The sequence below is a fragment of the Candidatus Zixiibacteriota bacterium genome, from assembly GCA_029860345.1.
Lineage (GTDB): Bacteria > Zixibacteria > MSB-5A5 > GN15 > FEB-12 > JAJRTA01.
Window position 1 is genome coordinate 57,672 of the sequence record JAOUBJ010000006.1, and the last position, 57,671, is coordinate 115,342.

37 protein-coding genes and 1 tRNA gene (1 of these 38 only partly in view) are annotated in these 57,671 nt (G+C 55.5%); 11 read left to right on the forward strand and 27 right to left on the reverse strand.

The genetic code is table 11. The features are described from left to right. Nucleotides 1–268: 268 nt before the first annotated feature. From OEV49_07940 to OEV49_07975, 8 genes are all read right to left on the reverse strand, one after another. A complete protein-coding gene (locus OEV49_07940) occupies nt 269–3,568 on the reverse strand; it encodes a hypothetical protein (GenBank protein ID MDH3891003.1) in 3,300 nt (1,099 codons plus the stop codon). Nucleotides 3,569–3,789: 221 nt separating this feature from the next. After that, nucleotides 3,790–5,067, reverse strand: coding sequence for a citrate (Si)-synthase (locus OEV49_07945; GenBank protein ID MDH3891004.1), 1,278 nt, complete (start codon nt 5,065–5,067; stop codon nt 3,790–3,792). A gap of 224 nt (nt 5,068–5,291) precedes the next feature. Beyond that, entirely contained in the window at nt 5,292–6,662 is a 1,371-nt protein-coding gene (locus OEV49_07950; GenBank protein ID MDH3891005.1) for an FAD-binding protein, read from the reverse strand. Between the two features lie 414 nt (nt 6,663–7,076). Continuing rightward, nucleotides 7,077–7,406, reverse strand: coding sequence for a zinc ribbon domain-containing protein (locus tag OEV49_07955; protein MDH3891006.1), 330 nt, complete (start codon nt 7,404–7,406; stop codon nt 7,077–7,079). 58 nt (nt 7,407–7,464) lie between these two features. Beyond that, on the reverse strand, nt 7,465–8,682 hold the full coding sequence (locus tag OEV49_07960; GenBank protein MDH3891007.1) for a pyridoxal phosphate-dependent aminotransferase: 1,218 nt from the start codon (nt 8,680–8,682) through the stop codon (nt 7,465–7,467). A 4-nt stretch (nt 8,683–8,686) separates the two neighbouring features. Beyond that, nucleotides 8,687–9,679 carry a phosphate acetyltransferase gene (gene pta, locus OEV49_07965; GenBank protein MDH3891008.1) on the reverse strand — a complete coding sequence of 331 codons (993 nt, stop codon included), beginning with the start codon at nt 9,677–9,679 and terminating at the stop codon, nt 8,687–8,689. Nucleotides 9,680–9,721: 42 nt separating this feature from the next. Next, nucleotides 9,722–10,829 (reverse strand): peptide chain release factor 2 gene (gene prfB / locus OEV49_07970; GenBank protein MDH3891009.1). Its coding sequence is split into 2 segments (ribosomal slippage): nt 9,722–10,762 and nt 10,764–10,829, totalling 1,107 coding nucleotides; the frame shifts between segments, so codons are not numbered across the junction. Nucleotides 10,830–11,142: 313 nt separating this feature from the next. Then, nucleotides 11,143–11,523, reverse strand: a complete 381-nt coding sequence (locus OEV49_07975) for a YccF domain-containing protein (GenBank protein ID MDH3891010.1) — start codon at nt 11,521–11,523, stop codon at nt 11,143–11,145. Between the two features lie 220 nt (nt 11,524–11,743). On the opposite strand from OEV49_07975, the gene OEV49_07980 reads away from it, so the two are divergent. The 6 genes from OEV49_07980 to OEV49_08005 are packed head-to-tail and all read left to right on the forward strand — an operon-like array spanning nt 11,744 to nt 19,209. Next, the gene (locus tag OEV49_07980) at nt 11,744–12,385 is read left to right on the forward strand and encodes an MBL fold metallo-hydrolase (protein MDH3891011.1); all 642 of its coding nucleotides are present in this window, start codon (nt 11,744–11,746) and stop codon (nt 12,383–12,385) included. 49 nt (nt 12,386–12,434) lie between these two features. Beyond that, on the forward strand, nt 12,435–13,019 hold the full coding sequence (locus OEV49_07985; GenBank protein ID MDH3891012.1) for a DNA-3-methyladenine glycosylase: 585 nt from the start codon (nt 12,435–12,437) through the stop codon (nt 13,017–13,019). A 29-nt stretch (nt 13,020–13,048) separates the two neighbouring features. Beyond that, complete coding sequence (locus tag OEV49_07990; GenBank protein ID MDH3891013.1) at nt 13,049–14,377, forward strand: Glu/Leu/Phe/Val dehydrogenase; 1,329 nt, start codon at nt 13,049–13,051, stop codon at nt 14,375–14,377. Nucleotides 14,378–14,392: 15 nt separating this feature from the next. Beyond that, nucleotides 14,393–15,799 (forward strand): sodium:solute symporter family protein, encoded by a 1,407-nt coding sequence (locus OEV49_07995; protein MDH3891014.1) that lies wholly within the window; start codon nt 14,393–14,395, stop codon nt 15,797–15,799. 54 nt (nt 15,800–15,853) lie between these two features. Continuing rightward, the gene (locus tag OEV49_08000; GenBank protein ID MDH3891015.1) at nt 15,854–17,935 is read left to right on the forward strand and encodes a hypothetical protein; all 2,082 of its coding nucleotides are present in this window, start codon (nt 15,854–15,856) and stop codon (nt 17,933–17,935) included. Nucleotides 17,936–17,970: 35 nt separating this feature from the next. Further along, complete coding sequence (locus OEV49_08005) at nt 17,971–19,209, forward strand: winged helix DNA-binding domain-containing protein (protein MDH3891016.1); 1,239 nt, start codon at nt 17,971–17,973, stop codon at nt 19,207–19,209. A gap of 405 nt (nt 19,210–19,614) precedes the next feature. On the opposite strand, the gene pbpC is transcribed toward OEV49_08005, so the two are convergent. The 3 genes from pbpC to OEV49_08020 form a co-directional block, all read right to left on the reverse strand. Beyond that, entirely contained in the window at nt 19,615–22,077 is a 2,463-nt protein-coding gene (gene pbpC, locus OEV49_08010) for a penicillin-binding protein 1C (protein ID MDH3891017.1), read from the reverse strand. Continuing rightward, nucleotides 22,074–27,632: an MG2 domain-containing protein gene (locus OEV49_08015; protein MDH3891018.1), complete on the reverse strand. Its 5,559-nt coding sequence runs from the start codon at nt 27,630–27,632 to the stop codon at nt 22,074–22,076. The genes pbpC and OEV49_08015 overlap by 4 nt, the downstream gene beginning before the upstream one ends. Nucleotides 27,633–28,254: 622 nt before the next feature. Continuing rightward, a complete protein-coding gene (locus OEV49_08020) occupies nt 28,255–29,454 on the reverse strand; it encodes a 6-phosphofructokinase (protein MDH3891019.1) in 1,200 nt (399 codons plus the stop codon). A 186-nt stretch (nt 29,455–29,640) separates the two neighbouring features. On the opposite strand from OEV49_08020, the gene OEV49_08025 reads away from it, so the two are divergent. Beyond that, nucleotides 29,641–30,093, forward strand: coding sequence for a DoxX family protein (locus OEV49_08025; protein ID MDH3891020.1), 453 nt, complete (start codon nt 29,641–29,643; stop codon nt 30,091–30,093). A gap of 11 nt (nt 30,094–30,104) precedes the next feature. On the opposite strand, the gene OEV49_08030 is transcribed toward OEV49_08025, so the two are convergent. From OEV49_08030 to queG, 16 genes are all read right to left on the reverse strand, one after another. Further along, nucleotides 30,105–30,944, reverse strand: coding sequence for a GNAT family N-acetyltransferase (locus OEV49_08030; protein MDH3891021.1), 840 nt, complete (start codon nt 30,942–30,944; stop codon nt 30,105–30,107). Between the two features lie 242 nt (nt 30,945–31,186). Further along, on the reverse strand, nt 31,187–31,678 hold the full coding sequence (locus OEV49_08035) for a hypothetical protein (protein ID MDH3891022.1): 492 nt from the start codon (nt 31,676–31,678) through the stop codon (nt 31,187–31,189). 148 nt (nt 31,679–31,826) lie between these two features. Next, nucleotides 31,827–33,350: a carboxypeptidase M32 gene (locus OEV49_08040; GenBank protein ID MDH3891023.1), complete on the reverse strand. Its 1,524-nt coding sequence runs from the start codon at nt 33,348–33,350 to the stop codon at nt 31,827–31,829. Nucleotides 33,351–33,775: 425 nt separating this feature from the next. Then, nucleotides 33,776–35,455 (reverse strand): methyl-accepting chemotaxis protein, encoded by a 1,680-nt coding sequence (locus OEV49_08045; GenBank protein MDH3891024.1) that lies wholly within the window; start codon nt 35,453–35,455, stop codon nt 33,776–33,778. A 62-nt stretch (nt 35,456–35,517) separates the two neighbouring features. After that, on the reverse strand, nt 35,518–36,036 hold the full coding sequence (locus OEV49_08050; GenBank protein ID MDH3891025.1) for a YfiR/HmsC family protein: 519 nt from the start codon (nt 36,034–36,036) through the stop codon (nt 35,518–35,520). A gap of 117 nt (nt 36,037–36,153) precedes the next feature. Then, nucleotides 36,154–37,458: a hypothetical protein gene (locus OEV49_08055; GenBank protein ID MDH3891026.1), complete on the reverse strand. Its 1,305-nt coding sequence runs from the start codon at nt 37,456–37,458 to the stop codon at nt 36,154–36,156. A 100-nt stretch (nt 37,459–37,558) separates the two neighbouring features. Continuing rightward, nucleotides 37,559–39,979, reverse strand: coding sequence for a TonB-dependent receptor plug domain-containing protein (locus OEV49_08060; GenBank protein ID MDH3891027.1), 2,421 nt, complete (start codon nt 39,977–39,979; stop codon nt 37,559–37,561). Nucleotides 39,980–40,285: 306 nt separating this feature from the next. After that, entirely contained in the window at nt 40,286–41,254 is a 969-nt protein-coding gene (locus OEV49_08065) for a helix-turn-helix transcriptional regulator (GenBank protein ID MDH3891028.1), read from the reverse strand. A gap of 280 nt (nt 41,255–41,534) precedes the next feature. Next, a complete protein-coding gene (locus OEV49_08070; GenBank protein MDH3891029.1) occupies nt 41,535–43,817 on the reverse strand; it encodes an ATP-binding protein in 2,283 nt (760 codons plus the stop codon). Between the two features lie 511 nt (nt 43,818–44,328). Beyond that, complete coding sequence (locus tag OEV49_08075; protein MDH3891030.1) at nt 44,329–49,338, reverse strand: PAS domain S-box protein; 5,010 nt, start codon at nt 49,336–49,338, stop codon at nt 44,329–44,331. 293 nt (nt 49,339–49,631) lie between these two features. Next, nucleotides 49,632–49,702, reverse strand: a tRNA-Gln gene (locus OEV49_08080). 238 nt (nt 49,703–49,940) lie between these two features. Further along, a complete protein-coding gene (locus OEV49_08085) occupies nt 49,941–50,597 on the reverse strand; it encodes a thiamine diphosphokinase (protein MDH3891031.1) in 657 nt (218 codons plus the stop codon). Nucleotides 50,598–50,601: 4 nt separating this feature from the next. Next, entirely contained in the window at nt 50,602–51,564 is a 963-nt protein-coding gene (locus OEV49_08090; protein ID MDH3891032.1) for a glucokinase, read from the reverse strand. Nucleotides 51,565–51,666: 102 nt separating this feature from the next. Further along, complete coding sequence (gene rpe / locus OEV49_08095) at nt 51,667–52,314, reverse strand: ribulose-phosphate 3-epimerase (protein ID MDH3891033.1); 648 nt, start codon at nt 52,312–52,314, stop codon at nt 51,667–51,669. Nucleotides 52,315–52,767: 453 nt separating this feature from the next. Next, nucleotides 52,768–53,187, reverse strand: coding sequence for a hypothetical protein (locus OEV49_08100; protein ID MDH3891034.1), 420 nt, complete (start codon nt 53,185–53,187; stop codon nt 52,768–52,770). 317 nt (nt 53,188–53,504) lie between these two features. Then, nucleotides 53,505–54,485, reverse strand: coding sequence for a tRNA epoxyqueuosine(34) reductase QueG (gene queG / locus OEV49_08105; protein ID MDH3891035.1), 981 nt, complete (start codon nt 54,483–54,485; stop codon nt 53,505–53,507). 528 nt (nt 54,486–55,013) lie between these two features. On the opposite strand from queG, the gene OEV49_08110 reads away from it, so the two are divergent. The 4 genes from OEV49_08110 to OEV49_08125 form a co-directional block, all read left to right on the forward strand. Then, complete coding sequence (locus OEV49_08110) at nt 55,014–55,649, forward strand: tetratricopeptide repeat protein (protein MDH3891036.1); 636 nt, start codon at nt 55,014–55,016, stop codon at nt 55,647–55,649. A gap of 1 nt (nt 55,650) precedes the next feature. Then, entirely contained in the window at nt 55,651–56,736 is a 1,086-nt protein-coding gene (locus OEV49_08115; GenBank protein MDH3891037.1) for a Xaa-Pro peptidase family protein, read from the forward strand. A gap of 91 nt (nt 56,737–56,827) precedes the next feature. Further along, nucleotides 56,828–57,328 carry an acetyl-CoA carboxylase biotin carboxyl carrier protein gene (gene accB, locus OEV49_08120; GenBank protein MDH3891038.1) on the forward strand — a complete coding sequence of 167 codons (501 nt, stop codon included), beginning with the start codon at nt 56,828–56,830 and terminating at the stop codon, nt 57,326–57,328. A gap of 30 nt (nt 57,329–57,358) precedes the next feature. Then, nucleotides 57,359–57,671, forward strand: the 5' end (the start) of a protein-coding gene (locus tag OEV49_08125; protein MDH3891039.1) for a PilT/PilU family type 4a pilus ATPase. It continues 848 nt past the right edge of the window; 313 of the gene's 1,161 nt are visible here — the first part of the coding sequence; the start codon lies at nt 57,359–57,361; its stop codon lies beyond the right edge, outside the window.

Consider the following 57,671-nt stretch of genomic DNA (forward strand, 5'->3'; position numbering starts at 1 on the left):
TAATGGCCACTCGAATTGTAGTCGTATGGGTCAGGGCTTATATGGTTCGCTCTGAGTTCATACCGGTAAGGAACTTCCAGGCTGTCTACGCCTTCGTACTCTATCGGAGATGTATCTGCCCACATAATAGCACAAAAGCGGATTTCGTCAATAGGCAGTTACCCTTTGGACGTCACGACATACAAGTCTTCGGACCCGGTCACGAATCTAGCAGGCGATGCCGGCCCGCGCGACTCAAACGTCACGCGGGCGCGTGAACAAGTCAGGACTATGGACAAGCCGCGGGCGCCGGTCCGCCGGTGAACATGTAATCTACCAAGTACACCAGATCGACAATGTCGATATCCGTCAAGCTCTCGCTGGGAGGAGTGGCGCAGCAAGAACCGTCGACATTGGCTTCTTTCACACAGAGCGGCGGATCGCCCTCGGAGAACATGAAGTCCACCAATGTGACCAGGTCGCTGATGTCGATGTTGCCCCGAGTATCTCCGCCTGCATTTCCTCGCATGCCCTCGCAGCAGCTTCTCACCTGCCCCACGGTCAGTTCATAGATCTGGTTGTATCCTTGCGGGTAGACCGAAGTCGTGTCGGTATCCAGCATGTACTGAATTCGAACGACACCGGTGGGGTCGACGGCCAGATCGCCCGGGTAGGTGTCGATCGTGTCACTGGTAAGAGTCACTGGAGCTATCCAGCCAAGAGCCAGGTTATCGAAGTTGAGTTGGGTGAATCTGATTTCTCCATCGTACAGCACACCGTCATCGCGCTCGAAACCTACGAACGCCATCAGCACCTGGTTGCCAAGCATTGTTAACTTAGGCGTTGTTCCATACCCGGTACTATCGACTACACCAATCGTATCAACGGACCAGCCGGAGGTCGTTCCGACCGAGGCTGCGATTCGCGTGTTGTCGCCAAAGACGACCGAATCGACTATGGCGCCAACGCTGTCGTACTGGTATCCCCAGAATTCGTAAGCCACCACCACCGATTGATCGACGGGGCTTAAAGCAATACTTGGATTGAGCGGACCGCGAGCGGTGAGAAAGGCGTAGTTACTTCCCGACGGGATACCGGAGCTGCTGATGGAGGTCACCAGAAGTTCGCGAGTGCTGGGGCTGCTCACACCGTCCTGAGGTGCGGGGTCGTGCACCCAGACGATAACCGCCTCACCTGACCAGTCATAAAAATCCACCGTGGGTTGGGCATTGTAGCCGTCCTGATTGGGCAATTCCCCCATTGTCCATCCGGCGCCATTGTTGTAGGCATAGGCGATACGCTGATTGGTCGGATCGTAGGAGGTGCCTGTGTTGTAGCTCCAGACGGCGCAGAGACGGCCGTTCGAACTCGCGATGGCAGGCGCGGCGTCGGCATACCCGTCCGACGTTAGCCGCTCCGGCGGCTGCCATCCGGTGACATGGTTGTATCTGGCGGTGAATATCTCGTGTTCCCTGGCGATGTTATATAGACTGTCCAGAAGAACGCTGTCAGGTGCAATTGGATTCACGTTTTCCGCCCAGACAGCAACGAAAGAACTGTCGCCGTGGGCGGTAACGTCGGGGTGGACCTTCGGTCGGCCGGAGGATGTTAACGCCACCGGCGTGCTCCAGGACGAGCCGGGGTCAAGTTCGGAAAAGTAGATTTCCTGATCTTCGAAACCTTCTGTGCGCACGAAGACGGCCATTGTCTTCAAGGCATTCGAGGCCAGCGCCGGTGGTCCGTAATAGTTGTCGTCCTCGACGTTGGTGAGTGATAGGCCGGCAGTAGCGCCGGTGAGGAAATCATCGATGTATAGCTTCCCCCCGGGGCAACTGTCCATCAAAGTAAGATGCCCGCTGTACTTTTTGGTTTTCCAGAGAAACTTCAGGGTGGCTTTCCAATCCAGCTTGAATATTCTGCAGAGTTCAGTATTGATCTCCAGCGTGTCGGGACCGCGTGAAATACCCGTAGCAATATCATACCGGAAGTCACTCGTGATATCGACCTTTGCCGAGGCAAGCCCGGCGAGTATCTTTATCTCCCCAAACGCCTTGGCCGCAATTTCCAGTTCGGACACAAAGTCCAATCTACCCCAGAAGGGTTCGGGCGGTGCGTACAACGTACCATCCACCGTCCACGATCCATCGGTGTGCTTGATGGTGCCACCGACGGTAACACTCAAAATGTCTCCCCCAACCGTGAACTGCACCCACACACCCTCGAAAAGTTTGAGAGGGCTGGTCGTCAACCCGACCACGGGCGAGGCAAAGTTGAAAACTCGGGGATCCTCCTCCTCCCACACCGACACGCCAGCGTCTGTGGATAGTACAGAGGCGCCAAACAGGATGAAACGAATAGTATCATCCAAGGTGATGTCCTGCGAACCGTCCAAATTGAAGTCCTGATAGATGTAAACGTCGTAGGACAACCTGTTTTCCATGAGGCGCTGGAACAGCGTGAAAGTGTCTCGGTACAGGTAAGGCGCCGACCACTGCGGTACGATTGAATTGATATCGTAGAACTCACCCAGGGTGTCGAAGGATGCGTCGGAATGGGCGAACCAGGCATCGGCCAAAGGTTTGTCTTCAGTGGCGAAAAGCCTCTCGCAGGTGACTATATCACCGAGATTTGCCTGATACAAATGCTCCCCCTCGGGGAGCTTCCACATCAAAGTGTCTTCGTATGTAAGCTCGTGATTTATCAAATCTATGTCACCTACCTCGAATTGATAACCCGATTCCTCGTCATCGTACAGAATGGTGATCGGTGTCTGCGGCGGTAGCACATGCACAAACGGTTGGAACCTGACGTAGACGGAATCCGGACGCTCGATATTAGTGGCGAAGTGAACCGTGTCAGGACTATCGGCATCGTACTGGAAATAGATGGTGTCACAGAAGCTACCCCCCACTTGAAGCGCAAAACAATAGGGCCCGCCCCACTTTGGATTCGTGCTGCCCCCTCCCCCCAGATTCCAATGCCAATTACCACTCGGCGGAAACCAGCAGGAATCGATACAGTACGTGGCGCCGGTGTCGGCACAGTCCAGCTCGGTAGTGATGGTCCATAGGTAGCCCACAAAATCCGGCGGCAAACCCGGCCCCAAATCGCCGTACCCAGCCTCCAGACCGATGGTGTCTGCGCCGCTGCCGTCCAAGCTCCCCAGATAAGGAAAGACATCCGGCCCGAAGTACGTTAAAAGCAATTCCGGGTTGAGACCCAGGGTGGGAACTGCCCAGGTAGCGCCCTCCGGCGAGTAGAGTCGAAAGCCGAGGTCGAACTCCGAGATGTTTTCGTCGGTACGGTTGTACAACCAGATGGTAAAGTTGAACGGTTGACCGCACAAAATGGTGCTCCCGATGCCGGCGCCGTCTCCAGTAAGCGTGATGGTCAAATCCTTTGGAATGAGGGGGGCGATATCCGGTGTTGTGTAGACTTCTCTATTCGTGGATACGGTTTCCGGCACCCCACGGGAACTTCGATTGACGGGCGAAGGATCTCCTGAGCCACCGGGGCCAGTGAGAGCCCACGCGGTCAGCGCCAATAGACTGATAGCGAGCACCGCCGGAATTGTCTTACAGCGTTTCATCGTGCGTCTCCTTTCACGATTCGTACTTCCCGTAAACGTCGATTCAAAATGTGAGCGAAATATCACCGGAATCTATAGCAAACAAAGCCGGAGCGCAACGACCATTTTTACCGCCTTTCCTCCCTTCCAGGTTCGAGCATGGGTATATCGCCCCCCAAAAAAAGCGGCCCGCTGGATGCGAGCCGCTTGTGATGCACAACTGATTGACTGAGAGTCGGTAACTACTTCACCTGGTCAAAGAGCCACTTGGTACTGACCGACTTGGGCCGGGTGATAGCCGTACCCAAGGCGCGATTGAGAACCAACTGCGCAAGCATACCCATGCAACGCGACACACTGAACAGCACCGTGTAATACTCGAACTCTTTCAAGCCATAGTAATACAACAGCGCGCCGGAACCGGCATCGACATTCGGCCAGGGGTTGGCTGCCTTGCCGTGCTCCTTGAGGACCTCGGGTACGATCTTGAAGACGCGATCAACTGTCTGGAAAACCGGATCGTTCTTCATGTATTTTTTGCCGAAGGCGTTGAAGGCACTGAAGCGCGGATCGGTTACCCTTAGTACGGCATGTCCATAACCCGGGATCACCTTACCGCCACGCAGCGTCTCCCAGGCGTAGTCGCGGATATCTTCATCGGTCGGCGCGCCGCCGAATCTCTCCATAGTCTTTAGCACCCACCCAAGACATTCCTGGTTGGCCAATCCGTGTAAGGGGCCAGCCAGTCCATTGAGACCTGCCGAGACTGCATAGAAAGCATCAGACAAAGCCGAGCCTACGGTGTGACAGGTGTTGGCGGAAACGTTACCACCTTCATGATCACAGTGCAGGGTCAGGTACAAGCGCATCATCTTTGCCGTGTCACCCTTCTTGGGCGGCAGACCAAGCTGCCTGGCATAGTCGGCGGCCCAGTCGAGTTTTTTGGACGGCTCGATCAGGGCGCCTTTCTTGTACTTTATGCGATAGACACCGGCGGCGATGGTGTGAATCGTACCCATCAGACGCATAGCATCTTCCAGGGCCGGCTCCCAGTACTCGGTTTTGTGCATGCCGGCCGTATAGCGCGCACGAAAGGCCGATTCGTTTTCCATCGTCATGATGGCCGTGTCAAGCATAGCCATAGGATGCGACGATTTCGGCATCGCCCGAAGGACCTTCCACACGTATTCGGGTACTTTGCCGGCTGCTCTCAACTCTTTCTGGAACAGTTTAAGCTCATCCGCTTTGGGAAGCTTGCCCGTGATCAACAGCCAGAAAATCTCCTCCGGCAGTTTCTCGGTCAACTTCATGATGGGATAACCACGAATGATCAAACCTTTGTCGGGTTCCACCAACGAAGTGTCGCAAACCATTCCCTTCACTCCACGCATCCCCCCGAAAGCCTGCGCCACCGTAACTTCCGAGATCTTTTGAGTGCCGTGCTCTTTCATCAGTTTGCCGCGCTCGTCTCGCAGTTTCGGGATCAAACCGGCCAGGGTTTCTTTGAGTGTCTTGGCCATGGGAAACTCCTTTGTAACTATCTCCTACCCAATCTACATTTTCAAGGCCGAAAAGTTGCCTTTTTTACCCTCAAGTGAAAGATTTCACAATGGGGATAAATAAGGTACGGCGGATGAGATTACTTGTCAAGCTCCTCTGCAAAAAAAAGTGGACCTGTCATCGAAGATGGAGTTTTCACTCGCCTTGCCGCAACAAAGGAGCAGTAGATTATTCCTGTAAACACCTACCCACAGCGGATATCCGTGAATACCTTGCCCGGATTCATGGTATTGTCGGGATCGAAGACTTTTTTGGCTCTCTTTATGGTTGCCAGGGTCGGGGGGTCAAACTCCCAGTGCAGATAGGGCGCTTTGTGCTTGCCGATACCGTGCTCACCGGAGAGAGTGCCACCAAGCTCAAGTGTCTTGTGAAAAAGTTCCTCAACTCCCTGGTGAATCAGCTTCTTCTCGTCGGGGTCACCGGTCATCGAAAGAAAGCTGACATGCAGGTTGCCGTCCCCGGCATGACCGAAAGCATTGATGCGAAGAGGGCTGTCTTCATTCATCGCTGCAACGAACGACACCAGTGTCATAAACTCCGAGACCGGTACGGCTACATCCTCGTTGTAGCGCACCGCGGCCATCGCCTTGACTGCTTTGGAAAGATTGCGCCGCACCCGCCACAGCCGAGCGGCTGTCTCTTGATCATCGGACCAGCTCAGATATGAACAATGATTCTGCTCGCACAACTTACGTACTGCGGCTGTTTGCTGTTCGTCTCGGTCGCCTGCTGTTTCCACCAGCAGAATTGCACCGGCCTTTTCAAGCCCGTCGATCTTCTCATACTTGTTGGAACAGTCGGCAGCGTCACCATCGATATACTCCATCACGGTCGGCACGATTCCGGCGGCGATGATAGCAGCTACCGTTCGACCGGCGTCGGTAGGTTCATCAAAAGTGGCCAAGAGCGTGCTGCCCACAGTCGGCATGGGAACAAGGCGCACCGCGATCTCGGTCACAATCGCCAGCGTTCCTTCGGAGCCGATGAGCAGGTCGTGATAATTGAAACCGCGCCGAGAACCGAAACATCCCGTTTTTAGCAACGCTCCGTCAGCCGTGACGGCTTTCAAGCCGATGATATAGTCACGAGTAACACCAAACCGTTTGCACCGTAGCCCACCGGCGTTCTCGGCAACATTGCCGCCGAGTGTACACTCTTCGTAGCTGGCCGGGTCAGGCGGATAGGTCAGCCCGTGCACGGCCGCGGCATCGAGCAGTTCTTTGGTGATGACACCGGGGCCGCAATTGGCCAGGGAGTGAGCGGGGTCTATCTCCAGTTTCTTCATTCGTTCGAGGGACAGCACAATGGACTCGTTGGTCGGGACACATCCGCCGGAGAGGCCGGTGCCGGTTCCTCTGGCCACAATCGGCAACCCGAACTCACCGGCAAAATGGACGGTTGCGATAACATCCGATTCGTTCTCAGCGAACACTATAGCGGTCGGCCGAACGGACTCTTCCGTGGCGTCTTTGAAGTACTCCTCCCAACCATCAAGTTGCGTGATCAAGGAAGATGGATCGTTCAGATTCGCGGCGAGTTTGTCAAAATCGGGCATGTATGTATCCGCATAGTCGCATCATATTGTTGATGAAGAATGCATGTCTGCGGCCGAATGTCAAGGTTGCAACAAGGGAGTCGTTCACCCTTCGACTGCGCTCAGGGTGACACGGTCAAGCCGTGTTCCTTGCCCTTCGGGACAGACAGTAGGTCAGGACCCTTGTGGTCCTGACAATGGCGTCAGGTCCGTAAAGGACCTGACCTACAACGGCACTTCCGAGCGTGGCGGGTTCACGCCGCAACTCGCGGGCGATGACGGACCCGCCCTGCCATACTCCCCCGCCTGTCACCCCGGCGAAGGCCGGGGTCCGTCTTTTCTTGTTGCTTGGTCGGCAGGACAGAACCGCTACTGGCTCTTCCGTTCTTCATTGGCGGTGCCGCGGCGGGCCTTCCGCCCGACACGAGCCTGAGATCATTCAGACGATGGCTTCTTTTTATCTGACGGCTTGGTGGCTTTGGAATCGGATGTTGACGATCCGGTTGAACTCTTTGACGAATCCGACGATGACTCACTCTTTACGCCACCGCCCTTGTCAGCCGCGGCCGCCTTCTTGTATGAATCGCTACGGTAGTCGGTTTGGTAGAAGCCCGATCCTTTGAACAGAAAACCTGCACCGCCGGAGATTACACGTTGGACCTGACCCTTGCAGGTGGGACAGACTTCGAGTGGTTTCTCGGTGATCGATTGGAACTCTTCGAATTCATGTCCACAATCGTTGCATCGATAGACGTATGTCGGCATCTACCAAACTCCAAACATAACTAGTTGACGTGTAAATGTAGAACAGCAACCGGTCGCATCAACCCCAACTCCTTCTAACTGTACGGCCACCCATTTTGATTTCATCGACCGAGTCACAGCCCAGCGCCCACTTTATGCGCGCTAACGCCTCGTTAATCTCCTCCGGTTGGCCGCAGTAAGTCAGTCTAAGATGACCGGGAGCGCCGAACTCGGATCCGGGGACAGTCACGACCAGCGCTTTTTCGAGCAGGAATTCGGCAAGTTTGACATCGTCTTTCTCATAAGCGGAGAAGTCGGCCAGACAATAGAAAGTTCCATCGGGGGGCACACAACTGACACCGTCAAAACTGTCGATTAACGCCACCATGTTATCACGGTTCGCCTGAAGTTCAGCCCTCATCTTCTCGACACAACTCTGATCGCCGGTCAGCGCCGCCGCAGCTGCCTTCTGCAGCGGACCGGAAAGACAGGTTGTGTTCTGTCCGGATACCTTTGCCAGGGCACTTGACACTTGCGGGTTGGCAATCGACCAGCCGATGCGAAAGCCGGTCATACCGTATGACTTGGAGACACCGTTCACCACGATGATATATGAGTCATCGGTCATGCCATCAGTGAAATCGAAACAGGGCACCGCCTTGGCCCCGTGAAACACAAGCCGGTGGTAGATGTCGTCCATTATCAGGTAGATCTTCTTCTTCTGGCAAAGTTCCACCAGGCCGCCAATAAGGTCGGGGGGATAGATGACTCCTGAGGGATTGTTGGGACTATTGACAATGATCGCCCTGGTCGACGGGGTCACTGCGCTTTCGATGTCTTCCAGCCTGGGCGTGTGAGTGCCATCGGCAGGTTGGACCGTCACCGGCCGTGCGTGAACCAGTCGGACCATTTCAGGGTAGCTCACCCAGTAAGGTGAAATCACGATCACCTCCTCTTTGGGATTCACCAAAGATACCAGGAGGTTGTAAAGTCCATGCTTTGCACCGGCGGTGATCATGACATTGCTGGAATCGATCTGCGTGTTGTAGTATCGTCTGGTGTAGTCAACCACCGCATCTATCAGCACCGGTTCACCCCTGCACGGGCTGTAGTGTACGCGGCCGGTTGCCAGTGCCTCACTGCCGACTTTAACAGCTTCGTCGGGTGTTGTGCGAAACGGTTCACCGGCGGCCATGGAGATTACCGGTTCGGCTTTTTCGCGCAGGCGGCGCGCCTTTTCCGTCATGACCAGGGTGGCCGATTGTTTCAGTTCTTTGGCGAGTTGACTTATGCTCATTCGCTCAGCCTTTCATCAACATGGCTATGGCGGTGACATCAACGATGTCGTCCACCGAACAGCCACGGGAAAGATCGTTTGCCGGTTTGGCCAGTCCCTGGATAATCGGGCCGGTAGCAGTGGCGCCGGCCAGGCGCTGGGTTAGTTTATAGGCAATGTTGCCGGCATCAAGGTCGGGAAAAACCAGGATATTGGCATCGCCTGCGATAGCCGAGCCGGACGCTTTGCTGTCGGCGATTTCCGGGACGATTGCGGCGTCAACCTGAAGTTCGCCGTCCGCCTTGATATCGGGATAGCTCTTTTGGAACAGCTTAAAAGCTGTTACAACTTTATCGACGTCGTCATGGTGTGCGGAACCCTTTGTTGAGAACGACAAGAATGCGACGCGCGGCTCCTCACCGAGCAGGTTCTTCATCGTGTCAGCCGTGGCGGCAGCGACCGACACCAGTTGCTCCGAGGTCGGGTTGGGAAGCACGGCGCCGTCGGCGTAGAGGAACACTTTGTCGAGCTGATCGCGATACTTCGGTAAGGTCATCATAAAGCAACTGGAAACGGCGGAGATTCCTTCCTTGAGACCGAGCACCTGGATACCCGCACGGATGACGTCGCCGGTAGTGTGAATCGATCCGGCCACTGACCCGTCTGCTTTGTCATGGCGTACCAGCATGGCGCCGAAGTAGAGCGGTTTTAGCATGGTCGCTTGCGCGTGCTCCTCGGTTAGCCCACGTTCTTTGCGCAGCTCCAACAACTCGTCAACATAGCTGTTGTAGTCTGGTGAGTGAGCCGGATTGACAACTTCCACACGCGAAAGATTGACTCCATGCTCCGATGCCAACTTGGCGATCTGGTCTTGGTCCCCCAAAAGTGTCACCGCTGCGACCCCTTCCGAGAGTATCTTTTTGACCGCCTGGATTACGCGCGGCTCGGTTCCTTCGGGCAACACCACGCGCCGTTTGGCTGATCTGGCTCTTTCTTTGATTCTACTAAGCGCTTTCATGTACCATGTCCGTCGTTCTCATTTGGTTTAGCCGGTTACCGTTCAAGCATCCTGCCGAAACTGCGGGTCCGAGAGGTAGGCTTCGATAAACCGATCGATATCTCCATCCATCACCGCCTGCACGTTTCCGGTTTCGGTCGAGGTACGATGGTCCTTGACCATGTTATAGGGGTGGAAGACATACGAACGAATCTGCGAACCCCACTCGATCTTCTTCTTTGTCTCGGCAAACTTGGCCATCTTGGCCGCTTCTTCCTCTTTTTTCAACTGGTACAGCCGCGACTTGAGCACCGTGAAGGCGGCATCCTTGTTGCGATGCTGACTCCGTTCCGACTGACAGGTGACCACGATCCCGGTCGGCTCGTGGGTTAGGCGAATGGCCGACGAGGTTTTGTTGACATGCTGGCCACCGGCGCCCGAGGCGCGATAGGTATCCACCCGGACGTCTTCGTCGTTGATTTCGATTTCGATATTGTCGTCAACCACCGGATAAACATACACCGACACGAACGAAGTATGTCGTCTGGAGTTGGCATCAAACGGCGAGATACGTACCAATCGATGCACGCCGGATTCGGCCTTGAGGAAACCGTAAGCATAGTCGCCCTTGACTTCTAACGTGGCCGATTTGAGTCCGGCTTCCTCGCCCAGTTGGTAATCCATCAGGTCGGCGTTGAAACCGCGCCGCTCGACCCAGCGGTTGTACATGCGGAACAGCATGTCGGCCCAGTCCAGAGACTCGGTCCCGCCGGCTCCCGGATGGATGGTCAAAATGGCGCTTCGGAAATCGTCGGGGCCGCTCAGAAGGGCGTCGAATTCGAGTTTCTCGAATCTGATCGTCAACTCGCTCAATGCAGCATCGAGTTCTGCGACGTCATCGGTTCCGGGTTCGGCTTCGGCCAGTTGGAGAAGCTCCTCGATATCGTTCAATTCCGTCTGCACCTCGGCGTGCGACTCGACCCACCTCTTGTGTGCTGTGGTTTCTCTGAGCACAGCTTGCGCGGAACGGTTGTCGTCCCAGAATCCTGGTTGGGATGTTTGCTTCTCCAAGCGAGCTATCTCGGCTGTCCGCCTGGCGAGGTCAAAGATACCTCCCGAGCTTGTCCAGTCTCTCTTTTAGCTCGGGTAGCCGAGTTGTCAGTTCCGCAATTGTCACGCTCACGCGTCACCTCCGTAATTTGAGGCGCCAAATATACGGGTTTTGGCGGGTGGGGTCAATCAGGAAAAGTGATCTTCTTCACATACTGTGTTGGGAAAGACGCTGTCGGAGGTGACCCGTCAACTTATTGGACCCAAGTGATCGATTATGTTGTGCTCGTTGCGGCGGGGCCACACCTGCCACGGCTTCGTATGTTGGGTGGCACCCTCAAAGCCGCTTTGGGGGTGATTATTGGATGGCAGATGCTCCGCCCCAAGCAAGGCTTGAGGCGGCCACCCGACGTAGGTGACAAGCCGGCCCAACCCTAGCGCACATCTACTACCTCCTTGCCAAAAGGCACCAGTGCCAGCAGGGCCAGTTTCATGTGCTGAACTGCGAAAGGGATTCCGATGACAGTGATGGCACAAACCAACGCGAAGAACAGATGTGTCATAGTAATCAAAATGCCTCCCAGCAGAACCCAGATGACATTCATAACTGTCGAGAGACATCCCGATGATCTCGGCGCTTCGCGTATTTCTTTTCCAAAGGGGACCAGCGCCAGAAAAGAAAGCTTCATACACTGGATGCCGAACGGAATGCCGACTATGGTCATACAAAGCAGGGCGCCACAGATCAAGTATTCGAAAAACAGGACGATGCCGCCACCGACGATGATCCACAAGATATTTCCAAGTAAACTCATTCGAACTCCTGCCATTTTCTTGTATACGCTGCAGCCGATCTGGATATTCGATCCGGCGCAGGGTACTTCCACGACCATCGAGTTTGGCCACTTGAGCTTGCCCAGCCTGACTACATTATAACAGCGCACGATTGCAGGTCAATCACAAAACCGGTGACAAGGGAACATGGATAAACATACTCGTTGACAATGACCGCTCAGCCGCTATCTTCGGGGCCTAATGAAACTGGAAACACTTGTTGTCGGACCATTCGAGGTCAATTGCTACCTCTACTATAATGAGCAGAACGGCGACGGCGTCATAATCGATCCCGGCGCCGATCAGAACCGAATTGCGAATACAATCGAGCAAGCCGGCATTACACCCAAAGCGATCCTGTTAACCCATGGCCACGGCGATCACATTGCCGCGGTCGAGGCGGTCAAGAATCAGTATGACCTGCCGCTATATATCGGTGCCGGTGAGGAAGAGCTATTGCGCAATCCTTCGGCCAACGTTTCGGCCCTGGTCGGTCATCCGATTGTCGCGCCTGATCCCGATGTCGTGTTGGCCGACGAGCAGGTGATCACTGTAGGTTCGATAACGCTCCGGGTTCTGGCTACGCCGGGTCACTCGCCGGGTGGAATCTGTTATCTCGATGAACGGCACAATCGGTTGTTCTGTGGTGACACTTTGTTCTATGGGTCCATCGGTCGCACCGATCTGCCGGGCGGGTCGACGGAAGTGCTGCTTGAGTCGATTCGCGTGAAGATTCTCACTCTGCCGGATCAGATCGTTTGCCTGCCGGGTCACGGACCGCAAACCACTGTCGGCGCCGAGCGGGTGAACAACCCATTCCTGGTCGGCGACTACCTGGCCTGAGGTGAACACCTGATCGGGTCGGTTTTTTGCAATCGGTATCCAGTGTCCCATGAGTGCCAAGAAGCTAAAACGCTCGTTTTACAACCGCCCCACGCTGGACGTAGCAGCGGAGATCATCGGCAAATTCATCGTGTTCAATACACCATCGGGAAAACTCTCGGCGCGGATAGTCGAGGTGGAGGCGTACATCGGTCAGGACGATCCCGCTTGCCACGCTTCGCGCGGTTTGACCAAGCGTAACCGTCCCATGTTCGGGCCGGCCGGTTTTACTTACGTTTATTTTATCTACGGCATGTACCACTGCCTGAATTTTGTGACCGAACCCAAAGACAGCCCGGCCGCAATCCTTTTGCGTGCCGCCGAACCGGTCGAGGGATGTGATCGGATGCTGCAAGCTGCCGGAAAACCAAGTTCTACCGGCCTGCTGAGCGGCCCCGGCAAGTTCTGCCGCGCTTTCGGATTCACCACCGAGCAGAACGAACTTGATCTGACCGGCGACCTGATCTATATTGAAAACCGCAATGTAGAAGTCTCAAATATCCAAAGGTCACAGCGCGTCGGCATCCGCGAAGGCCGGGATTTACTCTGGCGATTCTACGATGCCGACTCGACCGCGGTATCCAAACCTCGGTGAACCAGGACCGGTACAAAGGACAGACACTTATGGCCAAAGCGACTAAGAGCAAGAAGAGCAAATCGACCCGCAAGCGCCATCCGCGCAGTATGGTGCAGCGCAAGAATACGACTATCCCGATCTCTGTCTTCGATAACGTCATGAAGCAGTTCGATACGGCGGCACGCAAGCTCAAGTTGGACAAGTCGCTTTTGGAATTCATCAAGATGCCTCGGCGGAGTTCTATTGCCAAGCTGCCGGTGCGCATGGACGACGGCAGCTATCAAATCTACACAGGTTATCGCGTACAACACTCCATCGCACGTGGTCCCGCCAAAGGAGGTATCCGCTACCATCCCGGCGTGACTCTGGATGAAGTGCAGGCCTTGGCCTCATGGATGACCTGGAAAAGTGCGGTGGTGAATATACCTTTCGGTGGCGGCAAAGGCGGCATAATCTGCGACCCGCAAAAAATGTCAGAAGGGGAGTTGGAACGACTGACCAGACGGTACGCCGCTGATATGATTGACCTGTTCGGTCCCGATGTTGATATCCCGGCGCCGGATGTGGGCACCGGCCCGAAAGTGATGGGCTGGTTTATGGATACCTACTCGATGAAAGACAGCCACGTGACACCGGCCGTGGTCACCGGCAAGCCGATCGCCCTGGGTGGTTCGCGCGGACGGGCCGAGGCCACCGGACGCGGTGTCATGCTGACCGTTCGTGAGGCGGCGGCACATCTTAAACTCGACCTCAAGAATGCGACCGCTTCGGTCCAGGGTTTCGGCAACGTCGGCTCGGTCTCGGCTCTTTTGCTGCAGGAGCTTGGAGTGCGCTTCACACATGTCTCCGATGTAACGGGCGCGATTTGCAATCCCTCAGGCATTGATATCAAAGCACTGGTTCAACACGTGGCGGCAACAAAGTCTGTGCTGGGCTTCGCGGGCACAAAGAAAATCCGACCCAAGGACATTCTCTACGCCAAGGTTGACATCCTCATCCCCGCCGCCCTGGAAAACCAGATCACGGAGGCCAACGCCCACCGTGTGCGCTGCAAGATCATCGCCGAAGGAGCCAACGGACCGACTACACCGGAAGCCGACCGCATCCTCAAGAAGAATGGTATCATGGTCATCCCGGATATTCTGTGCAACGCCGGCGGCGTCACGGTCTCGTATTTTGAGTGGGTGCAGAATCGGATAGGTTACTTCTGGCCCGAGGAAGAGGTCAACCGTCGCCTGGAGGAAAAAATGGTGGCCGCTTTTCACGACGTGCTCAACATGTCTCGCTCCAACCGCACCAGCCTGCGTATCGGCGCTTTCATGCTGGCTATCACTCGTGTGATCGAAGTCGTGCAGATGCGTGGAATCTACTCGTAGTCACCCGGAGTCGGCGTGGAATACTTTTGGGTTATAATTGCATACCTGGTCATCTTGATCGGCGTCGGTGCCTGGCGCAGTCGCTCGGTCAAGACACAGGAAGACTTTATGGTGGCCGGGCGCGGGCTTTCGGCCAAAGTACTGGTCGGGACGTTGCTGGCCACCTGGATCGGTTCCGGCTCGATCATCGCCGGGGCGGGGCTGGCCTACGACAGAGGTATCCCGGCCCTATGGTTCAACCTCGGCGTCTGGGTGGCCCTCGTTGTCCTTTACCTGGTAGCGGGGCGGGCACGCGCCTTCGCCCAGTTCACGGTGCCGGACATTCTGGAGGCGCGCTACAACAGCACGGCTCGTCTGCTGGGCACCCTGGTTACGATCATTGCTTACACCGCTATTGTCAGTTATCAATTCAGAGCCGGTGGCATGGTGCTCAATCTTGTAACCGGCATCAGTGTCGAATGGGGTATGATCATCACGGCCGCGTTTGTGATCGGCTACACGATTCTGGCCGGGATGTTGTCGGTGGCCTACACCGATGTCGTCAACGGCGTCATCATGGTGATTGGATTGCTGATCGCACTACCGTTTCTTCTGGACAACGCCGGTGGAATCGAAGGCGTCATACAAGCCCTGCCCGACGCGCACCTGCAGCCGCTGGGTGATATGACCTTGTTGGAAGCGCTCGGCTATTCGCTACCGGCCATGCTGCTACTGTTGGGCGAGTCAGGAATGTATCAACGGTTTTTCTCGGCAAAAGATGAACGGACGGCCAAACGTTCGGTCGTTGGGTGGATCATCGGTACGATCTTTGTCGAAGCGCTGATTGTCGTTCTCGCTATTATTGGCAGCGCCGTCTTTACAGACATCGAATCGGAGATGGTCATCCTGCACGTTGTCCGTTTCGGACTGCCGCTGTTCGTCGGTTGCCTCTGCCTGGCGGCAATAGTAGCGGTGATAGTCTCGACCGCCGATTCTTTCTTGCTGGTTCCGGCGACCAACATCATGCGCGACATATATCAGCGCTTCATCAACCCTAAGGCTTCACAAGAGCAGATGGTGCGATACTCGCGATACGTTGTCCTGCTGTTAGGTCTGTTTGCTTTTGCTCAGGTGCGCTTTTTTGAAAAAGTGCTTGAGATGGCCATTTACGCTTACACCATGTACGGCGTCGGCATTACGCCCGCCGTAATGGCCGCGTTCTTCTGGAAACGAGCTACAGCCTCAGGCGGTGTCAGTTCCATTGCATCCGGCATGACCGTAACGATTATCTGGGAACTGGCGGCGCAACCGTTTGACATCCCAACCGTGTACCCCGCCCTGCTGCTTTCACTCGGTTGTCTTATCATCGTGAGTCTGCTGTCCAAGCCTCCCGACCGCCGTCAGTGGGAACCGTTTCAGGAACAGACCGGAGTTGTAAAGTGAGGGACAATGTTTTCGCGTATGCGTCAGATTGGCAATTATGGAAGGATACTGATTATGAATCGTCAATGGTTGATACTGCTGACTCTAACCGCGCTTCTGCTGGCTGAGGACGACACTGTGGCCCAGTCGCGCTACATAAATGACGAGCAAGTGGCCGCGGTTGTAGGCCAGCTTGTTGAGATGCATGGTTCGCCGGCGAATGAACATATTGCACGAGGCGTTCGACAGGTGGCCGAACGCTGGAGAGAAAGTGACGGTACAGCCGAACAGTTTGCGCAGTTTTGCACCTCGCAGTATATAGCCGATCCCGATCAGCGCCAAGTTACCGCGGACCGCTTTGAAGATGCCTTTGCAACCATGTGGGGACACTTTCGAGAGATGGGCCGTGACCTGAGTTGGCATTTGGACATCGCCACCGGACCTTTGCAGCCGATTGACTACATGTTTGCCCGCTATTCGGCCTCGGCCCATTGGACCGAGGACATGTTCACCTCGAAAATAGCTTTCGTGGCGTTGTTGAACTATCCACTGTACAGCCTGCCTGAGCTGCTGGAAGGTGGTCCGGCCTGGACCCGCGACTACTGGGCGCAGGCTCGATTGGCCTCGTCGTTCTCGGCTCGGGTACCGGCCGAGGTATCTCAGCACATCAGCAGTACGTACACAGCAGGCGATGCCTATATCGGTGCCTACAACATTTACATGCATCATCTGCTGACTGCGGACGGCCGACGCCTCTTCCCCCGCGAACTCAAACTGGTATCGCATTGGAACCTGCGCGATGAACTCAAAGCAGCCTACGCCGAACCGGACGGACTTGAGCGCCAGGAGATGATCTATGAGTTGATGCTCAGAATTATCCGGCAAGAGATACCTGAGGCGGTCGTCAACAACCCGGCTGTCGACTGGAATCTGTCGACCAATGAAGTGACTCTGGCATCAGATATTGACGGCCAATTGCCGACCGGCTGGACGGCCGAAGGCGCTCCCGGAGACAGCTATGACAATCAACGCGAACCCGACACGCGGTACGGGCATCTGTTGGCCATGTTTCACGCTCAGGGAAAAGCCGACCAGTACTATCCACATCTGCCGACATTGATGGACCGTCGCTTTGAACGGGATCGCGAGATGCCTGAACACGACGTTGAAAAAATACTCATTTCGGTGTTGTCCTCGGATGTCGTGGCCAAGGTCGGGAAACTGATCGAGCAACGACTGGACCGCAAACTTCGCCCCTTCGATATATGGTATGCCGGATTCAAGTCGCGCGCGGGTATCTCAGAAGATGAGTTGGACAAAATTGTCGGCGAGAAGTATCCCACTGCTCAGGCCTTCCAGAACGACATGGTACGGATTCTGACCACGCTCGGTTTCGATGACGAAACCGCGGCTTTCCTGGAGGAACACATTGAGATCGATCCGTCGCGCGGAATCGGTCATGCTTCCGGCCCCGGACGACGGGTCGACAAAGCGCGCCTGCGCACGCGGATCGGCGACGACGGTATGGATTACAAGGGCTACAACATCGCCATCCACGAGTTCGGACACAATGTCGAGCAGGTTCTGTCGTTGACCAAAGTTGACCACACTTTATTGCGCGGCGTTCCCAACACCGCCTTCACCGAGGGATTCGCCTTTGTATTCCAGTCGCGCGACCTGGAACTGCTGGGCGTGGCCGAACCCGACGCATCGACCGAGCATATCAAGACATTGGATGTTCTCTGGTCGACCTACGAGATCGGCGGCGTGGCTTTGTTAGACATGCGCGTATGGAATTGGATGTACGACCACCCCAAGGCAACACCGGCGGAGTTGCGCGACGGCGTAATCAGTCTGGCCAAAGAAATATGGAACGAGTATTATGCACCGGTCTTTGGATCATCGGATAGCGAGATCCTTGCTATCTATTCGCACATGATCGACGCTGCGCTCTACCTGCCCAACTATCCGCTGGGCCATATCATCGCCTTTCAAGTAGAGCAACACTTGAAACAACACGGCCTGGCCTCGGAAATGGAGCGCATGTGCAGGATCGGTTCGGTCACGCCGGACCACTGGATGTACCAGGCGGTCGGCACCGGGATCTCCACCGAACCGCTTTTGCATGCAGCCGAGGACGCCCTGAATGCCCTTTAACAGTAGGTCTCCCCAGCTTTCGCAATGATGTCGCCTTGAAACATTCAGTGATGCATATCTCCCCGTCGGCCGCGAAACGGCTGGCGCTGCACCGTCAACTACTGGACGGACGCACAAAACTCGCACACGGCAAGGAGGGTGTTGCGCAGGTGATCGAGAAACTCGGTTACGTGCAACTCGATACCATCGCGGTTATTCAACGCGCTCACCATCACACTCTCTGGACCCGGCACCCTGATTACGAACTCAACATGCTGCACGAACTTCAGGCCGTGGATCGACGCATCTTCGAGTACTGGGGTCATGCCGCATCGTATTTGCCGATGATCGATTATCGCTACTATCTGCCGAGGATGCGTCGCTCCGATGATCCCCATAGCAAATGGGAAAAACAGCGGCTGGAGAAGTGTGGTCACCTCATGCCGGAAGTACTGAAAAGAATTCGCAACGAAGGTCCCTTGAGTTCTGCCGACTTTGCACGAACTGATGAACGCAAGCGGGGTCCCTGGTGGGACTGGCGACCTACCAAAGTGGCCTTGGAATTGTTGTTCGTCAGGGGTGAGTTGATGATCACCGAACGACGCAACTTTCATCGCGTCTACGACCTGACCGAAAGAGTGCTGCCGAGCGACACCGACACAACCGTTCCTTCCAATGCCGAGTGGGGACGGTTTCTGGTACGTCGCGCCCTGGAGGCCTATGGTGTCGCGAACGAGTACGACATTCGTTTCCATATTCACGGCGCCGGCAAGGAGATCATCGCGGCAGCTATCAACGACCTGGTCGAGTCGGGGGAGGTTGTATGCGTCACTGTCGGTCGGGACAGGGATAGCCGATGGTATGGTCTGTCGGATTGTCTGCATAGTTTCTCCCTGCGTAAGAACCGGCCGCGCCTGCACCTGTTGTCACCGTTTGACAACATGATCATTCAACGTGAGCGCCTAAAGCAACTTTTCAACTTCGACTATACGCTGGAATGTTATGTCCCGGCGCCGAAGCGTAGGTATGGATACTTCAGCCTGCCGATTCTTTGGGGTGAAGCGTTCGTCGGCCGCCTTGACGCCAAAGCGGTGCGCAAGAAGCGTCTGTTGATCGTTCGTGCGTTGCATCTGGAGCCGGATTTCATCTCCGACGATCGATTCCTGAGCGCTTTGGCCACCAAGTTGTGGGACATGGCTGCTTTTAACGAATGCGACGAGATTCAAGTCAAATCAACGTCGCCTGGAAGAGTCAAGAAGTCCCTCCAAAAGCAACTCAAGCTGAAGCGGCGTTAGGTAACGTCACTTATGCCTCGACTGCGCTCGGCATGACATAGACGGCAGATGTGGACACCCGCCGGTCCTCACTTGTGGCCTTGGGCGACCCCGCCCGACGAATGCGATGCGTGCCACAAGCTGTCAGGCGAGTCGCCTTATAGCACCTGCATCTCATACCGCTCGCCGGCAATGACGACGGTTGAGGCGCTCAAGGCAATGCGCACGATGCGCGAGAGACACGGCTTGTCCGTGTGTTGTGTCGGGTCTTGGACACACCAAAGGTGTGGGTGTGACCCGACACGCAAGTACATGTGGGATCTGCGCGGCAGGTCACACAAATTCGCTTGCACGAATTCGCAAGACCTGCCGCAACAAGCCATGGTGGTTTCATCAAAGACTCCGTGGCCCCTGTGCTGTGCGCCGTCAATCCTTCATCAACACCGTAAAGATACGCTCAGAACGCGCGCCATCCTCATCCACCAGTACCAATTTGTGCTCACCCGGTTTGGGCGCCAATGACATCTGATGCAGGTCAACCGTCGACCCCAGGTAATCGCCGTCAAGGTGCCAGAAGATCGTGGTGCGAGGATCGCGGTGGGCTGCTTCGAAAACTGTCCGCCCCCTGACGCCGTCAAGCTGGGACGGCACGTAGATATTTCCCTTCCAGCCGGGGTAAACAACAGCCATGGGACCTGACCGACTGTCGGCGCCGGACTCGTTACAATCCGGACGGAATGGCGGCAACGGTTTGTAATCGACATGGCTCTCCCGGTAATACCACTCCATCGCGGGCGGCAGTACGAACCACGGCACGGATCTGAGAGCGGCCAGGCGTTCACAGTCGGTGCTGATTTGCCAGGCCAAAGTTGAGTCGCAGTGAACGAGGCGGCAATACGAACATGAGCTGTTGTGCAATCCGGACGGCGGCACCAATGTCGACACAGTTGATGCACAATCGGGACCGATGCGACACCCGCTCTTTGCACAGACGTCGATCTGCACCAGACGGCTTTCGGGGCAGTCGAACCAGTCGGACGCAGGTAGCAACCCGAACAGATCGAACAGAATCGGCGCGGCTGCGGCAAGCCCGGTCAAGCCGGGTCGTCCTTCGCCATCGGCGTTACCGACCCACACGCCGACGGCATGGGCGGGCGTCACACCGATCGCCCAGGCATCGCGAAAACCCTGGCTGGTAGCGGTTTTCCAGGCCACCTGGCGCGACGACGTGAACTCGCGCCAGGTGCTCTCTTCATCCGGACGGGTGACTTCAAGCATGGCTTTCAAGGTCAGCCAACAGGCGGCTGCATCCAGAGGTGCGGCGGTGATCGTGGAGCGCGACGACCGGATACCACCTGCCGGTTTGTCCGATACCGTCCCCGACAATGTATCATACAAAGGCGCAAAGAAAACGCGCGTGTCTTCTGATTTGGATATGAAGTGATTATTGACCTGGCGGGCCATACCGGCGTAGATCCCGGTAAGGTCCCACAAAGTACCTTCGGCTCCACCCAGAATAAGTGACAGTCCGTAGTCGGTGGCCTTACGGTGCAAGGTTGACATGCCCAGTCGACTCAAAAGAGAGTAAAAGCGACTGCCGCCATAAGAGTGGAGCATTCGAACAGCCGGAACATTCAATGAACGGGCCAGAGCCGCCGAGGCGGGAACGGCTCCCTGGTAAGTTCGGCTGTAGTTCTCGGGGGCGAAACCGGCAATGCGTATGGGGACGTCGGCCACCAGCTCCTCCGGAAGTAGTTCTCCGGACTGCATCATTCCGCCGTACAACAGAGGTTTGAGAATGCTGCCGGTACTGCGTGGCGAAGTTATCACATCGACATGGTGATGGTGATCCGCCGACACACTGTCCCAGGCGTTACCAACGTAGGCAATCACCGCACCGGTAGAGACATCCAGAATAATCGCCGCGGCGTTATGGACACCGTTACCGGCCAGTGATTCAAGATGCTTGGCTACGACAGCGGAGGCTCGTCGCTGTATGTATCCATCCAAAGTCGTGGTCAAACGTGATGCGCCGGTGGTGGCTGCTCTCGCGGCTCCGTCGTATTCATTTCGTCGTTTGGTTTCAGCTTTGTGCCGAGCCAACAGGTGCGGCGCCGCGCTCGGCAGAGGATGCGGTTTGAGCGGAAGAGGTTCCATCCGAGCCAGCGCGCAGCTTACGGAATCAATAACACCTTGCCGCCACAACCTGCCCAGAAGTCGATCACGCTTGCCCAACAACGCATCTCGGTTGCGACCGGGATGGATAAGGGCCGGACTGTTCGGCAAGACCGCCAGCATGGCCGCCTCGGCCCAGGAGAGTTGCTCGGGTCGACGTCCGAAATAGCGCCAGGCGGCCGCCTCAAGTCCGACCACGTTACCACCGAACGGCGCGTGCGAACTATACAGAGACAGAATACGTTCTTTGTCGGTCGACAACTCCAACCTGAGCGCCATAGCCATCTCCAGCATCTTCTCAACGACCGTGCGCGCCCGGCCACGTCTGGACAAACGGATCGTCTGCATGGTGAGCGTGCTGGCGCCTGATACCACCCGTCGGGAACTCACATTCTGCCACATCGCACGGACCAACGCCAGTGGGTCCACACCGGGATGTCGGTAGAACCGTTGGTCCTCAAAGGCGATCAAGGCTTGAGCGAATCGATTGGGAACCGATGCACCCGGCGGGAAGCGCCACTGTTCATCGGCGGCGATAGTAGCCCCCAACAGTCCACCCTCGCAATCCAGAATGACCGTAGAGTATGGGTCCTCAAACAACGGCGACGGCAAGCAGGTCCAGAACCAGACCAGGCAGATACAGACCAAAGCTGCGATGAGTATCCGTCGAGGTGTGACTATCAAAGCCCCGATGTGCCATGGTCTGACTATCACAGTTTATTACCCGGCTTTACGACTTCGACCCACCTGCCCGGCTGACGAGCGTTGATCGTGGCGTCATACATTGCTTCGACGTGCACCATCGGCATGTAGAATCGTCCAAGGTAACTGGCGTTCATCAGAAAACGATAGGTCCTGGACTTGTCCCTGCGAAGGTCAAAGTAGGTGTAAACACGGTCGTCACGAATGTCCTGAAAGTTGAACCGGGAATTGGTAGTGGCCGATTGACTCTCCATGCGTTGGTTACGAATCTCCCATCCGGAGGGCATGATAGCGGCCAATGCGAGCTCGCGGTAGTGACGATAGTCGTTGCCCGAGTGAGTCACCGTGACCTCGGCGACGATATCCGTCCCCTGCTCCAACTTTGAGACCGCCAGCGTCTCCCCTTTGGGTGTCGTATACCGCACCTTAAGCGTCAGTCCATTGGCGGCAGCCTTCTCCCGACCGGCCGGCGGCGTACCTTCCAAAACCAGGCGCGCGAAAAGCGGATAGTCCATTTTGTTGATGACTGTCACGACTCCGGTGGTATCGTCGGTGACGGGGAGTGGCAACTGCACCAGCGGTGCCGATTCGGTAACCAGTCGGGGCGGATCATGATTCCAGGTGTAGCGAAAGCCCCACTTGTCATCCAACCTGGTGATCCCGGCATAGCGGGCCATTGCGATCAGAGCAAAAGCCGTCGACTGGGTGCTGAGGTATCTTCGGGCGCACAACACGCGAGAAATCTCCTGCACAACCGGCATGGCCCGATCCATCTGCTTCAACAAGCACAACGTTTCCAGTATCATCGCCTCGTCACGAACGTTGGAGCCGTAGGTATAAGAAAGTTCCTGATACTCTTTAACGGTTACGTCGAGATTCTCTACCATCTGTTCCGCCACCTCCGGCTGCCCGGCCAACTGGTAGGCTGCAGCCAAACGCCAGATGGCTGCCTCAGGCAGCGACGACTCCTCTTTCAGTCGGTTCATGGCTCCCAACTCCGGCACACCGGCCAGGGCCAGCGTATAGAGTCGATATGCCTGAGCAAGCTCAGATCGCGTCTCATGCCTGACCCACGCTGCCGCTGCTTTGCGTTGATATTTTTCCCACTGCTCCATCACGCCACTGGGCAGGGCGTAACCGATGCGGGCCGCCTCCAGCAGAAAGTGTCCGGCATAACTGGAACACCAGTCGTTGGAACTGCCGGCCCCTCGCCAGTACCCAAAACCACCGTCGGACGCCTGGAATCTTGGTAGTTTGTGGATAGCCGCTTGGATATTGTTCTGGATCGCATCCTGGCGCTTCGGTCTCAGGTTCAACAGAGCGCTCAAATAGAGTTGTGGGAAAGCAGCGGATGTTGTCTGCTCCACACAGCCATGCGGGTATCGTATCAGGTAACTCAGTCGTTGGGCTAGATTCAATGGCGGTATTCGCGACACTTCGAGCGTCGCCGAATTGGTGCCGGGTGAGCCGGGCAGCGACAGTTTTGACGTCCAGGTCTTGTCCGCACCCACCGCCTGATCGACCACATCGACGACCGGGAAACCGGGCGGCTTGACCTCAAGCTCTATCACCTGTTCGGCTGTTTCACCGCCGCCGGTGGCGCGCATGACCACCTTGGCCGGACCGGGTATGAATCCAGACTTTAGTTTGAACGTGACCAGTTGATCGCCAAGCGAGGAGAATGTGATGCTTTCAGTTGTGGCGCCCTCGACACTCAGAGCACCTTCGACATCGACGCTAACATCGACATTGTTCACCGATGGCTCCAAAGCGAACACCGAGATCGGCAAATCAACGGTTTCTTCGGTAACCATAGAGCGTGGCAGGGTGCCCAGAATCATCAACGGCTTCCGCACCGGCATTGTCTTTTCGGTGGCGCCGAAAGCGCCGTCTCGTCCAGCCACAACCATCATCCGGACCGATCCGACATATTGCGGGATATCGACCCGGTGCGTCCGGCTGTCTTGGGCCGGTAGCGCAAACGGACCCATAAACCTCACCATAGGCACAAATCGGTTAGCCTTCCTGCTTCCTTTTTCGCCGGCCGACTCACCACCGCCGATAGCCAGCAACTGTTCGAGCTTTCCGCCATAGGCGCCGGCCACCATGTCGAATAGATCCCAAGTCTTGACCCCCAGCGCTTCACGCCTGTAGAAATGGTTCCAGGGGTCCGGCGTGGGAAAGCGGGTAAGGTCCAGGAGACCCTCATCGACTATCGCCACAGTATAGGTCATGGCCCGCCCGCTTGCCTCACTCACGGCGAATTCGGCCGTATCCGAGGGTGTTAGCACACTCGGTGCGGTGATCATCGGCGCGAGTTTCGTCCCCGGATCAGTGACCTTGATCGGAATGACACCGTACATGCGAATGGGTAGATCGTTTCCGGCTTGTAGATGTGGTTGCACGAATGTTACGTGGGCATAAACGTTGGGCGCCATATCCTCGGTTGCCGCAAACTGGTAGCGCGTCGGTTCCTCGCCCGCCTCGATCCAATCCGCTTTAACAACGCGGCTGCCGGACTCGATACTTACCAGGGCGCGACCGGCTTGACCGGTGGGAATATTCAAGACGACCTGCTCCCCCACTTGGTACTCCTCCTTATCAGACGAGAAGGTCAGCACATTGGCCGCCCCCGGCGCATCTTTGCGGGCTCGTCCGGCCCAGCCCGGCCAGTCGGCGTAGAATATCTTACCGGTCTGGTGGTTCTCTTCAAGATCACGGGCACGCACCAGGAAACGACCCCAGTTGGGATGGTTGACTCGGAAATCGTATTCTGCTAAGCCTCCCTTGATCCGGACCGTGTCAACATCGAGCGGTTCATAGCCGGTGCGTCCTATATAGTCAGCCGGTGATTCGTCACCCTTCTCCCACCACCAGCGCCAGTGGATTCTGTACAGCTTCACTTCGACCGTCCCGGAGGACACCGGTTCACCCGACCGATCTACCATGGCCAACTTGATAGTATGAGTAGTATCGGTCAATAGCATACCGCGCCTGCGATCTCCTCTGGGCACGCGAAGGCCGACATAGCGAGTAAACGGGTGGTAGCGCTTGCTGCTGTAGTCCACACTGAAAGCGCCGCCCGGCTCGTAAACGCGGGTGCGAAAGGCCGCTCTCAGCATACCGGGAGCCGTCATCTTGATTTGAACCGACGGTTGAAGCGAAGTATACCCGGTGTCGTCCAGATTGCCTTCCCACAGCATGTGGCTTTCCGGCCTGAACCGCGCTGCCTGATCATCGAAAACAAACTCATCGTAGCCTTCAAACCGAGTGCGCGTCGATGCAAAAGTGACTTCGATATCCGATTTTAGTTGCTTAGCCGGTGCGCCGTGCAACCAGGCTGCCGAGAGGCTGCCGTCCAGAGTATCACCCCAGATATAGTCGGGCTCATCTCCAAAGTCGAGATTGACTTTGAGTCGGTTTGGCATGACTGTTTCGATCTTGAGTTTCTTCTCAAAGGTGGCGCCGCCCAGCTTGACCCGGGCCTTCCAGTTTCCGGTGGGAGCGTCGGGCGATGTGGCCAGCCTGAAAACATAGCAGCCGTTCTGCGTTTGTTTGCGATTGAAGGAAGTTACAAGCTGACCGCGTGAGTCGTGCAACTCGAATCTCAGCGGGTGCGTAAGGGGCAGTTGGCCTGTTTTATCCATCAACAAAAACGTGATGAACAACGAGTCACCCGGACGCCACACGCCCCGTTCGCCGTACAGAAAACCCTTGAAGCCACCGGCTACCGACTCGCCGGCTACATCAAAATGACTGACCGACAGCGATGTTCCATCGGCCAGGCGCAGGTACCCGGTTTGGTCGCCTCGTTTGGCAACCAGCAGAAAAGGCGTTTGCTCGGTATGGATAACAGCCATGCCCCGCCCGTCGGTGACGGCACTGCCCACACCGGTCTGCGCGTAATCATACAGCGTGACATCAACACCGCTCAACGGCTTGGTTGTTCCGATATCGGTGGCCACCACCAGTACACTGTCGTTGGCGCCTTTCTTGGCGATCAGTCCCATGTCCGACATTAGAACATTGCGCGAGACGGTGTGACCCTGTGACCAATAGCCCTTGTAGTAGGCCGGATGGCAGGGATCGTTGCGATGCTCGTTCATTTCGCGCCATCCGATCCCGGCGGCTGTCTCCATGGCTTCCCAATTGGAGTTCTCAAGCGGGCTATCCCAACCACTTTGCCACAACTCGTTCGGTCGCCAGTCGGCGTCGGTGTCCCGGCAGGGATACATCACGTGGCGGCGCTGGAAACTTAGGGTAAGATGATACAGCCCGGCCGGATGGTTCTCAACCAGCGGACGAACGTCCAGACCGTAACGAATCCACTCGTTAACCCGACCCATGACCAGGTCCAACGGCACCGTCTCCTTCCAAACAACGCGACCGACCCTTCGCATCTCCCGTCCACCTTTCAGATCATTGACCTGCAAAAACTGCGACATACTGCCCTCAGCGATCGGCGTAGCTTCCACCACCACCGCACGCAGATTGACCGCCTCGAAGGGCACAGTCAGTCCTTCGGTGCCCGGGACTATCACACCCTGCCCAACGAATCTGAGAGCCGGATTGGTCTGTGGGAAACTGACGCTTTGCGAAGTTACACCGCGAAGCTTCTGGCCCAGACTATTTTGCACACCGGCTGCGATAGTCACGCTGACATCCCCAATCCATTGATTCTGATTGTAGACGCGCACTACGTTGCCGTCGATACTGAAACGTGGGCGCTGCACTTTCTCAACAGTGATCAACCCGCCCAGGCTTTGATCTTTTTGAACCGGATCACTGAACCGAATCTCTACATACTGTTCTCTATCCTGCACGGCTCGAAACTGCGTAACGCTGAATGTGTTGACCGGCGGGATAACCACCTCCTGCCTGCCTTCAAGATCGACACCAATGGGATCGCCGTCCCATTCCAAAAGGACCAGCGATGAGTCGTCACCCCTGAAGACGCTATCGACTACAAAGACGTGCATCCGTTGATCGTCATCGTGGCGCCAGCTAATCGGCAGTTCTCTACCTGCCTGCTCGGCTATGAGCAGTTGCTCGACACCCGAGGCATACTCGGCATCAGCCGTTAGCAGGCGGCCGTTCAACTGTTGTATGGCCAGTACCTTCTCATCCACGATCTGCAAGCCCTCGACGTTGACCGTGAACGACTGGGTCATAACGGTGAACTCAAAACTGAATCTGTCCTGCCTCAACTGTCCTTCAACAAAGTCCGCCAGGAACACAGTGACATGATAGGTTTGCCCGGCCGGCAGCCGTTCAGCGGGGCGAAATTCAAGACGGTTCTTGTCACTGAACAAAAGCACACCCTCAAGCTCCGGTTCAAAGATCAGCTGCGAACCTGTGAGCGGCAGGTTGACTTCGCTGGTATCGACTATGTCGTTAACAAAACGAATTCCGATACTACTTTCGCGCGAGATCACTCCCGATGTGTGTGCCGAGATGATCTCCTCCGGCGCCGGGATGATTTCCCCAGTGTCCTTGTCGCCCGTGCACGAGACAAAAAGCAGACCAAGGCACAGAATGACGCCCGCCAAATTGATTGGGTTTTGCATTTGAACACACCTCCACAATTACGTTAAGTATCTTCAACATTGAGGGTGTTAATCATTATACCGCGCTAACTTTCTAACGGCAAGATTTTTGTTGGAATTATCTATCTTTGAGACAGGCGAGCGGAGACGAGTAGGTCGGGTCCGTCTGCGCCTGCGCGACGTGGCGTGAACCCGCCAATCCTGGAGGATCACGGCTTGACCGTGTCGGAACCGCAATGGTACTGACCTACAACAGCAATCCGGCCACCCCCTCATGGTGAGCGGAGTCGAACCATGAACGCTCGGTAGGACTCACGGAACGCCATCTAGAGCGAAGCAACGGGTGGATTCTTAGTGTCATTCCGGCCAAGGCCGGAATCCAGGTCTGTATTCGAAGCCTCTTGTAGGTCAGGTCTCTCTTCTCATGAAGAAGGGTGGCCACGCTACTAAGAGAAGATGGATTCCCGCCTGCGCGGGAATGACAAATTGGGCGCGGGAATGACAAATTGGGCGCGGGAATGACAAATGGGCGCGGGATTTACAATTTGGATGCGGGAATGGCTCGGCCACGGCATCCGGCGCGATCCGAAGATCACTCCGGCACACTCAAGGGGCGTAGCGCCAGAAGGCGGTTTATCGCAGTCTACTCACCGGTCATGAGAAACAGCGGTTGCATTTCGAAACTTTTGTACTGAGGGCGCAGCCGGTTTGTGTCGTAATGCTTGGCCACGTCGACGTATTTCTTGGAACTGGTAACAACGTCGAGAGGCATGTCATCATAGCGACCGTTCTTCAGCACCACCAGTCTGCCATGGATCCCTTTAAGCACCAAATCGAGAGCCAGATTACCGTAGGCCATCGGCACAACAGAATCGATAGCATCCGGATCACCGCCCCGCACCAGGTAGCCCAGTTTTTGATTGATGACATTGATCGGCTTGCCTTTGTTGAACTCCGAAGACATGTCCTTCAATTGTGCCGACACCAACTCGCCGATACCGCCCAGTTTGGCATGACCGAAAGCGTCTTTTTCATGGTCTTTGAACACCATCTCGCTGCCTTCAAAGATGGCTCCTTCAGACACGAGGACAACCGAGTAATTACTGGGATTGACCCGTCGATCATGGGCCAGCAATTCCGTCAGTCGTCCGACATCGAACTTGTGCTCGGGGATAACACAGCGATTGGCCGCCCCGGCCATAGTGGGCAGCATGGCCGTGAAGCCTGCATACCGCCCAAATACTTCAAGAACGAGAAACCGCTCATGCGAACCGGCCGAAGTTCGTAGCGAGTTGGTCATCTGAATGGTGCGGGTGACGCAGGTGCTGAAACCGATGCAATAATCGGTGCCGGGTACGTCGTTGTCCATCGTTTTTGGAATTGCGAGAACCTTGACGCCTTCCTTGTAGAGACGCACACCGTAGCTGAGAGTGTCATCGCCGCCAATCGGTATAAGAAAATCTATCCCCAGAAAGTCGAGATTCTTGAGCACCTCGCCGGTCAGATCGTTGATCTCGTCGTTGTAATCCTTCCGCAAGTGTTCCGGTACGCCCGCTTTGGCCACCCGGCCCGGATGTGTGCGAGATGTGTGCAGGAATGTACCGCCGGTCCGCCCGGCTTTGTTGACGATTTCCTCGCTGAGAACCTGAAACTGATTGCTGTTGTCAACCTGGGGATCGCGAATGATCTCCATGATACCGGACCAGCCCCGCCTGAGGCCCACCACCTGATATCCTTCGCGGATAGCTCGGATCGTGACAGCTCTGATGGCCGGATTCAATCCGGGAACATCGCCACCGCCGGTTAAGATACCTATCACGCCTTTTTTATCGGACCCTGACATATTCGAATCTCCTTTTTGAAACCCAAGCCTGTATCATACCGATCTCAGCCTCCTATGTAACCAATATCCGACGTTTTCGCAATCACTGGATTAACAGACAGACAGCCACGAGTTATAAGTTGACTAATCCTCTTCACTTTACTACCCGTTGTTCGCAACTGAAGACCTGGCCTTGAAAGGAATATTGTGAGCAACACTGTTTTGAGTTGGCTGCTGGATAAAAAGCAGGATCGCTATCGTCGGGCGCAGGTGGATTTGGGGCTGCTGGTGCTCCGAGTAGGTTTGGGATTGATGATGGCCTTCAGTCATGGTTGGGGGAAGTTGATCGGATTTGCCGAGAGGTCAGAAAGCTTTTCGGACCCACTGGGGGTTGGTTCGGCGCTGTCTCTGGGACTGACTGTATTCGCCGAGTTTTTCTGTGCTCTGGCCATACTGTTGGGCCTGCTTACCAGGGCGGCAGCTATTCCCTTGATCGTGACCATGATGGTCGCCGCCTTTGTTGTCCACGGCGCTGATCCCTGGGCTAAGAAGGAGTTCGCGATGCTCTATCTGGTGCCTCTGCTGACTATTCTGATGGCCGGACCGGGGAAGTACTCGCTGGATCACAAGCTCTTTGGTGGCAGTGATCGGCAAACCTGAGCCGGAAAACATCAGATCGTGTCGGCGGTAAACAGGTAGTTTGGGCGGATATAGGCTACCTCGAATCCGTAGCGTACCATATTACGATACGACGGCGCCGATTGTTCAGCCGTCTGTTCGGCGGTTTCAACCACTAACCACTTACAGCCAAGGTCGGTTGCATCTATCGCCCGCTGCGCCAGCAGAGCCGCCTGCCCGCCGCGTCCGCGGTAATCCGGCAAGGTCGCAGCGAAGTCAATCCAGGCACATTCCTCTTGAAAGAACGCAGCCGCCGTGGCCACCGGCGTGTCACCGTCAAACGCGATATAATGCCGCCATCCGGGACGACCAATCGATGACGCCACCCAAGGCACCAACGGCTGCGGCCACTCGAAACTATCCACTACTATCTGTCCGAAAGCCTCGGCATGTTCGGTGGTGATCTGCAGAACTTCGAGATCGCTTGTGAATTTGGGAATAGGCTCGGCAGCGCGGTACAGTTTTACCCAGTTGTTATAATGATAAAGCCCGGCTTCCTCGATAGACGCGACCAAACCAGGTCCCACCACCGGAAGACATGCCTGGATGAAGAATCGTGGTACGCCGCGCTGCTTGTATTGGGCGATCAACGCGAACAGATCGGATGTCGATGTCGGTGCTCTAAGCCCAAGCCCTATCACGCGGTTGAAAGCGAGGACATTGACTTTCGACGCAGCCGCGGCACAGACGTTGTCTATGGGCAGCAGGTCCACACCGCATGCAACTGCTACTTCGACCGTGGCCGCCCGGTGGAAATCCGACCAGGCTGCTACCTCAATTCGCTCAAGACTTCGGATGAATTCCAGGTCGCGCATCTGGTTACGTTCCATCATTACACGGGGACCACACGGTCCTGGCTTATTGATACACCCTCGTCAACCTCATTGCGGACCACGCGGCCATAAATGGCTTTCAAGTTGCGTGGTGCGGCAATCTCGATTCGTTGCACACGTGTCATGCCGGGGCGGAGTCGAGGCAAGAGATTGCCGCACTCGTCCCACGCGACGCGGGACTCGTTCGCAATGACGACCGAAAGGACTTTCACGACCGGTTGGGTCGGCGTTGGGCGACCGCTTTAGAACGACCAGTTGACAATCGGGAAAACCGGAAACTGTCCGCCCTGTTTGATGATATTCACCAGGCCAATCTGAAGCCCGTGCATGGTCACCGCATAGTTTACAAGTCCAAGCTGGACCCCGCTTACATGGTTGGCGTGGTTAACCAGTCCCGACTGGAAGCCTTCCATAGTACCTTTGGTCACGTTGACAAAACAATCCTGCCAGCCGGTGAAATCCGAGTCAGCCATACCGACAGCACCCCACTGATAACCGAGAAACGGCCCGGTAGTGGTGTGATTGACCAGACCGAGGTCCACTCCGGTAACGCTGACATTGCGACCATAAATCATGTTCAGCCGCAAACCCTTGATGGTTATTGCTTCCGGAAAAAGTTGCACCGGGTTGAACAGTGCAAGCTGTATAGGTTTTTCCTGAGCCGAGGCCGGGACACCGACCAACATTAGGGCCACCAGGGCCACCCCACCCAGCACCATCAGTTTCCTAGTCATCTGATCCTCCTGATTTGACCTCGCACACGCCGACTCCTTCACCGATCAGTCAAGCCGGCCGCCTGCATTTTTGAACTTCCTGTTGTTCCCATACTGTCATAGTGGATGCACATTGTCAATCAAAATCGACGCCAGCTTGCTCCGGGGATCACCCTGGGCTGATGCCGTAGATATCCGCATACTTGTCGTACAAGTATTCTATCAGCGGTCGATGCGACAGCGGTTTGCCGGTAACGTGCTTGCACAAGTCGGCGGCGTAGTATCTGGCGCCCTGGCCGTGAATCTTCTCCCCCAGCCAGCAGAACAACCGATCGAATTTCCCGTTTGAGAAGTCATCCAGCAAGCCGGGGAGATCTTTCTGTGCCTGCGTCCAGTATTGGGCGGCATGCATGTTGCCAAGAGCGTAGGTCGGGAAATAACCGAAAATCCCGTGCGACCAATGAACATCCTGCAAACAACCGTTGGCATCCTTGTCGACTTCAAAACCAAGATAGTCCTTGAATCGTTCGTTCCACTGACCTGGGATGTCGGCAACCTTGATATCGCCCGCGATGATAGCTCGCTCAAGTTCAAAGCGCAGCATAATGTGAAGATTGTAGGTGGCTTCGTCCGCTTCCACCCGGATATATGACGGCGACACCCAATTCATGGCGGCGTGGAAATCGTCAAGGCCGACGCCTTGAGTTTCCTCCGGGAAAAGGCGTTGCAACTGCGGAAAGAAGTAGACCCAGAACTGGCGCGAACGGCCGACCATATTCTCCCACATCCGGGACTGCGATTCGTGGATAGCCAGAGAGTCCGTTTCACCCATCGGCGTACCCCAATGCTCTTTGTCCGGGCGCGTCATGTCATACAGAGCGTGGCCGGCCTCGTGCATACCACCGGTCAATCCCTCGGCGATGTCATTTGGATAGTACCGAGTGAGAATCCGCGTATCAAGCGGACCCAGTTCGTTGCATGAAGGGTGCACGGTTTCATCAACCCGACCCGCCTGGAAATCATAGCCTATTGCTGCCGCTACAGCCTCAGAAAATACGCGCTGACGGTCGACGTCGTAAGGGCGTTTGAGAATTCCAATATCCGGTTTTCTGGGCGCATCCTTTATCTTGCCGATAAGTTCCACCAGATCACTGCGCAACCCCTTGAAAGCCGTCTCCACCTCCTGGACTTTTGCCCCCGGTTCGAATTCATCCAGCAAGGCGTCATACGGTTCGGTGGTGAAGCCTATGTAATCAGCTTTGCGGCGGCACAGATCGATGATCTTCTCAAGAATGGGAGCAAACTGGGCAAACTGGGAGTCTTTGCGAGCCTGTGCCCACACTTCCGACGCTTTTGATGTCGTCCGTGCGAATTCTGAGACAAACTCGGTCGGCAGTTTAGTTTCACGATCATACAAACGCCGCCACTCGCGAACATTGACCGCGATCGGAGTGTCGGGATCGGCCACCAAGTCCGACTGCTGGACGGTAGTAAGCAACTCGTCGATTTTGGTATCGGTGAACCACTGATGCGTCAACCGGCTGATCTGAGCCATTTGTTCAGCACGATGATCAACGGCTTTCCTGGGCAGGTAGGCTTCCTGATCCCAGTATAAGACGCCACCGGTTGATTGAAGGATAGCTATCTCTTTCATGTGGCTGATTAGTTCTGCATAAGCTTCCTGAGCAGTCATTCTCATCTCCTGTGTCTGTGGACGTTGCCACCGCCTCGTATAACCTTAAGCTGTGTTATACAGGTAACAAAATCCACAGCCACACTCAAGCTCCAAATCGGCATGCAACTGATGTGAGCAGGTACCGTCCGGCACCTAATTGCCGGATCAAAGACTGAGGCATTACATTGGCTGAGAAGTTGAAACTGTGGAATCAGTATCGGTCAGAAAAAAGACGGGCGCGTGGCCGGGGGGACGACCACACGCCCTGTGGGGGAGGGCTAACGACTCCATCCAAGAAGCAAGAGGAGTTCAGGCAGCAGAAGTCCCGGGTCTGCTGCACCTCGCTCCGCAGACCCGGAGTGCACAACCGCTCCGAGCCAATGACTCAGGTAGCGTCGCCGGTTCCCTTACACAAAACATCAAGCACACACTTCTGATTCCATTCAATCCGTTTTCGATACTTTGAAACGCGCCACCATCTGCTCAAGACCCTCGGCTTGACGATTCAGTTCCTCGGCGGCAGCCGACGACTGGTCGGCCCCCTTGGCTGAGTCCTGAACTATTGAGGCGACGTTTTCAATGTTCTTCGATATCTGTTCAGCGGCGGTTGACTGCTGCTCGGAGGCGGTCGCGATCTGCTGAATCATGTCCATGACGCGCTCCGAGACATTCACGATCTCATTGAGACTGGCGCCGGCTTTGTCGGCCAGTTCGCGGCCGTTGTCGACCTCTTTGACGCCGGTTTCCATCGATTGCACCGCTTCGTTGGTCTCGCTTTGGATGCCTTTGATCATGCTGGTTATTTCACCGGTCGCTTGTCCGGTCCGCTCGGCCAATTTGCGAACCTCGTCGGCCACTACGGCGAAACCACGACCCTGCTCACCGGCTCGGGCGGCCTCAATGGCGGCGTTCAAAGCCAACAGGTTTGTCTGGTCGGCGATGTCGTCAATGACTGAGACAATCTCACCGATCTGATCGGCCGATTTGGCCAGTTTACCGATAGACTGGGCCGACTCGCGAACGACGTCGGCGATAGCCTGCATACCCTGGATAGTGTCACTGACAATCTGGCCGCCGGTTCCGGCGGTATCGGCCGCGTTCTTTGAGGATTCTTTGGCGTCGGCGGCGTTTCGGGCCGACTCTACAATTGTCGCACTCATCTGTTCGACAGCCGTTGAAACCTGACCCACTTGCTGCGCCTGATCGTTGGCGCCGCGTGACATCTCCTCCGACGAAGATGCGATTTCGCGGGCAGCCGTCACCAGTTGCATGGAAGTCTCGGCGAGTTGCCTTACTATATCGGTCAGGTTACTTGTCATAGACTTAAACGATTCACCCAGGACATCCTGCTCCGAGCGCGGCTGCACGTCGACAGTCAAGTCGCCTGAGGCTATTCGTTCGGAGGCCTCGCTCAACTCTCGCAAGAAAGCTATTAGTTTCTCAAACGACTTAGACAGCAATCCCACCTCGCCCTTGGACTTGGTGTTGGGCGCCCAGCGAATGTCGCCTAAGGCCACCGCTTCGGCAGCTTTGGCCATTTCAGAGATCGGTCGGCCTATATGATTGCCGAGGGCGACGCCTAACACGACGGTCATGACCGTCGCGGCCAGAGCGACCAGCAGAGCCAGCAACGAATTGGCCGAGGCTCGGTCGGCCAGGAAGCGTTTGGAGAAATCTATCTCGACGAATCCGACCATCGCGCCGTCGGAATCACGCAGCGGTGCGCAGGTCATCGACAACTCATCGGTCTCCTGCACGACCAGCTCGGTCACATCCTGAAAGGAGCCGCGACTTCCTTCCTGGCCGTTGAGGCTGCGCAGAAAGTTCCGGTCGCGGTCGTAGACCCGTACATCGGAGACAGTGGCGTGGTCCATGTTGTCTTCCTGCCGAGCTGCGGCAATGCTGTGTTCCAGCGCGGCGCCGTCATCGAACTCCATCGTCTGAATGCCCAGGGCCAGGTTCTCGGCCATCAGGTCGGCCATGAAACGGATATCGTTGGCCAGCACCTCCTCGCCAAGCGAGCGGGCCTGCCATGGCGCCACCAGCGACATGTAGAGCCCAAGCACCACGCCTATGCCGACCACCACACCGACCAGTTTGAACCTTATTGAATCAGTTTTCATTATCTACTCCTTTGTCCGAGTGAGCTACACCACAAAGGTGTGCTGCACGACGGTCGTCCCGTTCACTTGACGGTCTTTGCAATCTTCATGATGGCCGGATTCCAGTCCCGTCCCTCCGCTTTGGAGGAAGCCAGATTGAGTGTTACCTGCGGCTTGCCGTCATCACCTACGCCCAGGGCGAGAGTGATTCCATCGGTTGCCAGGTCGGGCTGATTGGTAACGCTCAGCACTTTCTCAGCTTGGGTGTAGGCGGTTACGTCAGCCACTTTGGCCGCGTCGCCCAAACAGAGGATCGACGGTTTGTCAGTCGGCAGTCCGTCCCCATGGTCTACTGAGGCCAGGGTGGCCTTGCCGATCTTCTGACCAACGGCCCCCTTCAATTTGGCCGCCCACTCCTGAGCCCCTATCACGTAGATGGCGATGTCCCCACCGGCGGCCACCGTTTTCTCGAAACCGACCAGTTTCACGATCAAGGCAGCAGCTAATTCCGGCGGGGCGTCGGCGGCTTCCACCTGGCTCGGTACTGTCGACAAGAACAGCACCGCCACCAGTGTGCCCAGGCAAATAACGCGTAACATCATACTATCTCCTTTAGTGCAGTCAGCCTATCTTCACTCCCCCACACCCGGGCGGCAGCGCCCAGGTGGCCGGCCGCCGCGTAATCCCGAACGGCCGACCGAGGGATCATGTCGACGCCATCAATTGAACAAATAGGACACGTCAAACCGAAACTCGGGATAGCTCTCGGTATTGCCGTTGAACTTCTGGATGTGGGCGCTGTGGTCCAACTTGATGGCCACTTTGTCGACCGGCTTGTAAGACATACCTACCGTGTACTTGTAGAATTTGCCGTCGTCGGCCACACCCGACTCATTGTCGCCGCCGTAAGTTTTCTTGGCGATAGTCTCCGGGTTGTTCATCCAATCCCAAAAAACAAAGGGCGCAAAGGTGCCGTGTTCACTGTAGATAAAATAGCCCAACCGGACATAGCCGGTCTTGACGTCATAACTACCGTCGACGACCACATCGTCCACAGTGAGCGCATCGGTCGCCAGGTCTGAACTGGCGCCGAAGAAACGTCCCCGCTGCAATCCGTTCAAGGTTGTGCTCTGAGCCACGGTCAGGACGGCTTCCGGATCTCTTTTGAATTCGTGGTGAGCCTTCCAGTAGGCGGCTTTGATGAGCAGGTTCTTGACCTGCACCTCGGCGAAACCACCGATGACGTTATAATTGTCGCTGGCCATCCAGGGCAGCACACCACCGGAGGGTGAGCCGTCACCGACGCCTTCGGACGGCGTTACATCGGCTGAGCCGATATTCGATAGATAACCGGACAGGCCGATGACGGCCTTGCCGTGGATCTTCGCCCGCAAATCCCATCCGAGCGGGATCAAGTCTTCAGCCGGGCCGTTTTCACCGTTGTCGGTCGAGAGACTGTAGGACCATGTGGTCGACTTACCGGGGAATTGGCCGTGCACCTCGAAAGTGGTCAGACGAGGCAGGATCAAATGGTCACCGTCGAAAAGTTCCGGCGGCTCGATGCCCAGATAGGTCGGCACTTCGTCCAGTTTCTCGTTGAATAATCCAAACTTGCGGTACATCTTACCGAGCTTGAATTGAAGAGCATCGCGGACTTTGATATTACCCCACATATTACGCACTTCCATCTCCTCGGTGGCGACGTTGACGAAAGTCTCGATGTTCTTGGCCGGATTGGCGCGCACAAACAGGTGAAAGTGCGGCAGACTCCACTCGTGTGGTGCCGTCGTCTTCACCGTTTGGCCGTTCTCAATCGACAGTTCACCGAAAACCTTCTCCACGTTGGCGCTCATGTAGCCGTAAATGGTCAAGCCTTCTTTCGCCTCCTCGGTGAACTCCATGCCCATTAGTTCCTCAATAGACAGGTCGAGCAGGTTCCCTTCCTCGGCCATGACCGGCGGTGTTGCCATTAGCACCACTGCAAACAGTCCTGTCAGAAACAAGCTGGTGTGTTTGGTAGCCATGAGTGTATCCCTTCCTCTAGATTAGTGTATTCCTCTCAATACCGAATCTACCGTCCTTGTTAATCCCTGCGTCCATTTGTGTTATCTGCAGCCCTGCCCGTCAAATGTCCAACGACATTCCAAGTCCGAACTTCGCACCGATCTTACTCAAGGTAGTGTTACCCAGGGGATTCGTACTGACTACCCTGCCTTTGTTGAACACATCGTTTCCAAAGGCGAATGCGGTCAACCTATCGTCCATTAACATCTTTTCCAGCCGGACATTGACAATCGTCCGAGCGCCGTCCGTGGCCACTTCGGTGCCGGTGGCTGCAAGCAGGCTTGGATATCTTTGCCTGATGTAATCATAATTGCTCTGACTTGAGTATTCGGTGGCGTGGATGAGTCCGACATTCATACCGATTTCCCCGGGCACACGGAACATACCGCGGACCTTCCACAGGTGCTTCGGCATCACGGAAGTCTCTGGTGTGTTGTCGATTTCGCTGGGACTCAACAGACTGATGTCGAATTCATCGTTCTCTTGGTATTCCCACTCAGAGTGAGTGTAAGAATGGGCCACTTCGAACTTGGTTCCTTTCGAAGGCACGAATCTGAACATTGACTCGACTCCGTAGGTGGTTCCTTTGATGTAATTCCCATACAGGTAGTAATCCACACTCTGGCCCGCAACGACCGGGGATTCCGTATCATCCAGGATCGGAGCTGCCGAAGCCGCGATACCATCGGTAATATTCGAGTAGTACAGGTTCGATTCGAACGAGTATCTCTTTTCAAGGTTTGCCCTGAAGCCCAACTCAAATGTCTGGAACCGGGTAGGTACGGTTTTATTACCATTGATGACACCAACGTTGTCGGGCAATCCCGCCCTGATTCCTCCGGCGGCAGCGGTGATCGCGGCTTGTCCAGCTTCGGAGGCAACAAATGCCGTGGCCGCAGCGGTGGCCGTTGCGTCGGCCGTACCCGCGTCTCCTCCGGCAGCCAGTACGCCGTCATACGCTTGCTGATACACATTGTCGTACACCCCCTGGGTGGCCATTCCAAAAACAGTCTCATCGGAAAGAGTCTGCAATAATAGCAGATCGATATTCGTGTTGTTGTAGCCGGGGGTGGTATAGGATTGCGTGAAACCACCCCACAGGGTAAAGTCCCTGGAAGGAACAAAAGAGAATTTCGCCATCGGTGACAGGTAATAGTCATCGTCCAGCAGCTTATAGTTTTCCGCCTTGAGCCCCAGGAGCAGGTTGACCTTGCCATCGAGCAGCTTGATTTTGTCCTGGACAAACCCACCACTCAAGGACTCCTTGTTATTCGGATCGAGATACCTGACGGCGTCCACGGCATTAACGTCATGTATATCAAAACTCACTATCCGGTAGTTGACTCCCAGGCTGAAATCGTGGAGTGTGCCAACAGGGAAATTGTCCTGCGCCTCGATGTCAACAATGGAGTTCCTTACTTTGTAGCCGCCCAACAGATTCAGAAAATCGTTTTCGACGTTTGTTGATACGCGGGCAAAGAGACTGTGGTTATCGTTGAACCTGTGATCATATCTCACATTTCCGACAAATCTGTTTCGATTGATATCATTCTCAACCAGAACATCCTGACCGTGAATCAACGATAGTTCGGTGTCATAGTTCGTATAGGTGGTCTGCGCTGCTGAATTATAGTGTCCGCCGAAGGACATCTCGGTATTCTCTCCCAGTTGATACGCAGCTTTGGCGCCGCCACTGTACATTGTTGACGTCTCAAAGTCGGAGGAAAATCTATTGGTAATCAAAGTGTCGTTTCCGGTCTCACCATTGGGGACCTCTATCGTCTCTCCTTGAAACTCCGGTAGAACACCATACCCGTCAAACTTCCTCACTTTTGCATATACAGACGCAACCAAACGGTCATTAACCTGGCCTCCGGCTCTTGCGGTGAAATTGCCGTAGGTCGGAGATGCACCGTCGACGCGCAAGCTGAGTCCATCACTGTTTTTGGGAGACTTGGTGAAGATATTTACAACGCCCGTGGCGGAATTGGCGCCATATACCGTGCCACCCGATCCTCTAATCACTTCGATTCTCTGTACTTCATCCAGCGGTATGTCGAAATTGTGAAAGGAGAATGATGATGCCATATTGTCCAGGATTGGTGTACCATCCAACAGATACAACACGGTACCACGGTTGCCGTTTACGGCCGGTGAATTTCGAATGACAGGGGCCACATGGCTGTATTCATCCTGAATGCCCCAGTAACCGGGCACGGTCATCAAGACCTCATGCAACGATGTTGCTCCACTGCTTTTGATATCATCCTCGGTCAGTACATACAAAGACGAGGCTACATCCTGAAGACGTTCCGCCTTTTTTGAAACCGATGAGACTTCCAAATTGAGAAGATCATCCAAAGACATCTCCATCATGTCTTCTGTTGATTGAGCGTAGACTCGCGTTGATTCTGTGTTCATCAACGCCGGTCCGACCATAAGCAGGCCGATCAGAAACCGAGTGATCCGTTTTGCGGTCATGCTGATACCTCTTCCTTAAGATTACACTATTCTCTTTTGCTTCAAATACTGCCGTCCTTGAAAGACACTCGTCTTGATGTCTCTCATTCCCTGTTTCGATTTCCGAATCCTCTCTATCCCCGGCCTTCAGGCGCCATTTGTCAGCACGAGGCGCCCGTTGGCCGATGACTCGATCGGCCGTAAAGCAGAAGTGCAACTGCCATGACGACTAATCTAGAGTCTTTAGTCGGTAGTAGAGTCCTACAGTTGACGGGCAAACTTAGGGTAGCGAATGGGTAGCCCAGTCCCTGTCGATTGCGCCTGATTCTACTGTTCGCCATCCTCCGTGCCTTGCTCCAAACGCTTAAGCGACTTCTCCAGCGATACCCGCTTGCTGCGAATCCCCAGCTTTCGTCTGATATTCTTGCGGTGGGTCTGAACCGTTTGATTGGAGAGGCTCAGCACCGAAGCAATCTGCTTGGTGGCGAAACCCTGTCGGACCATATTGCATATCTGGATTTCGCGGGAGGTCAACCCTTCGCAGACTCGCTCCAGGTTCACGGCCGACGGTGAAAGCACCGACTTGAGGCAACTTTCCAGCACCTCGATAGAATGCCTTTCTGAGTCGCGGCAGCGTTCTTTCAGCTGCAGCAAAAGCGGCTCGACGACGCGTGAGATGTTGTGTTCGTAGACAGAGGCGACAGCTTGCTTCTCGATCTCGACGGTGGCAACAACTTCCTGCAGGGCGATAGACTTTCGCTTCAATTCCAGCCGGCTTTTGGCCAGGTCACGCTGAGAGTCCTCGAGCGCCTGGCCCAACGAGCCCTCGCCGGTCAGGTCCCGGCCGACGACAACGTAGAAACACTCGTCGGAGTGCCTGGCCGAGGTCAGCGAACACTTCCAGGTCAATGTCCGTTCTACCTCACTGCCTTTTCCCGGTCGTGAGTGACCCAGATCTATTGTCTGGCCCAACTCAAGATTTCTGAGACCCTCGCGGACGCGGCTGGGCAGGGGGCCCTTTCCCTCCGACAGCACCTCCCATATCGGTTCGGACGGTCCGTCGTCCACCACCGCCCCAAAGACCGACTGCCAATGGCTGTTGGCCGATACAATGCAGCCTGTGGCATCGACCACCGCGCAGCACAGATTCATACTGTCCAGCAGCCCCAACGGCACTTGAACGCCGGATGACTCTATTTTGATCGAGTGGGCTGTCTGCCTTTCAGGGTCGGCTCCGGGTTCGGAACACCGGGTACTGTCACATTCATTTTCAGGAAACTCGCGCTGTCGGCTCATGATGTCCTATATCCTATGCTAAAACTGTTAACTCTACCGGGCGCAGGCAGGCGACTCGCCTGACTGTCTGTACCCGTTTGCGGCAGGTCTTGTCCGCCGCAGAGGAGACCAACAGATTCGTGTGACCTGCCGCTTTGGTCTGACATGTACTCAGGTGTCAGGTCACAATCCAAGCCTTCAGCGTGGCTCAAGATTCGATTCAATTTTGCAAAACTGTTGTTGTATCTGCGCACTATCATACTCCGAATTACAGTTCTGGTCCGTGTTGCCCCCACCGGGCTTACTGACGCACCTTTCCCTTCAGCAACTCGGCCAGCACCTGGTCGAAAGCTCCCGATCGGAATGGTTTGTTCATGATCGCTTGGCAACCGAATCTCTCCGGTTCGTGGACCATCAGCAGATCGGAATTCCCGGCCAGGATAATAATCAAGTCAGGGTCTATCCGATGCAGTTGCGTGACCGCAGATTCGTCGGTTTCGTCGGCCACCACTTTTTCATCGATCACCACGACATCCACCGGTTGGTCGGACAACATTATGCTGCCTACTCTATCCAGGGCGGCCCGGGCCGTTTTGACCAGGAGCGGCTCATAATTCAGATATCGCAGGATGGCCGCAGCCTCATGCCGGATGTCTTCGTCCGGATCGACGACCATTATCAGACCGCCACGGGAAGCCCCCTCATCCCGGGCAGGTCTCTCCAATTCGTTTGCGGTCAAAGCGAGCGGCAGGAGAATGGTGAAAGTGGTTCCATGCCCGAGGCGCGAGTCTACCGTTATGCGACCTCGACACTCGGCGACGATACTGCGCACCGAAGCCAGGCCCACTCCGCGGCCGTTCACTTTGGTGGTGAAATATGGTTCAAAGATGCGCTCAAGCCGGCTATCGGGAATGCCCAATCCGGTATCGGCGATGGTAAGACGCAAATAGGCGCCGTCCGGTGTCACACCACTGATAGTCTCTCGTGCCATATCCACCGAACAGGAGACAGACAGACGACCACCGTCGGGCATGGCGTCAACGGCGTTGGCCAAAAGGTTGTTCAGGATACGGTACACTTGGCATTCTTCTATTGCCACAGGGGGTAAGTTGTCCGGCACCGATAGCGACAGTGAAACCGCCGATCCCATTAAGACTTGTCGCGTTACTTCGCCGATTACCGAGGCGACATCGTCGGTCCGATGGTGACTGGTTGGACTGTCGACCTGGTTGTGAAGTTTTCGAACGATCTGTTCCGCCCGCTCGATGGCCACCTCCGCCTGTTCCAGCAGAACCAGGGTATCCGGTCGGCCTGCCTGGTCCTCTTTGGCCAGAGAGATATTCCCCGATATGGCGTAGAGTACATTGTTAAAATCATGAGCAATTTCGGCCACGACAGCAGCCGGCGAGTCCTTTTGAGCGGAGGCGGACACCTCGTCTCCGGTTGCCTGAGCGGTGCTGACATCCAGAACCAAAGCGAGACTGCCGCAGTATTGACCACTGGCGAAGCGGGGTGACACCGACAGCATGATTCGTTTCTGACGACCCAGGACGGTAGTGATATCGAGTTCATACCGTGAACTCTCACCCTGCCGTCGTCGCTCGTTTTCCTGCTCCACGGTGACCCTCTGCCGACCCGGAATGAAATCGAGAAGACTTCGGTGGACCAGCTCGGCGGGCGTATCGAAATCAAAGACCTCGGCCAAGGCGGGATTACAAAACTGCACGATCTCGTTTTTGTCGACTAAAGCGACCCCTTCGTTCAGAGAGTTGACGAGGTCCCGATAGCGCTGCTCCGATTCTTGAAAAGCTGCCTCGGCTTTTATACGGTCGGTGATGTCCTCGGCTACACCCAACAGTAGCTCGGGTCTTCCCCGTTGATCCACAATCGGCACCCTCCTGGTCCGCATAATCCGGTCGCCGACCGGGGTGGCAATTGTCTCCTGGTCCCTCGATATCGGAACTGATTGTTCCAGTGCCTGCCGATCCAATTCGGCAAACGGTTGCGACTCAAGTGTACTTCCCGACGGTTCACCCGGGTTGTCCGACGATTGCAGGTTGATCAATTGTAGCCCGGCGCGGCTGGCCAAAACGATTCGCTCACTTTGGGCATCCCTGACATATAGAACATTCGACACGTTGTCGGTGATTGCCTTGACCAGTCTTTCCAGCCGCCAGCACTTGTCAGCGGCCTGGCGGTGCTGCCTGGCTAATTGCCATTTGCACAGGATGCGGTTGACGATGCGCGGCATGGCCGCCAGGGCATGGTTGGCCCGAGATATCGGTTCTACGGTGACCGGCGGCAAGTCCGATGATGACTGAAGAGCCTTCTCATCCTCAGCCAGCAGAAGTAACGGGAACGGTCCCAACTCTCCTTCGCCGCTCACCAAATCAAGGCCCCGGCCGTCGGAAAGGTCACTGTCGGCTATTACGGCGTCGGGCACGATGGTGGCCAGAAACCGCCGGGCATCGCTCAGGCTACGAGCCACCGACAACGTGGTTCCGCTGCCATGGCCCTCAAAAGCACGTTGCACCGATTCGATGCAAGACTGCGATCCGCTGACCAAGAGGATATCTACCTGCATTTCGTCCAATCCCATCTCCAAACTACCCGGTCGTCGGTTTTCGAGGCACCCAACTCCTGCACAATCTCGTTGGCGCCCTGCAAGGGTCCTGTTGTCGGCGTCGCAGTTCGGACCCTGCGCGTTACACACAAAAAGTCGACTTTGAAGAGTACTAAATCAACGCTGGTTTACTGGGTAGAAACTGGGTATACCCGATGGGTAAGGGTATATTTGCCAATCCCACAGCTCGTCATCGAGAGATCACGCGGCCACAAGCGGCTTCTAACGCTCCTGGTCGCGGCGATCGCGATCACTTGTGGGCGGGCGGACGGCCTCGGTTTGCCCCTTTGGAAACATGTCCACCCACTCGAATCCGTTCACCCTTCGATTTCGCTCACCCTTCGACTCCGCTCAGGGCGAGGTTGTGGTGACCACGTTGAGGTCATAAGCCTCGGAGCGCATGAGACCCCTCCAGGGTGCTTTATCACCTCGCGTGACGGCTCACGGGGGACCTGTTTAATCCTTCCGGCAGCTACCTGGATCGAAGGTAACTGGCCAGATTGACCTTTTTGTGCTTTATCTGGAGTTTCTTTCGGACAGCGGCACGGTGCTTTTCCACCGTCTGCAGGGTAACGCTTAGATCATCGGCGATCTCTTTGGATGAGAGTCCCTGTCGGATACGATCACAAATATCCCGCTCACGCGGGGTCAGCTTGTCGTAGTTCTTGGCAAATACATCCAAATCGCTGCCGGCCAAAGATAAGATCGTATCTTCCAGCAATTCGAGATCGGTCTCTGAGATCGAACCACTACTATCGCGCAACTTCTGCACAAACGGAGTCAGAGCATGCTCGACGTTGCTTGAGAGCTCGTGCTTGAAGTCGAACTTTTCCTGCTCGACATGGTTGAGGACTTCCTGTAAGGCCATGTGTTTGGCCGTCAAGGCCTGATGTTCGGATTCGAGTTTGGTGGCTGCTTCACGCAACTCTTCCTCGGCTCGCTTGCGTTCGGAAAGATCGCGAATGGCTGTGACTCGAACCATCCGGCCCTCCAGAGGTATTGTTCTGCCGCGAACTTCAACCGGAATCACGGAACCGTCTTTCTTCATAGCCAGATGCTCGTATGCACCTTCGTGGCGGGCGGCGATGTGTTTTCTGACCAGGCTGCGCGACTCGGGTGCAACCATGTCTTCTACCCGCATGCCCCGCAGTTCGTCCAACGAGCAACCCAACATTCCCGCCATCTGTCGATTGGCATCAAGGACTACGCCTCTTTCCGACATCACAATCCCTTCATGAGACGCCTCAGCCAGCCGCCGGTACCTCTCCTGGCTCTCGCGCAAGGCCCCTTCGGCCCGCTTTCGCATAATGGCATTAGCCATCACCTCACCTATGAGCCGGATTTGCCGCGGTAAATCGTTGGGCCAGGATCGTTCTTTCTCCAGTGTACTGAGAGAGAGAGTCCCGATGAGAACACCACTACCTTCCAAGGCCACCGAAATGTTGGACTTTACACCGTACTTTTTAAGAGCCGCTTTGTCGGCGTTCGCCTCCCCGGGCAAATCGTCCAGCCGTTCTATCACGATCGGATCACCGGACGTGAGTTGTTGTGCCATCCAGGGGAAATCGCCTGATACCGCTTCGTATCTCTGATCGAAATCGGGCTTGGTGAAGCGGTACTCGGCCCGGTGGTCTGAACCGTCCTGCGCCGGAAGCCACATGCTGCATCGATCGGCACCCGCATACTGAATGATGTGTGGCAGCCACTTGGTGACCGTAGCGTCGATTTCAGTGGGGTCCGTTTTCACGAGGTCGGCAGATAACTCGGCCAGTAAGCTCTCGAGCCGAAGACGCGCCGCCAGCGCCTCCTCGTCCCTTTTACGCTCGGTGATATCGGTCATGGCGCCGATCATTCGGATCGGTTGTCCCTTGTCGTTGACCACAAGTTTGGCGATGCTGCTCACCCATTTCACCGAGCCGTCGGGCCAAATGATCCGGTATTCGGTATTGTATGGAGCCTTCTTACCCAGGGTCTCCCTGACCTCAGTCTGTGCGCGCTCCCGGTCGTCCGGGTGGACCGAAACAAGCCAGTCCTCCTCGGAGAGCATGCGTTCCTGAGGTTTCAAACCGAATAGCCCGAAGTATCGTTCGTTGCAGACGGCCAGGTCATTCTCTATGTCCCAGTCGAACATACCCATTCCGGCGGCACCATGGGCCAACTCCAGTCTCTGTTCACTCAGGCTGAGCGCCTCTACGGTCTGTTTGCGCTCGGTTATATCACGCGAAACATTGGCAAGATAGACCAGAGCCCCGGTTGATGGGTCTTTGACTACAAACGTCATCGCATGTACATCCGTAATCTCATTTGTCTTGATATTGCGATACTGTAATTCACCCTCCCACGTCTTGCCCATCAGCAAGGCTGCCACTACCTCGTTTTTGACCATCTCTTTCAAGTGGTCCGGGATGACCTCCATGATGTTGGTGGACTCGACTTCCTCAGGCTCTATCCCCAGCATACTTCCCCCGGCCTGATTCAGGAAGATCATCTGTCCATCAGGCGTAGCCAAATTGACAAGCTCACTACTGTGCTTTACCACCTCGGCCAGCTTTTGTACTTCCTCCTCAACTTGCTTGCGCTCGGTGATGTCCCGACCAATCGAAATGACATACTTCGGGTTGCCGTGCTCGTCACTCATCATCGAGGCCCGGTACTCGGTCGGAATACGTCGTCCGTCCTTGGTGATAAGCGACATCTCTACCGTGGCATGTCCTTCGCTGGCCACCTTCCCCAGTGCCACCGCCGCCCCTGCCAGTTCTTCTTTGCTGTACCAGTCATCCGGCGCTTTCATCGTGAGTATTTCATCATCGCTGTAACCCGAAACCTCGGAGAACGCCTTGTTCCAACGAATCGGCTTGCCGGTCTCGGGTTCGAAGACGAAGAATGTGTCCATCTGAGCGTCAATGGCGGTCCGTGTGAACTCTTCAGCGATCTTGAGCTTTTGAGTGGCCTGTGTCTGTTCGGTGATATCACGAGCATAGATGGCCAGGGCCTTGACCCTGCCCTCGTCGTTGAAGACCGGGTAGATGTTATTGTCGTAAGTTCTTCCAGCTCGCTCATCCTGGAAGCGAACGCTCTGACCGGTGCGAACAACCTCATCACCTTTGGCTTTTCTTGAGGTAACGACCTCATCCGGGAGATAGGCCCACAATCCCAGACCGATCATCTCTTTGACACTCTTCCCCAGCCTCTTGGCTCCGATCTCGTTGATGGCCAGTATACTGCCCTCCAAGTCAACCAGAATCGCAGTTTCGGTAGGGGCGTTGAGCAGGGCTCGAAGGGTCTCCTCGTTTTCTCGAAGCGTCTCTTCCGCCTTTTTACGCTCGGTAATGTTCTCAAAGGCCACACCCAGCATAGTTTCCGACATACGGAAGACGGTGATCTTGAAAGCACCTTCCAACCTCTCGTCTCGGTAGTAGGTATCCTCGGTCTCATAAGTTTGCCCGGTTTTCATCACTGACAGGAAGGAGTCGGAAATCCCGCGTTCCTTGGCTTCCGGCCAAATCTCATTGAACTCTTTGCCGATCCACTCATTCACTTTTATGCCGGTCTGTTGTTCGGCGGCTGGATTGCCATCGAGTAGAATCAACCGATCGGGCGGTTCGTACATGTAAGTGAAAAGCCCGCTGGAGATCGATTCGACAATACCCGCTTTGGTGCGCAGAGAGTCCTCAAGTTCTTCCCCTGCCCGCTTCTGCTCGGTAATATCTCTAACGGTTGCCACCAGGCAGGCTTCGCCGTTGAGCTCTATGACTCCCGCCGACAACAAGCAATCACGTAACTCTCCCGCCGGGTTTGCAAACGGAATCTCCATATCTGTCACATATCCACTCTTCTCCAACGCTTCTTTCATCCGTTCCCGGTCTTTGGGATCGACCCACATGGCCATGTCGGTGGACAACTTACCGACCACGTCTTCTCGCTTATATCCGGTAAGGCGCTCAAAGCCCTCGTTGACGTCAAGGTAGCAGCCGTCGGACAGACGGCTAATAGTGATGGAATCGGGCGAGGAGCGAAAAGCCTGTTTGAACTTCTCCTCGGATTGACGGATGGACTCTTCCATCTGCAACCGCTCAGTAACATCTCGCACGATGGCCAACAAGAGGTCTCGACCCTCAATTGTGAAAACATTCAGCGATACTTCGGCGTCGAAAGTGACGCCATCCGGCTTGATATGTTGCCAGTAAAACAGTTGCGGCTCTCCGCCGTAGGCCGCTTCGAGGAGTTTCCGTGCTTTCCGCTCCGAGGGCTGCCCGTCCGGCTGCATCGGCGGAGAGAAATCCATCGGTGAGTGACCGACGATCTCATCCAACTTGTCGCATCCGAACATTGTCAGTGTTCGTTCATTACATTGGACAAACTTCAGACCGTCCATCGTAACAATGGCGTCGTCGGCCGACTCGAACAAGACGCGGTACTTCTCTTCGCTGCTCACCAGAGCCTCGTGCGCCTGGATACCATCGGTAACGTCCGGAAACACCACCACCCCGGCCACGACTTCACCATGAGCATCTCGGACCGGTGCGGCATTGGCCAGCACCCAGCGATCATGGCCGTCGTCACGCCGGATACGCATGACCACATTTTGCGATGTCTCACTCTTCAAGACAGCCCGAGAGAGCGGCAACTCTTCCGGCTCAAACATCGTGCCGTCTTCGCGAAAGGTCTGCCAGTGCGAAGGATGTGCTTCGACCGGAATCTCCGTTAAGAGTTGGTCGGATTGGCCCCTAATACTCAAAGCGGCGGAGTTTGCCAGGCGAATGCGTACATCGGGAGCATCGGCAATGAGGATACCGGCCGGACTCTGTTCGATGGCGGCCAGCAAAAGTGATTTGGTCTCAGCCAACTCTGTTTCGGTTTCAAGGCGAACCAGAAGGTTGGCGAACATCTGCGCAGCAACATGGAGCCACTGTACCAGTTCCTCCGGCCACTGTCGTTCGGAACGCACGGATGCCAAAACCGCCGCACCGATTATCGAGCCCCGGGCCTTCAGCGGAATCATCAGTCCACCCCGATTGCCATGTTCCTCAAAAAACGCGACATCGGTCGAAGCCTCGGGGGGCAACTCTTCAAGCCGCTCCGCGCGCACGATGCGACCAGCCAGGATCTCTCGAACCGCCCAGGGTGTTTGGTCGTAATCAATGACCGACCTTGGCGGCAAAATACCGGGACGCTCCCATGATTGAGTGGACCGAAAACAACGATCCTGTGAATAGTGCCTGAAAAGCGTGACCCTGTCAGTATCGATCAAGTCCCCGATGCGGCCGAGCCAGTCTGCTATACCTGCATCTACCTGGTCGATTGTTAGTTCCAAGAGCGCAGTCCCCATTTCCGCCAGGAAATGCTCCATGCGCAGACGCTGGTTGACATCGCGATGTTTTTGTTCGCTGACCGAGGCCTCGTGGTCAAGCTCCTCTACCCGCCGCTCCAGTTGGAGAACTCTTTCGACTAATTGCTGGCCAGCGGGTTCATCTTGGTTCATGACCGAGCCTCAGATTCTGCCGGTTCTTTGAGTGGAGCGACGACCCTCGGGTTGAACGAGAAGCTTCCGGATGCGGATACAGAATGTCGCGCTCGTTTGACACAACCATCTTATATAAGGTCTAGTTGAGTACCCAGTCAAGCCAAAAGCCGGGTATCTCAACTGTGCAGCGCGTGCGCCACACAACGTTAACGGCATTCACCAGGCAAAGGTTTGGGTTTTGGGCCCCCCTTTGTCCCACATACAACAAACCCTTCAACCTGGTCGTTGAAGGGGGGTCGAGTGATATAAAGCTGGGACACAGGGATTCGAACCCCGATTACACGGTCCAGAGCCGCGTGCCCTACCATTGGACGATGTCCCAGTTCAATCTTTGTATCGGCAGCTTACAGGCTAACTGGATACCACCCGAAAGCTTCGGCCCGAATATACAAAGCTGGAAAAGTTTGTCAACAGCCAAAAGGCAGGAGAGCCGGCACCGACAGATGAGCAGGTCAGGACCCTCGTGGTCCCGACACAATTGGCGGGTTCGACCCAGGACGAACCCTACAAGATTCACCCTTCGACTCCGCTCAGCATGAACAGCCACCCGTTGCGCCCGGTCACCTGCGCTTCGAAAAGTAATGAACCACCAGCGCCTCCCCCTCAACTCCGATGGACGCTCGTTTGGCCGTGATCCGGTTGCGCAGACTCTGGGTGTGGCCGCGTCTGACTCGTAAACGTTCGGCAGGATATTCGGTGCCGCGACAACTGAGTTTGATACTCGCCGACATCGGTAGCACCGAAAGACCATCACCGACGCAATTGACAATTGATCGTTTGGTATCGTGCAGCCAGAGAATCTCATAATCGACATTGACGATTCTGACTCTAACGTCGCCTGACGATTTCAGTCTCTTGTTAAACAACCCAAGAAGCATCAGATTGCCGAGAAAGTGATCCACCTGGCCGATGGATGGATTGACGATATCTATCTGCCGCGCTTTTTGAGCCAGGCAATGCTCAAAGGCCAACTGCAAATCGCTCTTGTCTTTGTTGACCGGAAAACGGAGCAGTTCGGCTTTGTCCCTGAACTGCGTTGGAATCGACTTGACACTGTCCAGATCGCCGATGATCAGGCTCGGAGTCAGTCCACTAGCGGCAAAAAACCGACAGCCGCCATCCACGGCCACCAGTCGCGCCGCGCCGCAGAGTTTTCGGTAAAAACCGATCTGCTTTTTACGGTATAATCCCGGCAGGAATAAGACCCAGCGTTTCATGCTGTCAGCTTTTCAACCCGGCCGCAGCCGCACCCAAAAGAGCGGTCTCTTTTTCGAGAATGACGCCAACCGGCATCTCGGAAAGCAAAGACCCCATCTTCCCTTTTTTGACAAACCTGCTCATGAACCGCCCCTGATCCAGATGGGTCGCAATCTGTGGGGCGATAGAACCGCACAGGTAGACGCCACCGGTTGTCATGCCGCACAGGGCCAGGTTGGCCGCCTCAGAAGCGTAGCTGTCGACAAGCATGTCAAGCGTCTTCACCGCGACGTCATCGGCATCGGCCAGGGCCTTTTCAATAATGGCAGCCGGTTTGTCGCGCGCCTTTTTGAACCAGTCACCGGTCACCATGCGATCGTGTTCGATCAAGAACCGGTAGATCGTTTCAAGGCCGGGCAAACTGACCACATCCTCCACCTCGACATAGCCGCGATGAGCATAGATGTACTCCCACAGCTCCGCCTCCAGTTGGCTACCGGGCGCGAAATCGGCATGGCCGCCCTCGGATGCATACGGCGTGTAGGTGCGACCATCGAACGATATCAAAGCCTCGCCCAACCCGGTTCCGGCCGCCACCATACCTATATTCCCCTGACCTTTGCCGGCCCCTTCATTAATAGTGTAGAAGCTGTCATCTTTCAAAAGAAAGAGACCGTGGGCCGTGGCTTCCAGATCGTTTATCAACCGCACCTGTTTGAAGCCGAACTCCCCGGCGATGTCCGCCGTATCCAGGCGCCAGGGGATGTTGGTGGCCGTGACGGCATTGTTGATTACGGGACCGGCTACACCGAAACAGGCGGCGGCGCTGTCTGAATGAACGCGCTTTCGGTAGAGTTTGAGAATCGACGAAAAGTCGGAGAAGTCGCAGTTGTCGAAACTCATCCGGTCAAGCAGATGCAGTTCCCCCTTGCGTTGGGTGGCGCGGGCCAGCTTGACCTGGGTGGCCGTGATGTATCCGGCTATCATTGTATGTTATACGTAAGTTTCATCTCAACCGATCCGAGGCCAGCATACGTTGGGGCAAGAAAGATAGCAAGAGGAAAGTGGGGCTAAACCGGATTGATATGACTACAATTCATGCACCAACTCGGCCAGCCCGGCGCGGTCGGTGGCCTTGAAAAAAGCCGATCCCATCACCAGAATATCAGCACCGGCGGAGACAACGTCGGCGGCATTGCTGCTGTCGACACCACCATCGACCATGATCTCTGTTGGCAGGTTGTTCTTGTCTATGTGCGCGCGTGCTGCCTTGATCGTGTCAAGAGCGGACGGGATAAAACTCTGCCCACCGAAACCGGGAAAGACCGACATCACCAGCAACAGATCAAAGGCATGCAGATACGGCAGAACCTGGTCGGCCGTCGCATCCGGGTTAAGCGAGATACCTGCCTTGATCCCCAGCGCATGAATCTGTTCGGCCAACGGTTCCGGCTGGGGATGTACCTCGATGTGAAAAGTGATAGCATCGGCGCCCGCTTTGGCGAACGGCTCGAAGTATTTCTCAGGCTGGGACAACATCAGGTGGACATCCAGATGCAGATCGGTCAGCTTGTCGATAGTGCCTACGATACCGGGTCCGAACGAGATGTTCGGCACGAAGTGGCCGTCCATGATGTCCAGATGGAGCAGGTCGGCAGAGGCTTGTTCACAGCTTTTGATTTCGTCGCCGAGCCGTGCAAAGTCGGCGCCCAAAACTGATGGCGCGAGCTTAATCATGCGGCCAAGGTCGGGGTTCGTTCGAAGATTGGCAATGAAAAACCTGACTGCGTTCCCCCGGTGGCCCATCCGCTACGGCGGGTGGAAATGGGTTCGTTTTGGTGATAAATCACTTTCTCGAGCTTCGCGCGTTGCCTATGTCAGACATCGCTTTAGCCAGCTCCGGCTTGTTATTTGAAATGGGTTTGTTCTCCGTATTTTTAAGTTTGCAAAATGGAATCGATAGTGAGTCTGAAACGGGCATGGTAAAGTGGTGATAAATGCGGATATCTGTTTTGCTTCAGTAGTCATTGGTTGCTCCTTTACCAAAGGGACCGGAGTCTCATTTTGCGTTGATGTTGGATTGCTTATGTATGGGTCCATTCAGCCCGAAGAACCCACCTGCCGCAAGGCTCAGGTGGGGTACCGAAGAAAGAGCGTGCTACTGAACTAACGTGTGTTAACGGGTTGGATCTACTCGAATGGCTCTGTTCTACTTCCACCCATACCACCCATGAGACCAAGCATCGTACCAAGCCCCCCAGAGATGAGGCCAGACGCCGCCACTGGCTGGGCGCTGAAAATAAGAGTATATATTCCACCCATGAAGGCGGCAACGGCGGCTGTGATCACAATGTACATCACCCGGTGCTCGTGGACCTGCTGCCTCTTATGCGAGTCTACGGTCGCTACTATCCGCTGTTTCTTTTCGTCTGTCCTGTTTTCGAAATGTTTGGCAACAAGATCACTGATCCTATTCAGCGATTGAAAAATACCTTTGATGGGGTCCACTTCCTCAATGATCTCTACGGGTGACTCAGAAACCACTGCTCCCTTGTTTTGTTCACTCCCACTGGGATCATCTGGGTCTTTTGGACTGTTAGTATTACTCATGACACCTCCTTATGTCCGATTCTCTCAGTATACACTCACTGTACGTCATCAGCACCGCTCTTGCTTTTGTAGCTTGAATCAATTTACGGAAATTTCGAAGACACACAAAAAAAATTGTTCAGATAATACAAGTAAATACTATTATACTCCATGGGCATTGTCTGAATAGCCTCCTGAACGTAGCGCGTCTTCCATTTTCACCAATCTGTTACGTACACCTCTTTCCAACAATTTCCTAACAAAACTAGCCAAAACACCCCAAAACAAGAAGATACACCAGACACTGTGTTTCCTGTTTTTAATTGTGAGATGGACCTTCAATCTTGTTTCGGGGCATTCCCCAGCACAATTCTCGCATTGCGTATTAGGCCGTCGAGTTTCGGACGGGTTAACGGCGTACCGGCGGTCAGTTCCAAAAACGATTCGTTGCCCTCAAGCGCGACTATCCGCTTACAGTCGATAAACTCCCCCACGCCGTGAGGCGGCAGCAATTCCTCGTGCGGTGTCGGGATCGCACGCTTCTGGTTGAACGGGCAGACTTCCTGACAGATGTCGCACCCGAACAGGAGATCGCCATGCAAAGAAGCGAGATCGTCCGGAATGTCGCCGCGATGTTCGATCGTCAGATACGAGATGCAGCGTCTGGAATCTACCACGCCGTCACCGACTATAGCGCCGGTCGGGCAGGCATCAATACATCGCGTACACTTGCCGCATCGTCCGTGGAGGTTGTCCGGCACTGTGTCGCCCTCCAACTCAATCGAAGTAACGATTTCAGCCAGAAAGAACCATGACCCGAACTCCCGGTTGATCAGCATACTGTTCTTGCCGATGAACCCCATGCCTGCTTTCTCGGCGTAGGCTCGTTCGAGGAATGGTCCGTAGTCGACCCACCATTTAAAGCGAGCCTCTGCCTCATTCTGCACGACAGCGTCGCGGTTGATCGCTGCCTCGATACGTGCTATAAACGCCTTGATCTTCCGCGCTACCACTTTGTGGTAGTCCCGCCCACGAGCGTACCGAGAGACGCGAGCGTGTCCCTTTGGTGTCGGCTCTGAGTTCTCTTGATAGTAGTTCAAGCCTAACATGATGACCGAGCGCACGCCATCCATCAAGTGTGTGGGGTCACTCCGTCGCTCCTTCGATGCGGCCATCCAGGCCATGTCGCCGTGATACCCCTGTTCAAGCCACTGTCGATAGCGCTCGGTGGCGTGCGGGATCTGTTCAGGCGACGTAACTGCACACAGATCGAATCCTGAGGCTTGGGCCAGTCTTTTGATTTCATCGGCGGTGATCATGTTGCGATAATGATAGAAGCGGTTTGCGGCCCAGTCAAATGAATAGTGGCAGGGTCAAGCCCTGTCTCTCGCGCTTCGCGCACGAATGTCATGCTGAGCGCAGTCGAAGCATGAGCGTACTCTCTCTGACACCCCACCTGAAGCGTCACGCATAAGACCCGTTTATGGGCAGGTGGGCTCATTACGTGAAGATGTGAATCCCACCCGGCGCAAAGCCTCGTCGCGAACAAACCCCCATCCGGGTGGCCGCCTCAATTCTTCTTTGGGGCGGCGGGCAAGAAACACCCCCAAACCGAGTTTGAGGGTGCCACCCAGTCGCTCAAGGTGAGGTTGCAAACTAGAAAGCGATTTATCGCCGCGTAGCGCGAAAGAGTGATTTATCACCTGGTTGCTAGGTCAATGGAATAGTTGGGTGCTGCTGCTTCACCCTTCGACTCCGCTCAGGGTGAGGCTGCAAACTGGAAAGTGATTTATCACCCCGTACTCGGCGCTTGCTTTTTTCGGGCCGTGGCTGTTTCTTAGTGCCCTATGTTCAGACCATTCGATGAACCAGCCGACCAAACCGCTCAACATCTCGCCTCAAGCGGTTATTGGCCCGCCTCTGCCGCTGTCTATCTGGCTGAGGGGAAGTATTCGCGTGCTGTAGAGGTATGTAAGGCCAATCTGGCCGAGCAGCCGGACCTGATTTCGGGACGGTTGATTCTGGCCAAGGCGCTTTTGAAAGCCGGTCAGATCGAGTCGGCGGCAGTTCAGTTTTCTCAGGTGCTGTCGCGAGATGCCGACAACCTGGTGGCCCTGAAGTATCTCGGTGATATCAAGTTCGCGGAGGGAGACTCTGCAGGCGCGATGGCCTTGTATGGCCGAATTCTTGAGATAGACCCGGAGTGCCGTGGTATCCGAAGTTCACTTGAGCGTTCAACAACCGAGACAACTCGCACCATTACGCTCAAACGCACGACCGAGTCCAAAGCCACCCAATCAACATCGGCCGGCACCCATGCAATTCCGTTTTTCACCGAGACAATCGGTGATCTTTACCTCAAGCAGGGCCACCCACGTCTGGCCGCCCAAGTGTTCCAGGCAATCACCCAACGCAACCCCAGTCCTCGTATCGCCGACAAACTGGCCGAGGCAGAACAACGCATCTCAGAGAAGGACAATTAACATGTCACAAAAGCGAATCGCCGCGCTCAGAAAACAATTCATGAAAGAAAACCTCGACGGCATGGTTGTTACACGCCTCGATCACGTATTCTACCTGTGTGGCTATACCGGCTCCAACGGCCTTTTGGTCGTCACCAACAAAACCGCGACTTTCCTGACCGATTTTCGCTATACCGACCAGGCCAAGAAAGAAGTCCGCGGCGCGAAAGTTCATGTAATGTCCAAAGGCGACCTGGTGGCTTGTCTGCCTGAGTTTACACATTTGATGAAGAAGAACCTGAAACTTGGCGTGTCGGGTGAACATCTTTCGGTTTCGGGACAAGCTAAGCTGGCCTCTGCCCTTCCCAACTCGCTGATCGTATCGGCCGACTCCGTTTTGGCCGAGCTGGGCTGGGTCAAGGATGCTCATGAAATCAAACAGATCGCCAAAGCAGCCCAGATCGGCGATGTCGCTTGGGGGCGGGTACTCGGGTTGCTGAAACCGGGTGTGCGAGAACGTGAGATTGCAGCCGAGCTTGAGTATCAAATGAAAATGCTCGGCTCGACCAAACCGGCCTTTGACAGCATTGTCGCCTCCGGCTACCGCTCGGCCATGCCGCACGGAGAAGCATCGGACAAGAAGATCGCCAAGGGTGATTTCGTGACTTTTGATTTTGGCGCCGTCGTCAACCGATATGTGTCGGATATGACTCGGACGGTCGTGGTCGGTAAAGCGACTGCTCGCCAGAAAAAGATCTACAATATTGTGCTTAAGGCACAGAAGGCGGGTGTTGCCAAAATCAAGGCCGGGGTCAAAGCGCAAGCAATCGACGAGGCTTGCCGTAAGATCATCACCCGGGCCGGCTACGGTAAAGAGTTCGGGCACGGCACCGGACACGGCATCGGAGTTTACTTTGACCCGATCCACTCAGGGCCCCGCCTGTCCACGATTTCTGATGATAAGTTAAAGGTCAACAACGTGATAACGGTCGAGCCCGGCATCTATATCTCCGGCTGGGGGGGCGTGCGAATTGAAGATGACGTGGTAGTGACCCGCACCGGCGGTCGGGTGCTGACCGAGTCGCCAAAATACTTGTTGGAACTGTAGGGGCTTGAGATTATACTCTTTTGTCAGAGTAAGCAAAAAGAACTGTGGCTAAGTCCGCCCGACCGGGGCGGTTTGGTTGCTGAGGTGTTGGATGAACACAAGTTTTATTAAGAAGCTCATCAAATTGGTCGAAGAATCTGATATAGGTTCGCTCGAAGTCTCCAGTTGGGGGCGACGGGTAAAGATAGTGCACAAACTTGGGCACACCGACAACGGACATAGCGGCGAAACAGTTGTCCTCGCAAGCAGCCCGCCGCCCGCTCCGGCTCCGGTCGCAGCGCCGCCCCCAGTGGCGGCACCGGCACCGATTGAGGCAGCGGCCCCCCCGGCGCCGGCTGAGGACACCGGCAAATATGTCGAGGTCAAATCGCCTATGGTCGGCACCTTTTATGCCGCACCAGCGCCGGATGCTTCGTCTTATGTCTCGTTGAATGAAAAAATCGGTGTTGGCCAGGTCGTGTGCATCGTAGAGGCCATGAAACTGATGAATGAGATCGAGTCCGAAGTTTCGGGAAGAGTTGTCAAGATATTGGTCGAGAACGCTCAACCGGTAGAGTTTGGGCAGGCCATGTTTCTGATCGATCCCGAATAGCGGTCGCCGGTCGCCGGAAGGGACGCCAGTATGAATCTCAAACAGATGCTGGTCGAGATGCTGAACCGTAAAGCATCCGACCTTCATATCAGGGTGGGCAACCGACCGCATTTGCGGGTCAACGGAAAACTGGAACAGATCGCCACCGATCCGGTGACAATTGATCTTATGGACCAGATCGTGTCACAGATTCTGAACGAAAAACAGTTGGAGCGTTTCAACCGCAAGCGTGAAATGGACCTGGCCCTCTCGGTGGCCAAACTGGGACGTTTCCGGATAAACCTGTTTCGTCAGCGCGGCACCTCGGGCGTGGCCATTCGCGCCGTAAACACTCAGGTACCCG

What these genes read in the sequence shown, in the direction of transcription:
- OEV49_08020 (MDH3891019.1), bottom strand. Translation starts at nt 29,454, where the DNA reads ATGTCAGGGTCCGATAAAAAAGGCGTGATAGGTATCTTAACCGGCGGT.
- OEV49_08070 (MDH3891029.1), bottom strand. Translation starts at nt 43,817, where the DNA reads ATGCAGGTAGATATCCTCTTGGTCAGCGGATCGCAGTCTTGCATCGAA.
- OEV49_07950 (MDH3891005.1), bottom strand. Translation starts at nt 6,662, where the DNA reads ATGCCCGATTTTGACAAACTCGCCGCGAATCTGAACGATCCATCTTCC.
- OEV49_07990 (MDH3891013.1), top strand. Translation starts at nt 13,049, where the DNA reads ATGGCCAAAGCGACTAAGAGCAAGAAGAGCAAATCGACCCGCAAGCGC.
- OEV49_08000 (MDH3891015.1), top strand. Translation starts at nt 15,854, where the DNA reads ATGAATCGTCAATGGTTGATACTGCTGACTCTAACCGCGCTTCTGCTG.
- OEV49_07960 (MDH3891007.1), bottom strand. Translation starts at nt 8,682, where the DNA reads ATGAGCATAAGTCAACTCGCCAAAGAACTGAAACAATCGGCCACCCTG.
- OEV49_08030 (MDH3891021.1), bottom strand. Translation starts at nt 30,944, where the DNA reads ATGATGGAACGTAACCAGATGCGCGACCTGGAATTCATCCGAAGTCTT.
- OEV49_08045 (MDH3891024.1), bottom strand. Translation starts at nt 35,455, where the DNA reads ATGAAAACTGATTCAATAAGGTTCAAACTGGTCGGTGTGGTGGTCGGC.
- accB (MDH3891038.1), top strand. Translation starts at nt 56,828, where the DNA reads ATGAACACAAGTTTTATTAAGAAGCTCATCAAATTGGTCGAAGAATCT.
- OEV49_07985 (MDH3891012.1), top strand. Translation starts at nt 12,435, where the DNA reads ATGAGTGCCAAGAAGCTAAAACGCTCGTTTTACAACCGCCCCACGCTG.
- pta (MDH3891008.1), bottom strand. Translation starts at nt 9,679, where the DNA reads ATGAAAGCGCTTAGTAGAATCAAAGAAAGAGCCAGATCAGCCAAACGG.
- OEV49_07980 (MDH3891011.1), top strand. Translation starts at nt 11,744, where the DNA reads ATGAAACTGGAAACACTTGTTGTCGGACCATTCGAGGTCAATTGCTAC.
- OEV49_08075 (MDH3891030.1), bottom strand. Translation starts at nt 49,338, where the DNA reads ATGAACCAAGATGAACCCGCTGGCCAGCAATTAGTCGAAAGAGTTCTC.
- OEV49_07975 (MDH3891010.1), bottom strand. Translation starts at nt 11,523, where the DNA reads ATGAGTTTACTTGGAAATATCTTGTGGATCATCGTCGGTGGCGGCATC.
- OEV49_08035 (MDH3891022.1), bottom strand. Translation starts at nt 31,678, where the DNA reads ATGACTAGGAAACTGATGGTGCTGGGTGGGGTGGCCCTGGTGGCCCTA.
- OEV49_07955 (MDH3891006.1), bottom strand. Translation starts at nt 7,406, where the DNA reads ATGCCGACATACGTCTATCGATGCAACGATTGTGGACATGAATTCGAA.
- OEV49_08050 (MDH3891025.1), bottom strand. Translation starts at nt 36,036, where the DNA reads ATGATGTTACGCGTTATTTGCCTGGGCACACTGGTGGCGGTGCTGTTC.
- OEV49_08100 (MDH3891034.1), bottom strand. Translation starts at nt 53,187, where the DNA reads ATGAGTAATACTAACAGTCCAAAAGACCCAGATGATCCCAGTGGGAGT.
- OEV49_07940 (MDH3891003.1), bottom strand. Translation starts at nt 3,568, where the DNA reads ATGAAACGCTGTAAGACAATTCCGGCGGTGCTCGCTATCAGTCTATTG.
- OEV49_08085 (MDH3891031.1), bottom strand. Translation starts at nt 50,597, where the DNA reads ATGAAACGCTGGGTCTTATTCCTGCCGGGATTATACCGTAAAAAGCAG.
- OEV49_08015 (MDH3891018.1), bottom strand. Translation starts at nt 27,632, where the DNA reads ATGCAAAACCCAATCAATTTGGCGGGCGTCATTCTGTGCCTTGGTCTG.
- OEV49_08090 (MDH3891032.1), bottom strand. Translation starts at nt 51,564, where the DNA reads ATGATAGCCGGATACATCACGGCCACCCAGGTCAAGCTGGCCCGCGCC.
- OEV49_08040 (MDH3891023.1), bottom strand. Translation starts at nt 33,350, where the DNA reads ATGACTGCTCAGGAAGCTTATGCAGAACTAATCAGCCACATGAAAGAG.
- OEV49_08110 (MDH3891036.1), top strand. Translation starts at nt 55,014, where the DNA reads ATGTTCAGACCATTCGATGAACCAGCCGACCAAACCGCTCAACATCTC.
- queG (MDH3891035.1), bottom strand. Translation starts at nt 54,485, where the DNA reads ATGATCACCGCCGATGAAATCAAAAGACTGGCCCAAGCCTCAGGATTC.
- OEV49_08115 (MDH3891037.1), top strand. Translation starts at nt 55,651, where the DNA reads ATGTCACAAAAGCGAATCGCCGCGCTCAGAAAACAATTCATGAAAGAA.
- OEV49_08065 (MDH3891028.1), bottom strand. Translation starts at nt 41,254, where the DNA reads ATGAGCCGACAGCGCGAGTTTCCTGAAAATGAATGTGACAGTACCCGG.
- OEV49_07945 (MDH3891004.1), bottom strand. Translation starts at nt 5,067, where the DNA reads ATGGCCAAGACACTCAAAGAAACCCTGGCCGGTTTGATCCCGAAACTG.
- OEV49_08060 (MDH3891027.1), bottom strand. Translation starts at nt 39,979, where the DNA reads ATGACCGCAAAACGGATCACTCGGTTTCTGATCGGCCTGCTTATGGTC.
- OEV49_08055 (MDH3891026.1), bottom strand. Translation starts at nt 37,458, where the DNA reads ATGGCTACCAAACACACCAGCTTGTTTCTGACAGGACTGTTTGCAGTG.
- rpe (MDH3891033.1), bottom strand. Translation starts at nt 52,314, where the DNA reads ATGATTAAGCTCGCGCCATCAGTTTTGGGCGCCGACTTTGCACGGCTC.